The following is a 50,112-nucleotide window of genomic DNA, read 5'->3' as shown; positions in this document are numbered from 1 at the left end:
AGGGCGGCTTCAATCAGGGTGGCCAGGGGGGCTACAACCAGGGCGGCTTCGGCGGCCAGGGACAGCAGCCCCAGCAGGGCGGCGGCTTCGGCGGCCAGCCCGGCTACAGCGCCCCTGCCGGCGGCGCCCCGGACGACCCCTGGGCCACCGGCGGCTCCACCTCCTTCGGGGACGAGCCCCCCTTCTGAGGCGCTGCGGCACCCCGTTCCCCTCATCATCACCGTTATCTCGTAGAGCGCCCTGAGCGCTCAGACCAAGGAGTACCACTATGGCGAAGCCCCAACTTCGCAAGCCGAAGAAGAAGATCGGCCCCGTCAAGGCCATCAAGGTCGGCGTCATCGACTACAAGGACACCGCCACGCTGCGCAAGTTCATCTCCGACCGCGGCAAGATCCGCGCCCGCCGCGTCACCGGTGTCTCCGTCCAGGAGCAGCGCAAGATCGCCAAGGCCGTGAAGAACGCCCGCGAGATGGCGCTGCTGCCCTACTCGAGCTCCGCTCGCTGAACGGAGGCCACCGACATGACCACCAAGCTGATCCTCACGCACGATGTCACCAACCTCGGCTCCGCCGGCGAGGTCGTCGAGGTCAAGGACGGGTACGCCCGCAACTACCTCGTGCCCCGCAAGCTGGCCACGCCGTGGACCAAGGGCGCCCAGCGCCAGCTCGACCAGATGGCCGAGGCGCGTCGTCGCCGCACGATCGAGTCCCTCGAGCAGGCCCAGGCCGCCCGGGCATGGCTGGGCGACAACGTCGTGACGGTCACGGCGACGGCTGGCGCCAACGGCCGCCTCTTCGGTGCCGTGACCACCGCTGACCTGGCCGCCGCGGTCAAGGACGCCGAGGGCCCGGTCATCGACCGCCGCGCGATCGAGGTCGTTCCGCCGATCAAGTCCATTGGGCGTCACAGCGCCTCGGTGCGCCTGCACCCCGACGTCGTGGCGACCATCGAGGTCAACGTCGTCGCCGCCCGCTGACGCGAACCCACCCCCGCACCACCGCGCGGCACACCGCTGCGCGGTGGTGCGTCGCGTTCCCGCGGGGGCCCTGTCTGCTTCGGTGGTGTCACGGGCGCCCTGTGTGCCCCGCCGGACCGGCTCAGGTGGTGGGCGGTACGAAGGCGGCGAGGGACCGGGTGCGCAGCCCGGTGGTCAGGACCCGGGCGCCCATGAAGACCCATCCGAAGGCGACCCACAGCCACACGAGCGACCCCGTGGCGGGCTCGGGCCAGCCGTGGGCAATGAGGACGGTCAGCGGCAGGTAGGGGACCAGGGTGACGATCCCCGCCCAGGCGAGGTAGCGGCCGTCCCCCGCGCCCATGAGCACCCCGTCGAAGAGGAAGACCGCGCCGGCCATGGGCATGGCGGTGCCCGCCACGAGCAGCGCGGGCCAGGCCGCGTCGACCACTGCGGTCTCCGTGCTGAAGAGCCGGGGCAGCCATGGGCTGAGCACGGCCACCGCGGTGCCGAGTACCGCGCCCGCGGCCACGCCCCAGGCCAGGCAGCGTCGCAGGACGGCGCTGACGTCTGTTGTCGCGGCCTCGCCCATGGGGGTGGCGACGGCGGACTCCGGCTCGGAGCCGGAGGCACCGGTGGTCCGGGCCTGGGCGGCACCCAGCGCCCGCCCGACCAGCGCCTGCGCGGCGATCGCCAGGGCGTCCAGGGCGAAGGCCGTCAGACCCCAGACGGCGGCCACCACCTGGTGGGCGGCCAGGGCCGTGGTTCCCAGGGCGGTGGCCGCCCACACGGTGGCCAGGAGCGCCACGCGCAGGGAGATCGTGCGCACGAGCAGGGGCAGGCCCGCGCCCAGGGAGGTCCCGAGGCCGGCGAGTCGCGGTGCCACCGCGACGCCCTCGTGCCGGGCGGCGCGCAGCACGGGTGCGCCCAGGGCCAGCGCCATCGCCGTTTGCGACACGGCGGTTCCCAGGCCCGAGCCGGCCACGCCCATCCCCGCGCCGTACATGAGGACGGCGTTGAGCGCGACGTTGAGGACCGCGCCGGCCGTGGCCACGACGAAGGGGGTGCGTGTATCGAGCAGGCCGCGCAGTGTGCCGGTCGCGGCGAAGACGACGAGCATCCCTGGCAGGCCGCCGGCTGAGGCGCGCAGGTAGGCGACGGCGTTGGAGGCCACCGCGTCCTGGGCGCCCAGCGCGCCGGTCACCCACGGGGCCCCGGCCCCCAGGAGGGCGGCCGCCCCGACGCCCAGCAGGAGGGCCAGCCACAGGCCGTCGACGCCTGCGCGCAGGCCCCCGCGCCGGTCACCGGCCCCGAAGAGCCGAGCGGTCGTGGCGGTCGTCGAGTAGGCCAGGAAGACGAAGAGGCCGACAAGAGTGGTCAGCACTGTCGAGGCCAGTGACAGCCCGGCCAGGCTGGCGGCGCCGAGGTGTCCGACCATGGCCGAGTCGATGAGGACGAAGACCGGCTCGGCGACGAGGGCGCCGAGCGCCGGCAGGGCGAGGGCCAGGATCTGCCTGTCCAGGGCGCCGCCTCGACGGCGCCCGGGGAGCGTCACGGGCACGGCTCCTCCGATCGGTGGCTCGCTGGAATGTCAGGACCTTGGCGGCTCCTATACCACACCGGACTCGGCGAAGGCTCAGCGGTCTCTGCAGGCGGGGCGGGCGGGCGCTGGGCACCCGCGGAGCGTCTCATGTGGATTACAGCGGAGCGTCTCATGTGGATAACAACTGAGCCGAACCTTGAGGTCTTCCACAGAGTTTCCCACTTCTCCACAGATTTGATCGTCCTTCGAGACGCCGGCCCCGAGTGCCCGGGTCACTGGCAGAAAAGCCCGGTATGTCAAGGATTGACAGACCGAGTGACATCGGTCTCGGTTGCGATGTCCACCGCACGACCCACCGAGCACGGTTCCTCGTCCCCAGCGTGTGGCGTCATATCCACAGCCCGCACCGGGTTATCCACACCGGCCGGCGGGGCTCCGTTTGCCTCCGCCGGAGACGGTCGATAGCCTCGCGCGGGCACCGCTGGCAGGCGTGCGTCGGTGCGTCAGGAGGGACCCTTTGACCGACATCGACCACACCGGTGGGCCTGCCGGCCGCAGTGCCGAGCCGGACCGCGTGGCGGCCCGCTTCGACGGCGAGTTCGACCGGGTCCCGCCTCAGGACCTCGATGCCGAGATGGCAACCCTGGGCGGCATGCTGCTGAGCAAGGACGCGATCACCGACGTCATCGAGGTGCTGCGCGGACCGGAGTTCTACAGGCCCGCCCACGAGTCGATCTTCGACGCCATCGTCGAGGTCTACAACCGCACCGAGCCGGCCGACCCGCTCATCGTGGCCGACGAGCTGGCCAAGCGGGGCGAGCTGGAGCGTGTGGGCGGGGCGCCCTACCTGGCCAGCCTCATGGCCACCGTCCCCACGGCCGCCAACGCCGCCTACTACGCGCGCATCGTCAAGGAGAAGTCCCTCATGCGCGGCCTCGTCCAGGCAGGGACCCGCATCACCCAGCTGGGCTACTCCACCGACGCCGGGGACATCGCCGAGCTCGTCACGCTGGCCGAGGCCGAGGTCTACTCGGTGGCCCACCACGAGGGGCAGAAGGAGGACTACGTCAACGTCGGGGCGCTGCTCAACGAGGCCAACCTCGAGATCGAGGCCGGGCAGGCGCGCGACAGCGGGCAGATGACGGGTGTGCCCACGGGCTTCGTCGAGCTCGACGAGCTGACCGGCGGGCTCCACCCCGGGCAGATGATCATCGTTGCGGCCCGCCCGGCCATGGGCAAGTCGACCCTCGCGGTCGACTTCTGCCGCTCGGCCTCGATCCACTCGCGTGGGCCGGATGGCAAACTCATTCCCAGCTGCTACTTCTCTTTGGAGATGGGGCGCATGGAGCTGATGATGCGCATCCTGTCCGCCGAGTCGGGCGTCGACATGACCAAGCTGCGCGGCGGCAAGACGATGAACGAGCGCGACTGGCAGGACGTGGCCCGCGCCTACAACCCCGTGTCCGAGGCGCCCCTGTACATCGACGACTCCCCGAACCTGACGATGCCCGAGATCCGCTCCAAGGCGCTGAGGCTCAAGCAGCAGCACGGCCTGGGCCTCATGGTCATCGACTACCTCCAGCTGATGAGCTCGGGCAAGCGGGTCGAGTCGCGCCAGCAGGAGGTCTCCGAGTTCTCCCGCTCCCTCAAGCTCCTGGCCAAGGAGATCGAGATCCCGGTCGTGGCGGTCGCCCAGCTCAACCGGGGTCCCGAGCAGCGCACGGGCAACAAGCCGCAGATGTCGGACCTGCGTGAGTCCGGCTCGCTGGAGCAGGACGCCGACATCATCATGCTGCTGCACCGGCCGGAGTACTACCAGCCCGAGGAGCGCCCCGGCGAGGCCGACATCATCGTGGCCAAGCACCGCAACGGCCAGACCAAGGTGATCCCCGTGGCCTTCCAGGGCCACCTGTCACGCTTCGCGAACATGGCCCGGGACATGGGCGGCGAGCCCGCCTACGACTGACCCCGCCCTCCGCGAGATCGGGACATATGGCACCTCGAGATCGGGACATATGGCACACCGCTCCCGCGGGGTCCTGGCTACTCGACGTCGTCTGCCGACAGGTCGATCTCGGCCAGCGGAGTCGGACGGGAGCCGCGCACGAGCTTGAATCCCAGCCACAGCGCCACCGCGATGGGCAGCCCGATGTAGGCCACGAGCAGGCCGTACCAGGTGAACCCGGCCAGGGCCAGGTTGACGCCCTGGCCGATGATGACCAGGACGAAGACGATGAGGGAGAACCAGGTGCCCACCGGGAAGAGCTTGGCCCGGTAGGGCAGGTCCTCGACCGTGCGGCCCTGGGCCTTCCAGGCCGCGCGGAAGCGCAGATGGGCCAGGCAGACGCCGACCCAGACGATGAAGCCGGTCAGGCCGGTGGCGTTGTAGAACCAGGTGTAGGCCACCGAATCGCCCACGAGGCTGGACAGGAAGCCGAGCATTGAGATGCCCACGGTCGCCAGCACGCCCCACACCGGCACGCCGCTGCGCGAGACCCGGCCGAAGACCCTTGGTGCCCGACCCGCCCCGGCCATGGAGTACAGGAGGCGCGAGCCGACGTACAGCGTGGAGTTGCCCGCCGAGAGCACCGAGGTGAGCACGACGGCGTTCATGAAGGCCGCGGCGATCGCCAGGCCGGCCCGCTCGAAGACGAGGGTGAAGGGGCTGGCGGCGATGTTCTCCTCGGAGGCCTGGAGCAGGTTGGGGTCGGTGTAGGCCACGAGCGTGGAGACGACGGCGATGGCCCCGACATAGAAGATCATGATCCGCAGGAACACCGAGTTGATGGCCCGCGGCATCGTCGTGCGGGGGTTCTCGGCCTCGCCGGCGGCCACCGCCGCCGACTCCACACCGATGAAGGAGAAGCCGGCGACCATGAGCACCGAGGTCGTCCCCGCCCATCCGCCGACGAAGGGGGCCTCGCCGGTGGTCCAGTTGCTCAGGCCGCCCTCGTGGCCGCCCATGATGCCCACGATCATCGCCAGCCCCAGGATGAGGAAGACGATGATCGTGATGACCTTGATGCCGGCGAACCAGAACTCCGACTCCCCGAATATCCGGGCCGAGAAGAGGTTGAGGCACAGGATGATGCCGAGGAACAGGGCGCTCCACAGCAGGGAGGGGGAGCCGGGGAACCAGTACTTCATGATGATCGAGGAGGCCACCAGCTCGACGGCGATCGTCATCGCGCAGGAGTACCAGTACATCCAGCCCACCGTGAAGCCCAGGGCGGGCTCGACGTACTCCCCGGTGTAGGTCTCGAAGGCTCCGGCCACCGGCCGGTGGGTCACCATCTCGCCCAGCGCCCCCATCATGAAGAAGATCGCCAGGCCGATGACCCCGTAGCTGAGCAGGGCCCCTCCGGGTCCGGCGTCGGAGATCGACACCCCGGTGCCCACGAACAGGCCGGTGCCGATGGCACCGCCGATCGCAATGAGGTTGACGTGGCGCGCGCGGAGCTGACGCTGGAGCGAGCCGGCGGCGGGTGCGGTGTGGGGCTGTCCGCTCATGGGGACCTCCGTCGTTGTGGGGTCGGCAGCCGCATCGTCGCGGCGGCCCGAGATGCGGCAGAAGAGCCGCAGCGGATAGAGTCTTAGCATAACGGCGCGATCACGTCGCGACACGTCCCAGAAACTGGAGCACCCATGGATACCACGGAGACCACGGAGGTCACCAAGGCCCTCGTCCGTCGTCCGAGCCCCCGCCTGGCCGAGGGCCTCGTCACACATATCGAACGCAGCGCGATCGACCTCGAGCTGGCCGAGCGCCAGTGGCAGGGCTACGTCGACGCACTCCACTCCCAGGGCTGGGAGACGATCGAGGTCGAGCCGGCCCCCGACTGCCCCGACTCGGTGTTCGTCGAGGACGCGGTCGTCGTCTACGGCCGCACGGCCGTCATCACCCGCCCCGGTGCCGACGCCCGCAAGCCCGAGACCGAGGGCGCCGAGAAGGCGGTGGCGGCCCTGGGCTACGACATCAAGCGCATCGAGGCCCCCGGCACCCTCGACGGCGGTGACGTCCTCAAGTTCGGGGGCACCGTGTGGGTGGGCCTGGGAGGCCGCACCAACGAGGAGGGTGTGCGCCAGCTGCGCGAGCACCTCGCGGCCGAGGCCGCCGAGACGATCGGGGTGCCCCTGACCAAGGTCCTGCACCTGAAGTCGGCGGTCACCGCGCTGCCCGACGGCACCGTCGTCGGCTATGAGCCGCTTGTCGACGACCCGGGTGTGTGGGACTCCTTCCTGGCCGTGCCCGAGGAGTCGGGGGCGCATGTCGTCCTCCTGGGCGGCAACCGCATTCTCATGGCCGCCGACGCCCCCCGTTCCGCCGAGCTGTTCCGTTCCCGGGGCTACGAGGTGACGACGGTCGACATCTCCGAGTACGAGAAGCTCGAGGGGTGCGTGACCTGCCTCTCGGTCCGCTTGCGCGGCTGCCCCTCCTGACGCGCGGTCCCCGACGACGGCGCCGGCACCCGTGAGGGTGGCCGGCGCCCTCGTCGTTGCCCGCGGGGCGGACCGTGCGGGGCGGACACCGGGAGGCGGGGGGATCCCGGACCGACAGCCGCCGAGCCGCGCCTCAGGGCCGGTAGTGGCCCTGGTAGACGCAGTCGAAGGGAGCGCCGCCGTGCATGCGGTGCTCAATGGAGGACACGACGACGTCCTTGGCAGTGGTCGCGGCGGCCAGGGGGTCGGCGCCCTTGGCCAGCTCGGCGGTCAGCGCGGCGGCCAGGGTGCACCCGGCGCCCGAGACGCGCTCGCGGCCGACGGCCGGAACCTCCAGGACCTGCGCGGCGCCGCCGTCGTCGTAGACGTCCAGGGCCGTGTCGGTGCCCAGGAGCGTGCCGGCCTTGGCCAGCACGATGGGGACCCCCTGGTCGTGGATGGCGCGGGCCGCGGCCTTGAGACCGTCGACGTCCTCGATCGCACCGAGGCCCGACAGGACCTGGCTCTCGAAGAGGTTCGGCGTGGCGACCGTGGCGTGCGGCAGGACGAGCTCGCGCAGTGCGTTGTCGATGTCCAGGGCTGCGCCGGGCTCCTGGCCCTTGCAGATGAGGACGGGGTCGACGACGACCTGTGGGAAGTCGTACTCGGCCAGGGCCGCGGCGACGGTCTCGATGGTGGGAACCGTGCCGAGCATGCCGATCTTGACGGCGTCGATACGGCCGTGCACGGCCACCGCCGCCTCGATCTGGTCGTGGATGACCTGCGGGTCGATCGGCACGAAACGGTGCCCCCAGTCCCGTGCGGGGTCGCAGGAGACGATGCAGGTCAGCGCCGTGCAGCCGAAGACACCGAGCTGGTGGAAGGTCTTGAGGTCCGTCTGGGCGCCGGCGCCGCCGGAGGCCTCGGAGCCGGCGATGGTCAGGACGATCGGAGGGGAGTCGCTCATGGCCCCTAGCCTGCACCAGGCGGACCGGTGGCGCACACGGCGCCGACCGCCCCGGCTGACAGGTGGGCCGGCGGGGCTGACGGCCGGGACCTCCCGGGCCTCCGGTCCGGCCCGCAGGCGCAGGCGTGGCAGATCGGCCTCCCGAAGCGCTGCCAATCGATGGTCTCTTCAGCGACGATAGAACCATGAGCGCCCCCAAGCAGGCCGGAGCCGGCCCCGCACCGTCCACCTCGGCCCCCACCTGGTCCCCCTTCGCCGCCGAGGTGCCGGCCGAGGTCCGTCAGGCCGTCGACGCCGTCCTGGACGCCTCCGGGATCGACGCGGCCACGCGCGAGATCCTCACCGCGCGCATCGAGCGCTGGTACCCCGACCTCATCGACGGGCTGATCATCCTCTACGGGGAGCGGCGCGCCACGGCCACCGCCACCTCCCTGCTCGTCGAGGCGGCCGGGACCTACCTCGAGCGGTGCCCCGAGCTGCGCAGCCTCGACCTGGCCCGCACCCTGGACCCGCAGTGGATCCAGTCCCCGGGCAGGATCGGGTACGCCGGCTACACCGAGCGCTTCGCCGGGGACCTGCGCGGCGTGGAGGAGCGCATCCCCTACCTGCGCGAGCTGGGGGTCACCTACGTCCACCTCATGCCCCTGCTCACCCCGCGGCCCGGCGACTCCGACGGCGGATACGCGGTGGCCGACTACCGCTCGGTGCGTCCGGACCTGGGCGGCATGGAGGACCTGGCCCACCTGACCGGCGAGCTGCGCCGGGAGGGGATGAGCCTCGTGGTCGACCTCGTCCTCAACCACGTCGCCGCCGAGCACGAGTGGGCCCGGCGCGCCCGTGCCGGCGAGCAGCGCTACCGGGACTACTTCTTCATTTTCCCCGACCGCACCGAGCCCGATGAGTACGAGCGGACCCTGCCGGAGATCTTCCCGGACTTCGCCCCGGGTAACTTCACCTGGGACGAGGAGCTCGGCGGCTGGGTGTGGACGACCTTCAACTCCTTCCAGTGGGACGTCAACTGGCGCAATCCGCAGGTGCTTGAGGAGTACGTGTCGATCATCCTCAACCTGGCCAACCAGGGTGTGGAGGTGCTGCGCCTGGACGCCATCGCCTTCACGATCAAGCGCAAGGGCACCGACTGTCAGGGCCAGCCCGAGGTCAACGCCATCACCGAGGTGCTGCGCGCCGTCACGCGCATCGCCTGCCCCGCCGTCATCCTCAAGGCGGAGGCCATCGTGGCCCCCACCGAGCTGCTCCAGTACCTGGGCCAGGGGCGTTACACCGGCAAGGTCTCCGACCTGGCCTACCACAACTCCCTCATGGTCCAGATCTGGTCGATGCTGGCCATGCGCAACGTGACCCTGGCGGCGCACGCCTTGAGCAGTCTGCCGGTCGAGCCCTCCACGGCCACCTGGATCACCTACATCCGCTGCCACGACGACATCGGCTGGGCCATCGACGACGCCGATGCCGACGCGGTGGGTCTCAACGGCTACTGGCACCGTCTGTTCCTGTCGGACTGGTACCGCGGGGTCTACCCGGCATCGGACGCCCGCGGCCTGGTCTTCCAGTACAACCCGGTGACCAACGACCGCCGCATCGCCGGGACCGCCGCCTCCCTCATCGGCATCGAGTCGGCGGCCGAGGCGGTCGAGGGGATCGACGAGCGCACCCCGGCATGGCGCGAGGAGGAGCTGCGCACGTGGCTGGAGGAGCGCTTCAACGCGCTACGGCTGGCCAATGCGATCATCTACGGCTGGGGCGGTGCGCCGGTCATCTGGAGCGGCGACGAGCTGGGACAGTTCAACGACCCGAACTGGGACACCGAGCCCGGCCACGAGGCCGACTCCCGCTGGGCCGGTCGCCCGGTGCTCGATGAGGCGCGGGTGGCCAATCGCCACGACCGCTCGACGGTCGAGGGTAGGGTCTTCACCGACCTGGCACACCTGGGCCGGGTCCGGGCGGGCCTGCCGCAGCTGAGCGCGGAGGTGCGCACCGAGGTCGCTCCGGTCGACGACGACGGCGTGCTCGTCACCTTCCGCGACCACCCGTGCGGCAGCTTCGTCGGGGTGTACAACGTGACCCCCGACTGGCGGTCGGTGCCAGCCTGGCGCCTGGCCGAGTACGGGGTGCTCGGGGCGGTCGATGTCCTGACCGATACGGTCCCGGCGAGCTCGACGACGCTGGAGGGGGCGGGCGACGGGCGCGTTCCCGTGCCCCCCTACGCCGCCTGGTGGCTCGTGCGCGCAACCGACTGAGGTGCCCTCGCCACTCGGCTCCGCGCCCGGGTGGGCGCGCATGCCCGCGCGTGCCGTGCATCATGGGTCCATGACTGTGCACGACCACGCCCGGACGGCGCGGAGGGCGGGGGCCGGACCCCGCCCGGCCGGGGGAGTGCCTCCGGCGCTGCTGCCCGTGCTGCCCGCGCCCGACGCGGTGCCGGCCGTTGAGGACGCCCCCGACACGACCCTTGTGCCCACCGCGTTGGATGCGGCCACGCCGGCGGCGCTCCTGGCCGGGGAGTTCACCGCCGAGCGGGCCTCCCGTCCTCTGAGCGTCTTCGACATCATGCGGGTGGGGATCGGGCCGTCCTCCTCCCACACGGTCGGCCCCATGCGGGCCGGACGCTCCTTCGCCGCCGAGCTCGCCGGGGTACTCGACGCCTCACTGCGCGTGAGATCGGGGGCGCACAACCGGCGGGAGGGCTGCACCGAGCCGGTGGCGAGGCTGACCGTGGAGCTCTTCGGCTCCTTGGGCGCCACCGGCCGTGGCCACGCCACCGACCGGGCCGTCGTCATGGGCCTGGCCGGTTACGAGCCCGAGACGGTGCCCACCGAGGTCTGCCAGGGGCTGGTCGAGCAGGTCACCGCCTCCGGTGTGCTCGTCGTCGACGGCGTGGCTCCGCTGCCCTTCAGCCCGGCGTCGGACATCACCTTCCTGCCCGGGCGGGTCCTGGCCTACCACCCCAACGCCCTGACCATGACGGCCTACTGCGAGGCCGGTGGCGAGGTGCTGCGACGCACCTACTACTCGGTCGGCGGGGGCTTCGTCATGGAGGACGTCGGAGAGCCGGGCGCGCCCTCGATCCAGGCTCTGGCGACGGTGGCCACCGCCGAGCTGCACGCCACCCCCGCCCCCTTCCCCTTCTCCACTGGCGCGGCCCTGCTCGCGGTGTGCGAGCGCGAGGGGCTGCGGGTCTCCGACGTCGTCCTGGCCAATGAGGTCTCCGCCCGGCCCGAGACCGAGGTCCGGGCCTACCTCGACACGCTTCGTGACACAATGTCCGCATGTATTGCGGCGGGCTTGGAGGCCGATGGTGTGCTGCCCGGCGGGCTGGGGGTGCGCCGGCGCGCCAAGGCCCTCCATGAGCGGCTCAAGGCGCAGGGCACCGGGCCGATGCGCGCCTTCGCGATGGCCGACCCCTTGCGCGGAATGGACTGGGTAGACCTCTACGCCCTGGCCGTCAACGAGGAGAACGCGGCCGGCCGCCGGGTCGTCACCGCACCGACCAACGGCGCGGCGGGGATCGTCCCGGCGGTCCTGGCCTACTACGAGCACTTCATCCCGGGGGCCGACGACGACGGCGTCCACCGCTTCCTCCTGGCGGCCACGGCCGTGGGGGCGCTCATCAAGACCAACGCCTCGATCGCCGGCGCGGAGGTGGGCTGCCAGGGCGAGGTCGGCTCGGCCTCGTCGATGGCGGCGGCGGGGCTGGCCGAGGCGCTGGGGGGTACGCCCGCCCAGGTGGAGAACGCCGCGGAGATCGCGATGGAGCACTGCCTGGGGCTGACCTGCGACCCGGTGGGCGGGCTGGTCCAGATCCCGTGCATCGAGCGCAACGCGGTGGCGGCGGTCAAGGCGATCAACGCCGCGCGCATGGCGTTGTGGGGGCAGGGGCGCCACGCGGTCAGCCTCGACACGGTCATCGAGACGATGCGCCAGACCGGCGAGGACATGCTCGCCAAGTACAAGGAGACCTCGCGCGGGGGGCTAGCCGTCAACGTCGTCGAGTGCTGAGGGGCGGCGCGGGTTCGCCTGGACCGTTGGCGGCGTCGGCTCCTCGGAGCGCGTCGCGGGATCCGGGTTCGTGTCGGTGGCGCACGGCATACTGGGGGCATGGATGAGTCCCAGGCTCTGTCGGCATCGCAGGCATACAGCATCGCGTCACTGCGCACGCTTGTGCGTTCCGGGCGCATCCGCATCCCGCAGTTCCAGCGAGCCTTTCGGTGGGAGCGCCGTGACGTCATCAGCCTCGTGGACTCCCTTCTGCGTGGCTTCCCCATCGGGAGCCTGCTGCTGTGGAAGCGTGGGGCGCCGCGCCAACGCCTGACGATTGGGGCGCTCCGGGTCGAGGCTCCCGAGGTCGCCGACGCGCTGTGGGTGGTGGACGGGCAACAGCGGATCACCAGCCTCGTCAACGTCGTCGACCCGGTCTCGGGGGTTGATCCTCGTTTCGCGATCGGGTATTCCCTGAAGGACCGTGAGGTGGTGCCCCTGCGTCCCAACAGCCCGGCCCTGGTCATCCCGCTGCCCGACCTCTTCGACTTCTCCCGGGCCCTGGCCTGGCTCCAGGACAACCCCGACGCCCGGGAGCACAGTGCCCATATCCAGGCGGTCGCCGGCCGGCTCAACACCGCTACTGTTCCCGCCACCGTCATAGAGGATGCCGACGAAAAGATCCTGCGAGAGGTCTTCGACCGGATCAACAACAGGGGCAAGCCGTTGAGCAGCGCGGAGATCTTCGATGCCATCCACGCTCGCCCGGATACCGGGCTGACGACGTCGCTCGTCGCCGCCCACCTCGACGATGCCACGTCGTTCGGAGTCCTGTCGGACAAGATCATCGTGCAGGCGATTCTCGTGCGCCGTCACCCGGACATCTCACGTGAAGCCAAGGAGATTCAGACCGAGTTCAGCCGGTCGTGGCGAATGGTGACCGACTTCCCCGAGGAGAGCCAACAGGAGGCTCTCGAGAGCACCCAGTCCGCTCTCATTGCTGCCGTGCGCTTCCTGCAGGAACGCTGCGGCATCCCGCATATGGTGCTTCTGCCCTTCCGTTTCCAGCTCCTCGTCCTGACGCGGTTCTTCGCACTGTTTCCCGTTGCGAAACCCCGTAATCTCGAGCTGCTCTCCCGCTGGCTGTGGAGGACGAGCGCCGGAGCGGACCGGCTGGGGATCAGCGGTTCGCAGACGGACCTGCGTGCGATGGCGACATGCCTCGTCGCAGGCGAGGAGTCGGCCTCCGTGCAGCGTCTTCTCGCGCGAGCCGAACTGCCCGACGGCGCGCGCATCCCGGACCTGAGCGTCTTTCGCGCCACACGCTCGGACTCCAAGCTCATCCTGGCCGCGCAGTGGAACCGCCAACCCGCGGATGTCCTGACCGGTCGGCCAATCACGGTCGAGCAGCTGCGCGAGCACCTCGACGGCGAGACGACGCCGAGCGCCGTTGTCGCCGACCTCGCCCCGGCCACCGAGATGGAGGACGGCGCCCCTGTCGCCGCGGCCAAGATGCTCGCTCTTGTCGACCAGCGCGAGGTCATGGCGAGATTGCCGGACCTGGACGATGGCACTCTCGGCTCACTGCTCCTGAACCGACAGGTCGTGGCGCTCCTGCAGGCCAACAGGTTCACCGAGGCCGTCGAGACCCGGGCCTGGATGCTGGAGACCCATCTCGAGGACTTTCTGGCCGCCCGTGCCGCCTGGGACCAGGAGGACACCCCGCCGCTGACCGACTACATCGCCGACGACCAGGACGGCGCATGAACGAGGCTGTCTACGCGGTCCTCCTCCATGGCGAGCACGTGGGCTCACTTCAGCGCCGCGAACAGTTCACGAAGTTCGTCTTCGACACCGACTACTGGGACCGCCCCCACCGGATGGTTCTGGGCAGGTGGTTCGAGGACCACCCGCGCGGGCAGCCGCGCGCCACCAACCGGGTGCCGGCCTGGTTTTCCAACCTCCTGCCCGAAGGGAGGCTGCGCGATCTCATCGCTCGTGAGCAGGGTGTGAGCACGTACCGCGAGATGGATCTGCTCGAGCGGATCGGCCGCGACCTGCCGGGAGCGGTCTCCGTCGCGGTGGACCCCGACCAGCGGGTCGACGCCCGGTTCGATGACGCTGTCCCCTCCCTGAGGCGGGAACCAGTGACGGCCGCGGGCCCGCGCCGGGCCTCCCTGGCGGGCATGGCCCTCAAGTTCTCGATGAGCCGTGACGGTGACCGCCTCGTCATCCCGGCTCACGACGAGGACGGGGACTGGATCCTCAAGACACCCGACCAGGCCTACCCAGGTCTGCCCGCCAACGAGCTCGCCGTCATGAACCTGGCCCGCCGGGTCGGGATCGAGGTGCCCGAGGCCCGCCTGTGGGACCGCGACAGCGTCGAGGACCTCGGTCCCGGCTCCTGGCCCTCCGAGGAGGCCACGGCATACGCGGTGCGCCGCTTCGACCGCTCGCCGGCGGGACGCGTCCACATCGAGGACTTTGCGCAAGTCCTCGGACACCACGGGGCGGGGGAAGGCAAGTACGGGTCCAGTGTCGAGACGTTCATCGGCCTGGCCTACCGCGGCCGGGACCACGACTCGCTCCAGGAGGCGGTGCGCAGGACCGTCTTCAACCTGCTCGTCGGAAACGGCGACGCCCACCTGAAGAACTGGTCCCTCATCTATCCCGACGGTCGGCGTGCCCGACTCTCACCGGCCTACGACCTCGTGTGCACCGCCGCCTACCCCAATCACGCCGAGCTCGGCCTGCCGTTCTATGGCTCGAGGCGCCTCGTGGAGGTCGGGCGTGGGCACTTCGAACGGCTCGAGCGTCACCTGGGCCTCGGACACCGCGACGTGCTCAACGTCCTCGATGAGACGGTCGAGAGGTTCCGGAAGGCGTGGAGGGACCACGAGGCCCCCGAAGAGGTCCGCCAGTGGATCAGTGCGCACCTGGAGCCCACGACAGTGCGACTGGCCCGCCCGGGTCTCACCTGAGACGGCGCCGCCCGCTTGAGCCCCGAGTCGCAGTCGGCCCCACTGTAGTTTTGCGCTACACCTCAGGCGTGGCACGATTCTGCCGTGACCGCAACGACGCAGCCCGCCTCGACCAGCGCCCCCGAGGCGCAGCCCCCCGCAGGACCCGCACCCACGGGCCTTCCCGACGCATCCTCCGCAGACGGGCGGACCGGGCCCCGGCCGTGGTGGGCCGACGCCGTCGTCTACCAGATCTACCCCCGCTCCTTCGCCGACGCCGACGGCAACGGCATCGGCGACCTGGCGGGCATCATGAGCCGGGTGCCCTACCTGCGGGCGCTGGGGGTCGACGCCGTGTGGCTCTCGCCCTTCTACCCCTCGGCCCTGGCCGACGGGGGCTACGACGTCGATGACTTCCGCGACGTCGCCCCCGAGATCGGGACGATGGAGGAGTTCGACGAGCTCGTCCGCGCCCTCCACGCCGCCGGCATCCGCGTCATGGTCGACATCGTTCCCAACCACTCCTCCAACCGCCACGCCTGGTTCCGGGCCGCCCTGGCCGGCGGGCCCGAGGCCCCGGAGCGCAGCCTCTACCACGTGCGCCCCGGCGCCGGGGAGCACGGCGAGCTGCCTCCCAACGACTGGCGCTCGATCTTCGGCGGCAGCGCCTGGGAGCGGATCGAGGACCGCGACGCCGACGGCGCCCCCCTGACCGGCCCCGGCACCGGCCGCCCCTACCAGTGGTACCTCCACGTCTTCGCCCCCGAGCAGCCCGACCTCAACTGGGACCACGAGGCTGTGCGCGAGGACCTGCTGACGACGCTGCGCTTCTGGTGCGACCACGGCGTCGACGGCTTCCGCGTCGACGTCGCCCTGGGCATGGCCAAAGACATGTCCGAGCCCTACCGCCCCTTCGCCGAGATCCCCTGGTGGCCGCTGCCCGAGGACGGCTCCCACCCGCTCATGGACCGCGATGAGGTCCATGAGATCTACGCCGCCTGGCGGGAGGTCCTGGACTCCTACGACCCGCCCCGCTTCGCCGTCGCCGAGGCCGGGGTCGCCCCCTCACGCCGCCCCGCCTACGCCGCCAGTGTCGGCCAGGCCTTCAACTTCCAGATGCAGGACGCCGACTTCACCAGCGAGTCCTACCTGTGGGCCATCGAGGCCGGGCTGGCCGACGAGGCCGAGTGCGGATCGACCACTTGGGTGCTGGGCTGCCACGACTCCACCCGTGTGGCCTCGCGCTACGGCTTCGACATCGCCGCACAGCCCTCGGCCCAGGACGGGGCGCCGGGCCAGGACACCGCCTACAACCCCGGCGGCGGGGGCGAACCCGCGGGGATCCAGCTGGGCATGGCCCGCCGCTGGATCCTGGCCGACGGCGTCGAGCCCGCCAACGACGCCGCCCTCGGCGAGCGCCGGGCGCGGGCCGCCGCCCTGGTCGTCATGGCGCTGCCCGGCGGGCTCTACATCTACCAGGGCGACGAGCTGGGCCTGCCCGAGGTCCCCGACATCCCCGAGGAGTGGCTGGCCGACCCCATCGCCCGGCGCAACCGCGGCGTCGAGAAGGGCCGCGACGGCTGCCGGGTCCCCCTGCCCTGGGCGGCGGAGGGCTCGTCCTACGGCTTCGGGCCCGACGGCGCCGCACCGCCTCACCTGCCCCAGCCCGCCGGGTGGGGAGCCCGCAGCGTCGAGACGCAGGAGGACGACCCCGGGTCGACCCTGCGGCTGTATCGCGATGGCCTGCGGCTGCGCCGCGAGCTGTGGGGCCCGGCCAACCGCGAGCCGCTGACCTGGGTGCGGCGGGACGAGGAGGTCCTGGCCTTCGCCCGCGGAGACCTCCAGTGCTGGACCGCCTTCGACGCCGAGGTCGAGCTGCCTGCCGGCGAGGTGCTCCTGGCCAGCGCCGCGCTCCGGACGCGCCAGGACGGCAGCGGCCGGCAGGTCCTCCCCCCGGATGCCACCGTCTGGCTGCGCCCCTGATCCACCCGGCGGCCCGGGGCGCGCTCCCAGGAGTGCGCCCCGGGCCGCCGGGGACTGTGAGGAGGAGGCTCAGCCCTGCGGGGGCTGGCCGCCACCCATGGCGCCGCCCATGCGGCCGGTCGACAGGGCCGAGGCGGTGCCGGTGGCCGACCCCCCGGAGGTCGTCTCCACGGTGTACTCGGTTCCCTCGGTCAGGCCCAGGACGGTCATGTAGTCGGCCGAGATGATGCTGGTCAGCTCCCAGCTGTCGCCGTCCGCGCTGGTGACCGTGATCGTGTCGCCCGCGGAGACTGAGGGGTCGCCGGTCACGCCCACCAGGGTGGTCTCTCCGTTGGCGTCGATGGCGCCGTCCATGGAGCCGGCCGAGCCGCCGACCACCACCTGGCCACCGGTGACGAAGGCCGAGCCGTTGGAGTCGATGCCGTCGGAGGCGGCGTAGTCGACCTGCACGGCACCGCCGGAGATCGTCAGGACCGAGCCGTCGTCGGACTCGGAGTCGGCGTTCTCGTAGCCCTCGATGGTGAAGTCGCCGTTGGAGGCGTTGATGCCGTCGTCGCCCGAGGTCACCGACAGCGCGCCGCCGCCGACATTGACGAAGGGTGCCTGGAGGCCCTCGTCGGCGGTGTCCAGGACCACCGTGCCGGAGTTCTGGGTGTACGACACCCCCGCGTTGATGCCCTTGGGCGAGGCGGTCGTGTCCGAGGTGTCCTCGGTCGTCGACTGCTGGCCGGGGGCGGCCTCCTCGGTGACGACGGCGTTGGCCTGGCCGCCGCCGGCGGTCACCGTCAGCGTCGTGCCGTCCACGGTCACGTCGGTGACCGCGGCCACGCCGTCGTCGCCGGCGGTGATCGTGACGGAGGCCTCGCCCAGGGCGACGAAGCCCTGCGTCTCGTCGGTGTCCTCGCTGGCCTTGAGGCCGTCGCCGCCGGCGGTCACCGTCAGCGTCCCCCCGTCGACCAGGAGGTAGTCCTTGCCGCGGATGCCGTCGTCGACGGCGTTGACCGTGATCGTCGGGTCGCCGACGATGGCCAGCCCGTTCTTCGAGGAGATGGCGTCGTTGGCGCTGCCGGTGACATCGAGTGAGCCGGTGCCCGCGATGGTGAGGGTGTCGGAGGAGAAGAGCGTGGCCGTGGCTGCCTCCTCGCTCGTGTCGGCGTAGGTGGCGCCGTCGGTCAGGGTGTTCGTGCTGCCCTCGGCCAGGACGAACACGGCCGTACCCGCGTCCTGGATGTCGATGGCGGGGCCGTCGGCGTTGGTGATCGAGACGTCGTCGGCCACGAGGCGGACCTCGGCGTCGGGGGCGTTGACGATGATCTGGCCGTCGTCCAGCGTCCCGGTCAGCACGAAGGTTCCCGCCCCGGTGATCGTCACGGTGGTCCCATCGACGCTCACGGCGTCGGCGTAGGCCCCCGAGACCTCGACCGAGCTGCCTGAGGCGGTGATGGTTGTGGCCGAGGAGGCGTCGTAGGTGCCGGCCGTGTCCTCCTCCGTGGCCGCCGAGACAGCCTCGGAGGTGTCGGCATTGGCGGCCAGGATGTCCGCGGTGCTCGCGCCGGTGGAGGCCTCGGCGACCGCCGAGGAGATCGAGGTCCACGCGGTCGCGCTGGCCTCCGTCTCCGAGCTGGACACCTCGGTGCTCGTGCTGTCGGTGCTCGTGCCGGCCGTCGTCGTCGAGCTCGTGCTCGAGCTGGTGGTCGTGGTCGAGCCCGTCGTCGATGTCGTCGCGCTGCTCGAGGGCGACAGGGATGAGCCGCAGGCGGCCACCAGTGCGATCGAGGCGAGCGCGGCCATGGCGCCGGTGGCGCGGCGGGTGGTACGGCCCTTGAGCGGGTTCTTCATGTCTCTGTTCTCCTTGGTTGCCGGGCCTTGGCCCGTCTGCGGTCTGGTGCGCCGTCAGGCGGCGCGGTGGTGCTGGTGGTCGTGGTGGTCTGGACGGTGCGCGCGGGTGGCGGGCGCCAGCTCGTGGGTGAGCACCCGGTGCCACTTGTTGGCGGGAAGCTCGGGGCGCAGGGCGGCCATCCCCGTGGCGTACTTCGACAGCCGGGCGGGACGGTGGCCCTGGGACCACAGGAACCGGTCGGCCGGCCCGGGGGTCGCCGGGCTCTTGGTCTCGACGATGGCCAGCCCTCCGGCGGGCAGGATCGGCCCCCGTTCGACCGTGCCGAACCGGTCCGTGCGCAGCGACGTCCAGGTCAGGCCCGTGTCAATAGTGGTGCGGGCCTCGTCGTCGGGCAGGTGCAGCGTGGTGCGCCAGTAGGTCGTCGCCATGACCGGAACAAGGCGGGTGGCCAGGTCCCCGCCGCACTGGGGCGAGCAGATTCCAGAGGACGCCAGGCAGTCGGCGACGAAGAGAAGGCCCTCGGGAGTGAGCCGGTCGGCGTCCTGGAGCCGGTAGGGCAGGCGCTCCTTGACCGTCGACTCCCGGGCACCGCGCGTCTTGACCTCGAGAAAGCAGATACCCGAGTCCAGGTAGGTGCGGGTGCGGACCTTGAAGCGGCGACGGCGCTTGCGGGCGGCCAGCATGTAGGCGCTCAGCTCCAGGGTGTCGAAGTAGGTCGAGGCGTAGGCGAAGCGGCGACGGTCGTCGATCTGCAGCACCAGTGCCCGGCCGGTCAGGGCGTTGGCGACATCCTGGACGGTTGCCGCCGGCACGAGGTACTTGCGGTCGACACGGGTGAGCAGTCCCGCGGCCTCATTGAGGGCCTCGAGGCTCGTGGGGGCGAGGTGGCCGGTCTCGAGCGGTGGGCGGGTGGTGGTCATGACTGGTCATCTCCTCTGTGGTGTCGGCTCGGGGCCCGGTGGGGCGGGCGGTCTGTCAGCGGGCGACGGCGTGCTGTGGCTGGTAGGAGACGGGCATCTGCGCAGCGCCCTGCGGGCGGTACCACTCGTCCAGCGGGGAGGCCTCGGGCGAGGCGGGCAGGGCTCCTGCGGCCGACTCCGCCCGCCCCGCCGGCTCACCGGCGGGCACCGGGCTGCGGTGGAGGCGGTAGCGCACGTCCACCAGGGTCGTGTCGTTGACGAGGTCGAGGCGCTGGACCTCCAGGCTGCGCACCGTCCCGCCCAGCAGCTTCTCGAGGTGGGCGATCAGGGCCCGCTCGTCGGCGATGGCGCGGTCGAGCATGACCACCTGGTGGCGGTTGCGGCGGACAAGGGCCGGGTGGTCCCCGATCCACAACGAGGCGACTACGAGGCCCATGAGCAGGGAGGTCACCGCGATCGATGCGCCGATGCCTCCCAGGAGGCCCAGGGCGAGGGCTGCGAAGAAGTAGGCGATCTCGTGCTGGGAGATCTCGGTGGAGCGCAGGCGGATGATCGACAGGACGCCGAAGAGTCCCAGACCCAGACCGGCGGAGATCGTTGCGGTGGCCAGCAGGAGCGTGACCGCCAGGACGCCGACGTTGATGCCGATGTAGGCGGCCAGAAGGTCCTTGCGGCCGTGGCGCGGCAGGTAGAGGGCTCCGATGAGCAAGGCCAGGGCGATGAGATCGGTGGCGATGGAGGCAAGGGAGGTGAGGCTCATAAGACGGTTCCTTGATCCTTAGATCCGTGGTGGTGGGTCGACCTGGTGTCGGCCTCGATGACCACGAGTCAACGGCCCGTCTCCATGAGGAGCCTGTGAACTGCTTAGTTCTCAGGCATGGGGTGCGGGTCACAGCGGCTCCACGGGGTGGTGCTGCCGGCAGAGGGAAGTCGTCAGGCGCGTGCGAGGGCCATGTCGCCCGGGCGGATCCAGCCCCGGCGTCGCATGAGCGCACAGATGCCCCAGCTGAGCGCGGCGGGGGCCGCGACGTGGAACAGCGCGATGGTCAGCGCCAGGCGCCCGGCGGGCACCGATGGCGACATGACCTGCCAGGTCATGATCTGCCCGACCAGCCCGGCCGATCCCATGCCCGAGCCCACCGCGTTGGACTCCATACGCAGCACGACGGTGGACACCGGTCCCAGGATCGCCGAGGCCAAGGTGGGCGGAACCCAGATGAGCGGACGGCGCATGATGTTGGGGACCTGGAGCATGGATGTCCCCAGCCCCTGGGCGAGCAGCCCGGACCAGCGGTTGTCCCGGAAGGACGCCACGGCAAAGCCCACCATCTGGGCGGTGCAGCCGATGGTCGCGGCGCCGGCCGCGGTACCGGACAGCCCGAGGATGACGCCCAGAGCTGCTGAGGAGATGGGCAGGGTGAGGACCATGCCCATGATGACCGACACGACGACCCCCATGAGAAGGGGCTGGCGCTCGGTGCCCCAGTTGATGACATGGCCGAGGGCGGTCATTGTCTGGGAGATCGGTGGCCCCACGAGCAGCCCGGTGCTGCCGCCGACGAACACGGTCGCCAGGGGAGTGACCAGGATGTCGACCGGTGTGCGTCCGGCGACCAGCCGGCCGACCTCGAAGGCCGCCCAGGCGGCCAGGAAGGCTCCCAGGGGCTCGCCCGGTCCGCGCAGGAGGAGGGAAGTTCCGGCGCCCTGGGTCACGACGGCCGTGCCGGCCAGGAGTGAGGAGGCGTGTGCCCCGATCGGCCCCGCAGTGCCGGCGCCCACGAGGACGAGGGTGCCGGCGCCCAGGCGATGGGCGGTTCCCAGGCCGATCCCCGCGCCGGTGACCGACGAGGCGACCCGCCCCATGAGGATGACCGCCTCGCCCAGGGCCCCGGGCAGTGCGGCGCCGAGTCGGGCCTCGATCTCGTCGAGGAGCTGCTCGGAGTCGGCCTCAATGGTGTGGGTGTGCCAACCGTTGGTCAGCTCCGCCAGGGTGGAGGACTCGGGCAGTCGGCTGAGGAAGTCGGTGAGGTCCGCGGTGTCGCCGATGAGCAGGTCGACGGTGATCTGTCCGTAGAGCCGGTGCTCGACAGACACGTCCAGCACCGTTCCCCCCGCCTCGACGATCACGGACAGCTCGGTGGGGATCTCGGCTCGCGTGTGCTGGACCGCGATGGAGCGGCGGGGCCTGTCGGTGGGGCGCGCCAGGATGTATCCGCGGTTGGTGGCGCGGATCGCGTGGCCGGCCGCCCGCAGCAGGGCCACGTCGCCGACTATGACCTGACGCGATACCCCGAGCCGCTCCCCTAAGGACCAGGCGGCCACGGGTGCGGCCGCCGCGGACAGGCGGGTCAGGATCGCCTCCCTGCGTTCGGCGGCATCCACATGCTCCTCCTCGGTGTTGCGGTGACGGGTGGTGGGCGGGTGCCGGTCAGGAGGTCAAGGACCCTCTTCGGTGTGCGGCAACGGGTGCTCCGCGTCGCGCGCCCGTGCAACTGCCGCGGGTCCGGCACTGACCGGTGTGCCCCTGACGGCGTCAGTGGACACCGTCCCGACCCATCAAGGCCAGCGCGGGTGCAGGTCGGGTGCAGGTCGGGTGCTCGGCGCGGCGTGGGTGGAGGGCCACAGGATACCGGCACCCGATGGCCGCCCGGGCGGGCGCCGCGCAGCATTGGGGAGCGCGGGGGCCGACCCGGCGACACGCCCGGGGTGCGGTGTGACGAGAAACCATTTTCTGGGACTTTGTCCCCAGGGTGGGGAGCGGTCATCGTCGGGGGAGGCACAGGTCTGTGCACGAAGGGGGCGAGTTCGTGTCACACCCTTGGAGCACCATGGTTCTGCGGATCCGTCGGGGGTGGCGCTCCGGAGCGGCGGCCGCCGACTGGAGGCGGACCCACCGGGCGTCCACACTCCCGCCGGAGCTCTCCACAGGAAGAAGGTGAACTGTGCACAGCGCCACGCCGAACACATCATCTTGGGGTGCTGGCGGGCACCGACCCCTAGGGGTAGTGTCTTGCCCCGCAGGGCCACAGCGCCCTCCCGCGAACTACACATGTGTGGTTACACCGGCGCAAGCCCTTCCTCGTGAGGGCGTCGATGTGACCGCGCCCGGCCCTGATCCACCTCTCGACAGCCAGGAAGTGACCGACATGGCGATCACCGTCTACTCCAAGCCCAACTGTGTCCAGTGCACCGCGACGTACCGCGCCCTGGACAAGGCCGGCCTGCCCTACGCGACGGTGGACATCTCCCTCGACGTCGAGGCGCTGGAGCAGGTCAGGTCCCTGGGCTACGCCCAGGCGCCCGTCGTCGTCGCCGGTGACGAGCACTGGTCGGGCTTCCGCCCCGACAAGATCAAGGCGCTGGCCTCCGCCCGCGAGGCCGTCGCCATCTGAGCGAGGGCCGGGCACCGGTGGGCGCGCGGCCCCTCCTCGTCTACTTCTCCTCGACCTCGGAGAACACGCACCGCTTCGTGGGCAAGCTCGACTTCCCCGCGGTCCGGATCCCGTTGCTGCCCACCGACGGGCTGTTGCGAGTCGATGAGGAGTATGTGCTGGTCGTGCCCACCTACGGAGGAGGGACCGTCAAGGGCGCCGTGCCCAAGCAGGTCATCCGTTTCCTCAACGACCCGCACAACCGCTCTCTGTGCCGGGGGGTCATCTCCTCAGGCAACACCAATTTCGGCGAGGCGTACTGCCTGGCCGGTGACATCATCGCCCGCAAGCTCGATGTGCCGCTGCTCTACCGGTACGAGCTGTTGGGAACCCCCGCTGACGTCGCGCGCGTCACTGAAGGATTGGACACGTTTTGGCAGACACGCTGACGGACACGGGCCTGGAGTCCGCCCCCTCCCCGGACCTGGACTACCACGCGCTCAACGCCACGCTCAACCTGTATGACGCGAATGGGCTCATCCAGTTCGACGCCGACCGGGAGGCCGCCCGCCAGTACTTCCTCCAGCACGTCAACCAGAACACCGTCTTCTTCCACGACCTGGAGGAGAAGCTGGAGTACCTCGTCGAGGAGGGCTACTACGAGAAGCCCGTGCTCGACAAGTACTCCCCGGAGTTCGTCAAGGACGCCTTCAAGGCCGCCTACGCCCACAAGTTCCGCTTCTCGACCTTCCTGGGCGCCTTCAAGTACTACACCTCCTACACCCTCAAGACCTTCGATGGGAAGCGCTACCTGGAGCGCTTCGAGGACCGCGTTACCATGGTGGCCCTCGCCCTGGCCGACGGCGATGAGGCCCTGGCCATGGATCTCATCGAGGAGATGATGACCGGTCGCTTCCAGCCGGCCACGCCCACCTTCCTCAATGAGGGCAAGGCGCAGCGGGGCGAGCCCGTGTCCTGCTTCCTCGTGCGCATCGAGGACAACATGGAGTCGATCGCCCGGGGCATCAACTCCGCCCTCCAGCTGTCCAAGCGCGGTGGCGGCGTTGCGCTCCAGCTGACCAACCTGCGGGAGATGGGTGCACCGATCAAGCGCATCGAGAACCAGTCCAGCGGCGTCATCCCGGTCATGAAGCTGCTCGAGGACTCCTTCTCCTACGCCAACCAGCTCGGTGCCCGCCAGGGCGCCGGTGCCGTGTACCTCCACGCCCACCACCCCGACATCATGCGGTTCCTCGACACCAAGCGCGAGAACGCCGACGAGAAGATCCGCATCAAGACGCTCTCCCTGGGCGTGGTCATCCCCGACATCACCTTCGAGCTGGCCCGCAACAACGAGGACATGTACCTCTTCAGCCCCTACGACGTCGAGCGTGTCTACGGCGTCCCCTTCTCGGAGGTCTCGGTGACCGAGAAGTATCGGGAAATGGTTGACGACGGCCGGATCAAGAAGAAGAAGATCAACGCCCGGCAGTTCTTCCAGACGCTGGCTGAGATCCAGTTCGAGTCGGGTTACCCGTACGTCATGTTCGAGGACACCGTCAACCGGGCGAACCCCATCAAGGGCAAGATCACCATGTCCAACCTGTGCTCCGAGATCCTCCAGGTCTCGGAGGCCAGCGAGCTGGCGGAGGACCTGTCCTACACGCATGTCGGCAAGGACATCTCCTGCAACCTGGGCTCCCTCAACATTGCCAAGACGATGGACTCCCCGGACTTCATGCGCACCGTGGGCACCGCCGTGCGCGGGCTGACCGCCGTGTCCGACCAGACCCACCTGCCGAGCGTGCCGTCGATCGACCGCGGGAACCGCGAGTCCCACGCGATCGGCCTGGGGCAGATGAACCTCCACGGCTTCCTGGCCCGTGAGCGCATCCACTACGGCAGCGAGGAGGGCCTGGACTTCACCAACGTCTACTTCGCCTGCGTCCTGTTCGCCGCGCTGACCGCCTCCCACGACCTCGCCGTCGAGCGGGGCCGGGCCTTTGGGGGCTTCGAGGACTCCAAGTACGCCAGCGGCGAGTTCTTCGAGAAGTACATCAACCAGGACTTCCTGCCGGTGACCGAGCGCGTCAAGGAGGTCTTCGCCGCCAGCTCGGTGCACGTGCCCACCCGTGCCGACTGGGCCGAGCTGGCCGACAAGATCAAGCGGGACGGCATCTACAACCGCAACCTCCAGGCGGTTCCGCCCACCGGGTCGATCTCCTACATCAACCACTCGACCTCCTCGATCCACCCGATCGTCTCCAAGATCGAGATTCGCAAGGAGGGCAAGATCGGGCGCGTCTACTACCCGGCTCCCTACATGTCCAACGACAACCTCGAGTACTACGAGGACGCTTACGAGATCGGTCCTGAGAAGATCATCGACACCTACGCCGCGGCGACCCAGCATGTCGACCAGGGGCTGAGCCTCACTCTCTTCTTCCCCGACACCGCCACGACCCGTGACGTCAACCGGACCCAGATCTACGCCTGGCGCAAGGGGATCAAGACCCTCTACTACATCCGCCTGCGCCAGGCCGCGCTCGAGGGCACAGAGGTCGCCGGCTGCGTGTCCTGCATGCTGTGACGACACCGAGGAAGAAGTCCTCCGGGATACGTGGTTCGGGTGCGCGGAACCTGGAGCGTCCTTACCGGGTGTTTGTGGACGAGTCGGAGGTCAGGGGCTACTCGATAACGGCGGTCTACGTATGGCCCGCCGACATGCATCTCATCAAGAAGACTCTTCGGAAGTATCTGCGACCGGGGCAACGGTCGATCCACTTTACAAAGGAGCGGAACGAAACTCGGCATGCGCTTCTTCGTGAGATTAAAAAGATGCCTGTTAGAATCGAGGTGTATTGGACGTCGGACAAGCCTCGGCGCGGGCGTCGAACGTGCGTGCGTGCGCTCGCTGAGAATCTCGGGACGGTCCGTGCCAGCAGTTGGTCTTCGATCGGAACGACTCCACCGTCCGTTCTGACAGACAGGTTCTCGTTGGAGTGCTGCCCGGTCACTGGGACGGAACCTACGATCATGTCCACGACCATCAGGAGGAGCTCCTGTGGCTCCCCGATGCAATTAGTTGGTGCTGGAACAAGGGCGGACACTGGCGAGCCAGTGTCGAGCAGATGGATCTGACTGTCATTGACCTGGGCCCTTGACGCGCGAAACCCGGCCCGCCCACCGTCCGGAAGGCTGCCGGGTCCACTTCATCCCACTACAGCGACATGCAGCCTCAAACTATCCGGTCGTAGGCTGGTGCCGCAAGGTTTCGCTCACCGGCGGCTCAGGGCCCGTCGGACGGTCGAGCGCAGGTTGACCGCCCCGCGGGCCAGCGCCAGGGCCGCAGGCTCGCCGGGCGGCGTGATCTCGATGAGCTCGACACCGGGCGCACGCAGCCGCTCGGCCCCGTCGCGCAGCACACCGGCCAGGACCATGACCGGCACCCCATGACGCCTCGCGGCCCGCACGACACCGCCGACCGCCTTGCCCTCCAGGCTCTGGGCGTCAACGGCCCCCTCACCGGTCAGGACAAGGTCGGCGTCGGCGATCCGCTCCTCCAACCCGGCGGCGCGCGCCACGATCTCAAAACCGGGAACGATCCGCGCCCCGAGCGCAGCGGCGAGGGCGAAGCCCACACCGCCCGCCGCGCCTGCCCCGGGATCCTCCACCCGGTGCGCCAGCCCCATCAGTCCGGCCAGGCGCCCGATCTCGGCGTCCAAGGCGGCGACCCGCTCGGTGTTGACGCCCTTTTGCGGCCCGAACACCGCCGTCGCACCGCTCGGCCCGAGCAGCGGGTTCGTCACGTCGCAGGCCACCGTCAGATCGACCCCCGCCAGGCGCTCACGTGCGGGGTCGATGTCGATCGTGGCGATCCGGTCGAATGCCGCGGGCACCGGCTCCACGGGGCGGCCGGTGCCATCGAGCACCGCAGCGCCGAGTGCCGCGAGCATTCCCAGTCCCATGTCGTTGGTCGCCGATCCACCGATCCCGACAACGGCATCGCCGGCCCCGCACGCCATGGCGGCCCGCAGCAGCAGCCCCAGGCCTCGCGTCGAGGAGCGCATGACGTCGCGCTCGGCGGGCCGGATCCGCTCCAGCCCGGCTGCCCCGGCCAGGTCGAGCGCCGCGCTGCGCCGCCCCTCGGGCCCGCTCAGGCCCAGGCCCGCGGTCACCGGCCGGCCCAGTGCGTCGACGGTCGGAACCTCGATCCACTCCCCGCTGCGGAGCGCGGTGAGGGTCCGGGCGAAGCCCTCCCCGCCGTCGGAGACGGGAAGGAGCTCGACGGCGGCATCGGGGAGGGCGTCGGCGGCCCCCAGGGCCATGGCGCGGGCCGCGCCCGGCGCGGTCATCGACTCCTTGAAGGAGTCGGGGGCGATGACGATCCGCATGTGCTGATCCTGCCCGCCCATCCGAGTGCACTCCACCCCGCCCTCCACCGCGAGATCGGGACATATGACACCCCGAGATCGGGACATATGACACCCGGGGCTAGGGGGGCGCCTCGTGTCGGGCGGGGGAGTGAGCTGTTGGGCCCGGCCCTGGTAGGTCGGGCGGGGGAGAGGATCCTCAGGCCCAGCCCTGGTAGGTCGGGACGAGGACCATGTCGTGAACGTTGACGTCCTGGGGCGTGTTGAGGCAGTGGTGCACGACGGCGGCCACGTCCTGGGCGGTCAGCGGCGCCAGGGCGATGTGGTCGGTGACCGCGGGGATCGAGCGTCGGGCGGTCAACGGTGTCTCGACGTACCCGGTGGCAATGGTCCGCGCGCGCACCCTGTCCCCGCGCAGCTCGACGCGCAGCTGCTCGCCCAGGGCGTGGCGGGCTGCCGCCGCGGCGCCGTAGACGACGGCCTCCTCGAAGGCGGTGCTCCCAGCGATCGACCCGATGACCACGACGTCGGAGACCCCGTGGGCCTGGGCGCCCTCCTGCAGCGCGGGCAGCAGGTAGCGCACCGCCCGCAGCACGGTGTGGGTGTCGGTGGAGAACTCCTCGACGAGGACCTCGGCGTCCCGCAGCGCGAAGTGGCCGTTCATCGCCCCGCCCGCGCTGACGACGAGCGCGTCGAGCCCGGCCTCGTCCTGGGCGATCCCCTCCAGTGCGGTGCGGGCGGTGCCGACATCGAGCAGGTCGCAGCGCACGAAGCGTGCCCCGAGGGACTCCAGGTCCTCGAGCGGGTCCTGCCGGTCGACGACGATGGTGCGCCAGCCCTCGGCCAGCGCCTGTCGGGCCACGGCCAGGCCGATCCCGGAGGACCCCCCGGCCACGACGATGCTGCGTGCTGTCATGTCTGCTGCCCCTCCCTGAGGCGTCGGCGCCGGCCGCTGCGCTCGGCACTGTCGGACGGGTCGCCGGGGCGCAGCGCCTCGAGGGCGGCGATGAGGTCGGCGGCCTCCACCGGGCCGTCGTAGATGACCTCGCCCACGAAGAAGGTGGGCGCGGTGGTCAGGCACAGGGTGCCCGCGTCGTCGGCGTCGTCGGAGACCCGCACGGCGTGCATGCCCAGGCGCACCGCCTCCTCCAGGCGCGGCAGGTTCGCCCCGACGTCGACGGCGACCCGGCGCAGCATCCGCGCGTCGAGCTCCTCGTCCTGGGTGGCCAGCTCCAGCTCGCGTTTCATCGGGGCGAAGAGCTCATAGCTCTGCGCGGCCACCGCCTCCAGGGCGAGAGCCGCCTGGAGCGCCGCCGGGTCCTCCCCCGGGTTGTGCCGGAAGACGTAGCGCAGCTCGGGCCCGAAGTGGTCGCGCACCTCGCGCAGGACCTCGGCCTTGTCGGCGTCGTCCAGGCCGCCCAGGCGGCCGTACTCCACGAGGGTGAGCGGGGCGTCGACCGGCCCCTCGATGTGGTCGCGCTCGGGGTCGACCGGACGGGTCAGGTGCTTGCGGGCCGGGGCGTGCTGCTCGTCGTAGCGGGCCGTGCTCTCCAGCATGACCATGCCCAGTCCCGCGGCGATGAGCGAGGCGGTCAGCACCCCGATCCTGGCGTCGGACTTCAGCGCCTCATCGGTGATGGCCAGCTCGACGATGAACAAGGAGATGGTGAAGCCGATCCCGGTCAGCATCGACCCGGCGCCGATGTGGCGGAAGCCCAGTCCCGGGGCCAGCGCGCCGATGCGCAGCCGGGTCGCCAGCCAGGTCGCGCCGAGCACGCCCGCGTGCTTGCCCACGACGAGGCCCACGATGATGCCCCAGGTCAACGGGGAGGTGAAGGCGTGGCGCAGGGTCTGTCCGGTGATGACCACCCCCGCGTTGGCCAGGGCGAACATCGGCACGACCAGCAGGTTGACCGTCGGGGCCAGGACGAGCTGGAGACGCTCGTTGATCGACACCGAGCGCAGGATCCCCTCGACCGCGGCGTTGCCGGTGGCGGCCACGGGGGTGCGGCGGAAGACCTGGGTCAGCTCCTCGGCGCGCAGCACCTCGGCACGCTCGGGCGGGAAGACCGGCAGAAGGAGCCCGAGCACGACCCCCGCGATCGTGGCGTGCACCCCGGAGGCCAGGAAGGCCACCCACAGCACCGCCCCGGCCACAATGTAGACCGCCGTGCGGTGCAGCCGGGCCTGCTGGAGCAGGTAGAGCACCAGCGCGGTGACCGCGACGACGACAAGGGGCACGATGCGGATCGACTCGGTGTAGACCACGGCGATGACGAGCAGGGCGCCGACGTCGTCGACAACGGCCAGGGCCACGAGGAAGGCCCGCAGCGGTTGGGGCAGGCGCGCGCCGAAGACCGCCAGGAGGCCCACGACGAAGGCGGTGTCGGTGGAGATGACGACGCCCCAGGCCCCGGCGCCCTCGGCCCCGGCGTTGAGCGCGAGGAACAGCACGGCCGGCAGGGCGAGGCCAGCGACCGCGGCCACCATCGGCACGCTCGCGTGCCGCCAGTCGCTCAGCTCGCCCATGATGAAGTCGTGCTTGACCTCCAGGGAGACCAGGAAGAAGAACATCATCATGAGGCCGTCGTTGATCCAGTGCTGGAGCGACATGGAGATCTCGGCGTCCCCGAGGGTCAGGGCGAGGTCGGTGTGCCAGAAGTCGCTGTAGGACGAGCCGCCCAGGTTGGCCCACAGGATCGCCACGACCGTGGCGGCCAGGAGCAGGAGGGCGCCGGAGGTCTCCGAGGCGCGGAAGGCGGCGAGGCCGGCTTGCAGGCGGGCCACGGCGGCGGCGGTGCGGGCCTGGTTCATCACCGGCTCCCGATCGGGCGGATGGTGGCCCGGGCGAGGTTGACGTGCGGGGGCAGGGAGGCCATGAAGGCGACCTCGGCGGCGACCCGGCCCGTCTCGATGGTCGCCTCGGCGGCGAGCTCGTCGGTGAGCACGTCGTGGTGGTCGCTGGTCGAGCGGTCGGCGCCGAAGTTGGACTCGGCGAAGAAGTTGCCGGCGGTGAACAGGCAGGCCAGGTGGTGGACGCGCACGCCGCGCGGCCCGTACTCGGCGCGCAGGTGCTTGGCGAACTGGCCGATGGAGGTGCCCAGCGAGGAGAAGACGGCGTAGGCCTTCTGGCGCTCGCGGGCCGGGCCCGTTCCCAGGAGGATGATGTCGGCCGGCTCGTCGCGCGCCCCGGCGGCCAGGATGTCGGGGGCGAAGATCTGCACCGCCTGGAGCGTGCCGCGCAGGTTGACCGAGAGCATGGCGTTCCAGTCCGCCGGGATGGCCTCCTCGAAGGGGGCGGCCCGGCGGATGCCGGCGGCGACGACGAGCAGGTCGGGCGGCCCGAGGCGGTCCAGGATCTTGTCTCGCGCCTCGACGATCTCGAAGGCACTGGTGACGTCCGCGGGGCAGCACAGGGTGCGGGCGTCCTCAGGCAGGTGGGCCCGCAGGCGCTCGAGACGACGGCGGTTGCGGGCGATGAGGCCGACCTGGGCTCCCGCCTCGACAAGGGCGTGGACGACCGCCGAGCCGATGGCGCCGGTCGCACCGGTGACGACCGCGGTGCGGTTGCTCAGATCGATGGGTGCCATCGTGTCCCCTCCCTCATCCGGCCTCATCATGGGTCGTGCGGGCGCCTCGTGGCGCGCCGCGCACTGACCCGGGCAATGTACCAGTCGGCGATGACAGGATCGTTCCGCCCTGGGTGCCGGGTCGGGGCGCGGTGCGGTGCCGGCGCGCGAGGCGCTCGATCAGCTCGTCGGTCAGTGCCTGGAGGGGGCCGCTGCGCACCACGGGTTCCATGGCGACAGTGTCCCACCGCCCCGCCCGGGGCTCGGTCGGGATCGCGACCGTTCACCGCGTGGATGAGCGGTCATGGCTGATGTGGAGACCGTGGCGCCGCAAGACATCAGGCGGCGGAGCGGGTTCTGGAAAAACGGCGTGGCGCAGGACATGGTGTGCGTAGCCTTGGGGGCGTGTGGGCTGCGTCTCAACGGCGGCTCACCGTCCCGATCACCTGCGAGACGCTCTCGACTTCAGGACCACATTATGGCTGACAACTCGTCCTCGTCCCCGACCCCCTCGTCATCCGGCGTGAGCCGGCTCAACGCCCGCGTCATCGGCATCTGCGTGGCGGCCGCCCTGGGCGGTTTCCTCTTCGGCTTCGACACCGCGGTCATCAACGGCGCGGTGGACGCCCTGTCCGACCACTACGCCCTCAACGCCTTCCTCAAGGGCTTCGCCGTGTCCTCGGCCCTCATCGGCTGCGCCCTGGGGGCCTGGTTCGCCGGACCGGTGGCCAACCGCATGGGCCGTGTCCCGGTCATGCTCATCGCGGCCGTGCTCTTCGTCGTCTCCGCGCTGGGATCCGGCCTGGCCTTCCACATCGTCGACTTCATCATCTGGCGGGTCGTCGGTGGCCTGGGGGTGGGCGCCGCCTCGGTGATCGCGCCGGCCTACATCGCCGAGGTCTCCCCGGCATCGGTGCGCGGCCGCCTCGGCTCGCTTCAGCAGCTGGCGATCGTCACCGGCATCTTCACGGCGCTGCTCTCGGACTCCTGGTTCGCCGGGATCGCCGGGGGTGCGGCCGAGACGCTGTGGATGGGGCTGGCGGCGTGGCGGTGGATGTTCATGGCTGAGGCCGTGCCCGCGGTCATCTACGGCCTGTTCGCCTTCCGCCTGCCGGAGTCTCCGCGGTTCCTTGTGGCCAGGGGGGACTACGACAAGGCCTCCCAGGTGCTGTACGACTTCACCGGCATCGTCAACGTCAACCTCAAGATCGAGGAGATCCGCGCGACCATCGACTCCGAGAAGCGCGAGTCCTTCAAGGACCTGCTCGGGCCGCGGCTGGGCCTCAAGCCCATCGTGTGGATCGGCATCCTGCTGTCGGTCTTCCAGCAGTTCGTGGGCATCAACGTCATCTTCTACTACTCCACGACCCTGTGGCGCACGATCGGTTTCCAGGAGTCCGACGCCCTCAAGATCACGGTCATCACCTCGGTGACCAACATTGTGGTCACCATCGTGGCGATCCTCCTGGTCGACAGGGTGGGGCGCCGTCCCATGCTGCTCGTGGGGTCGGTGTTCATGACGCTGTCGCTGGGGCTCATGGCCCTGGCCTTCTCCTTCGCCACGGTCCACGGCGATGAGGTCACGCTCGACTCCCCCTGGGCTCCGATCGCCCTGGTGGCCGCCAACCTGTTCGTCGTCGCCTTCGGTGCGACCTGGGGGCCGCTGGTCTGGGTGTTGCTGGGCGAGATGTTCCCCAACCGCATCCGTGCCGGGGCCCTGGCGGTCGCGGCGGCGGCTCAGTGGGTGGCGAACTTCTTCATCTCGACCACCTTCCCGGTCTTCTCCGACATCGGCCTGACCTTCGCCTACGGGTTCTACGCGGTGTGTGCCCTGGCCTCCCTCGTCTTCGTCTTCCTCAAGGTTCCCGAGACCAAGGGCAGGGAGCTCGAGGACATGGAGAACCTCGCTGTCAAGCGGTGAGCAGGTCCGCTGTGCCGCGGGCGAGTCCCTGGCGGGTCGTCACGAGTGGTGCTGACGGCCCGCCATCACGATCGCCCTGGAACAGGGCACCGGTGTCGACAAGATGGCCACGCTCCCGTCCGAGTGGTGAGGCGGTCGGTTCGGGGTATTCTTGTGCCGTGAGCCCTGACAGTGAACGTTCCGCTGAATTCTGATATCCGACGACAGAATATACGATGGGCCCTGATCGCGATCCAGAGGAGATTCGCACGGAGGTCGTGGTAGGACTGTGCTGGAGCGGGAGGGCCAAGACGATCTTCGTCGACGGTAGGGGGGGTGTTCGTTGGGCACGGTGAGGTGACCGCGGTTCCCGCAGCGATCACCGAACTGACCGGGCCGGATACGGCCCAGTTCTTCGGCATGGGTGGATGGCAGGTGCTGAGTCTCGACTCAGACGGAAGGCGCCTTGAGTGGGCGGCTTGTGGAACAGGTGATCGCATCGGCACGCGGGGTTGACGACGACGGGCAGATCGAGATCACCGAGTCACCTGAGGACGGCGGGGTGGTCGTCATGGTCGGTGGCTTGTCTGCCGACCAGCAGACGGAGGTGACTGCGACGAGGGGGTTCCTGTGGTCCGGGCGCTGACCGACTGCGCGTCCTTCGGGGTGTCAACGCTCCTCCTGTCCCATCATGACAGCAAGATCTGGCCCAACGGTGTCTACGAGGCCTTGGCGAGGGAGCCCTCCTTCGCCTGTGTGGACGGGGTTCTGGCTCCGGCGGGGGAGGATGCGGCGGGCCAGGAGCTGGCGGCGGAGATCCTGCGTCAGGCGGGGCGTTGAGGTCCCGGCCCGTCCGGTTGTGGGACACGTGACTGGGTCGTCGCAGCCGGCTGGCGCCGTCGTCGGTAGCATGAGGCGGACACTGACCCCGTACTGGAGGAAGCCATGCACGAGCCGATCAAGCTGGTCGACCGCGTCCAGGCGATCAACTGGAACCGCCTCGTCGACGACAAGGACCTGGAGGTCTGGGACCGTCTGACCGGTAATTTCTGGCTGCCGGAGAAGGTGCCGCTGTCCAATGACGTCCAGTCCTGGTCGACCCTCACCGACGCCGAGAAGAACATGACGACGAGGGTGTTCACGGGGCTGACGCTGCTCGACACGATCCAGGGGACTGTCGGCGCGGTCTCGCTGATCCCCGACGCCCGTACGCCTCACGAGGAGGCGGTGCTCACCAACATCGCGTTCATGGAGTCGGTGCACGCCCGCTCCTACTCCTCGATCTTCTCGACGCTCATCTCGACCGCTGAGATCGATAAGGCCTTCCGCTGGTCGGAGGAGAACGAGCACCTCCAGCGCAAGGCGCGCATCATCCTGGACTACTACCGGGGCGATGACCCCGAGAAGCGCAAGGTCGCCTCGACGATGCTGGAGTCCTTCCTGTTCTACTCGGGTTTCTATGCCCCCATGTACTGGTCGAGCCACGCAAAACTGACCAACACCGCGGACCTCATCCGGCTCATCATCCGTGACGAGGCCGTCCACGGTTACTACATCGGCTATAAGTACCAGTTGGCGGTGCGTGAGTCGAGTCAGCGGCGCCAGGACGAGCTCAAGGACTATACCTTCGAGCTGCTCATGGAGCTGTACGACAACGAGGAGCAGTACACCGAGGACCTCTATGATGAGCTGGGGCTGACCGAGGATGTCAAGAAGTTCCTGCGCTACAACGCGAACAAGGCACTGATGAACCTGGGCTATGAGGCTCTCTTCCCGGCCGACGCCACCGACGTCAACCCGGCGATCCTCGCCTCATTGTCACCCAATGCCGATGAGAATCACGACTTCTTCTCCGGCTCGGGCTCCTCCTACGTGATCGGAACGGCTGAGGCCACACAGGACGAGGACTGGGACTTCTGAGTCCCGGGACGCCCTGTCCCATGCCTCCCGCTCCTGGAGTGGGAGGCATGGGACAGGGCCGGCTGCACGGCTACCTCGATCTGGGATCGTGCAGCCCGCTCGTGCTCCGCTGGTCCGAGGGCGTCCTGGTGGTCCGGGCGGCATACTGGGTATGCGCCGGCGAGGCGCTATCGACGCAGCCTGACGGCGCAGGAACCTGCGAGTGCGACGGCGAGCAGCATGAGGGGCATGCCCGGGCCCGCGGAGCCAGGGCGGAGGTCAGGGTCGTTCTGTCGTGCCGCCGGGCGGCGCTAACGTGGCGTCCATGACCAGGTCTCCCACCCGACCACGCCCGACCGCGCCCCCTGTCTACACGCGAGGCTCTGACAAGGTCGGTGAGGCGGAAGCTCGCACCTGGGGCGTCGACGACGTCGCCGACGCGTTGTTCTTCGCGGTCTCAGCGCTCCTTACCCTCTGGCTCGCCTGGGTCCTGCTCGGCTCGGGATGGCACCTGCAGCCGCGCGCCGTCGTCTTCAGCCTCCTGTTCTGGGCGGTCCTGGCCTACCTCGCGCTGCCTCGCCTCCACCAGGTCCTCACCTGGCTCTACGTTCCGGACTACTTCATCGGGCGTACCCGCACCCCCGACGGACTCCTGGGCGATCCGGTCAACCTCGCAGTGCAGGGGTATGAGGAGGACATCCATGAGGCGATGACGGCGGCCGGATGGGTGCGTGCCGACCCCATCTCCCTGCGCTCATCGTGGGGAATCGTCGTCTCCTCCGTGCTGCGCCGCTCCTACCCCGCCGCCCCGGTCTCCACCCTCCAACTGTTCGGCCGCGGACAGGACTTCGCCTACCAGAAGGAGGTCGCAGGCAACCCCGCGCAGCGACACCACATCCGCTTCTGGCACACGCCCGACGCGTGGGTCCTGCCCGGCGGCCGGCGCGTCGACTGGCTCGCCGCCGCCACCTACGACCGCTCGGTGGGCCTGAGCGCGCTGACCCTCCAGGTGACCCACAAGATCGACGCCGACATCGACGTCGAGCGCAACTACGTCGTCGACGACGTCCTCTGGGCCAACCCTGCCGCCACCCTCGAGATCTGGAACGACTTCTTCACCTCCTACCACGACAAGAACGGTGGAGGGGACCGGGTCGTCACCGACGGCGACCTCTACGTGCTCGACGTCCACGAGGTGGTTCCCGGGCCCCAGGAGGACCTCCTGCGCGCCCGGCGAGCTGACGTCGCCGCAGGGCGGAGGCGGCCGGCCGCGCTCGTCATCTCACTCGTACTCCTCGGCCTGCTCACGGTGGTCAACGCCGTCGAGGCCTTCCGCGGCGACGTCCTGCGCACCATGGCCCTGGACCCCGAGATCGCAGCCGAGCCTTACGGCACGGAGATCCCCTACGGGATCGTGGCCGCGACGACGACGATCGCCGCCCTGGCCATCGCCGGGCTGGGGGTCGCCGTCTGGCACGGTCACCCGCGCAGCCGCATCGTACTCATGGGGGTGCTCACTGTGTCCGTGCTGACCGACATGTCGCAGGTCGCGGCACTGGGGGTGCGGCAGACAACCATCCGCCTCGTCGTCTCATCGGCGCTCGGCGTCCTCGCTCTGCTGGCGATCAGCGCCCGCCCCTGCCACCAGTGGGAACGGGCGCGCAAGGAGGAACGTGCGGCGAGGCGGGCTCAGCCGCACGCTGAGCATGCCGACCGGCCGGCAGCAGAGGACAAGACCGCGACGCGATGCTGACCAGCCCCGTGGTTGTCGTTCCCGCACCGCCGTGGTGAACGATGCCATCGACCCGCGGAAACAGCCACCGGTGGTCGACTTCGCCGATACGGAGGACGTGCTCCGACACTCTGCCCGGAGGTGAATCCGTACGTGCAGGCGTGATGATCCTGATCTGATTTCTCTCGGCAACCTGCATGACGCTGTCGTCCAACCTTCTTGCCAGTTGGTCGCTGGCCCCGGTCACGCTGCCGAAGCCGATATAGACGCACGGCCTCCCCCCGTCGAGCATCGCCATGATCTCTCGATCGTCCGGCACAATGACGGGACCATTGTCTAAAGGATACCCGGTTTGAATGGTGAACGGCGCCCAGTCCGATGCCGGCGGCACCAATGTAGGACTTGCTGCGACGACGATTCTATGCCGCACGGAGGCACCTTTGAGGCCGGATGCTCTCGCACACTGGTGAGTCAGAACTCCAGTGAGCAGCACGTCACTTCCTCGGATGACCTCGATAAGCGTGCGACTCAGGTCGTCGCTGATGCTGTCCATCCAGCGGCTCAGGAGCCTGAGTTGAGCCAACGGGCTGCCGACTACCGCTCGGCCGCGTCGCCCGTGAGTCACCCGTTGAGGGTGGGAGGTGGCTGGCGCAGGCGCACTCGACCCCGAGGACGCGAGGTGCCACGCCGTCGTCAGCGGGGAGCGGTGGCCGCCCGCGCCTCGTAGGCTGGGTGCATGAGTGAGCACACCGGGCGCCATGCGGCCGCGCCGCGCCGCGGGCGCCACGAGGCGGCCTCCGAGCAGGTCCGGTTCGGCGTGCCCTTCAACGGCATCGTCCCCCTGTGGCACGAGGGCACCGAGATCACCTGGCACCGCACCCCCGTGGGCACCGACCTGTCGGAGGTTCTCGGGCTGGGCCTAGTCGAGAGCGAGCCGGGTCCGTCGGCGGCCCCCGAGGGCTGGGGAGAAGTCGTCGAGGTCGGCACCCTCGTCGAGGCGGCCTCTGGGCCCGTCCTGCGTCTGCGCGCCGTCGGCCCTGCGGGCAAACGCGCCATCAACGACCCGGGCGACGGCGTCCCGATCCCACTGTCGGCGCCCCTGAGTGTGGAGGAGGCGATGGCCGGCGAGTTCGACACCACCGGCTTCGCCGTGCACATCGCCCGGCTCATGCTGCGCGCCGCCCGGGACGGGGCGATCCTGCTGTTCACCCTGCGTGCCCCGCGCGACCCCGAGCCCCACCACCTCCTGTCGGTGCCCGCCGAGGCGGACACCGACGGCGTCATGCACTTCCACCTGGGCACCCTGCTCGACATGAGCGCCGCCGGCTCCTGGAGCGGGGCCGTGCGCGCCGACCGGATGACTCTGCTCGACCTCGACGTCCCCTACACGAGCCTGCTCGTGGGCACCCCCGAGAACCAGGAGGGGCTGGACATCGGCAGCCTGGTCGACATGGCCCGGCCGGTGGTCGACTGCATCCTCAAGCCCGGCTTCCCTTTCGCTCTGGGGTGCTCGGCCGTGCTGCCCGAGTCGGCGAGCGCCCGCCGGTGACACTGGCCGCGGCGCGGGCACGCAGCCGGGGCCGGATCGCCGGAAGAGCGCTGCTCCCCCAACCCCTCCCCATGCGGGCATGATGGACCCATGGGAGAGACGCGAGATCTCAGCCGCCCCACCACCCCCAGCCGCGCCGTCCAAGACCGGATGGCCCAAGAAACCGCCGCTCGCGCAGCCACCACCGCGCCCGCCCCCGCCCTGCCCGAGGACGCCGGCGCCCCGGCCGCCCTGCGTGCCCGCCTGTCCGCCGTCGTCTCCGACCTGGCCGATCAGATGATCGCCCTGTCCCAGGACATCCACGCCCGCCCCGAGATCGGCTACGAGGAGCACCACGCCGTGGCCGCCGTCGCCGAGCTGCTGCACGCCCACGGAATCGCCTCCGAGACCGGGGTCTACGGCATGGACACCGCCCTGCGCGCCCAGATCGGCGCATCCGAGGACGACGCCCCCACCATCGCCATCCTCGCCGAGTACGACGCGCTGCCCGGCATCGGCCACGGCTGCGGGCACAACGTCATGTGCGCCAACTCCGTGGGGGCGTTCCTCGCCCTGGCGGCCATGGCCCGCACTGACCCCGCCGCGGTGCCCGGCCGGGTCGTCCTCCAGACCACCCCCGCTGAGGAGAACTCCACCGCCAAAGAGATCCTCTCCGTCCGCGGCATGCTCGACGGCGTCGAAGCGGCCATCCAGACCCACGCCTACGCTCGCGACGTGGCCGACCAGACCTGGCTCGGCGTGCGCCGCCTCACCGTGGTCTACACGGGGGTGCCGGCACACGCCTCCTCCCAGCCCTTCATGGGGCGCAACGCCCTCGATGCCGCCACCCTGGCCCTGACCGGCATCGGGCTGCTCCGCCAGCAGATCCTGCCCATGGACCGCCTTCACGCCGTCGTGCGCGACGGCGGTCGGGTCGCCAACATCATTCCCGAGCGCGCCGAGCTGGGCCTGTTCGCGCGCTCGAAGTACCCCGAGACCCTCAAGGACCTGGTCAGCCGGGTCGAGGACGTCCTGCGCGGTGCCGCCCTCATGACCGGTACCGGCGTGGAGATCCGCACCGACCCTCACACCAACGAGATGCCCGTGCGCTCCAACGGTCCGCTGCTGGCCGCCTGGGTCCGCTCCCAGCGTGAGCGGGGCCGCGAGCCCCTGCCTCTCGGCGTGCTGACCGAGACGATCGCCGCCGGCACTGACTTCGGCAACGTCTCGCAGCGCGTGCCCGGGATCCATCCGCTTATCTGCGTGACCGCCAGTCCCGACGTCGCCCTGCACACGCGTGAGATGGCGGACGCCTCCGCGTCCCCCACGGGGGACGCCGCCGCGGTCGACGGCGCCTACGGGCTGGCCGCAGTCACCCTCGACTGGTTGCACGACCCCGGGCTGCGGCGCGCGGTCCGCCGGGACTTCGAGGCCAGTGGAGGTGTGATCGACGTCGAGGGGCTCTGGCGGGAATGAGTGCCGTGCCGGATGCGGCGACCGCGACGTGTCACACGCCGCAAGCACAGCCTGCCATGTGCCTCAGATCTCGGAAGGAACACGGTCGAATCGAGACGGATTCGTGACCGGAAATGGGGGCCGTAGGCATTGAGGTGCCTCCAGAAACTACTCTAGGCTTCAGAGGATCAGTTCCAACCATATATGTGTGAGTGCGAAAGGTTCGCTGTGACTCTCCTCCCCACTTCCCGCAGTGGTGCCGCCCTTCCTCGCAGAGTAGGCGTCGCCACTGTGCTCGTGGCGCTGCTGGCAGCCCTGCTAACAGCCCTGCCGATCGCGGCCCGCGCCGCGAACAACCCTGGCATCGTTGTTTCCAACCTCTCGCTAGTCGCTTCTGACTCGCATGGCGTCGAGGACCCCACGGATACCAATATCAGGGTCGAAGACATCCTCAAGCTGTCCTTCACCTGGGACGCCAGGAACGCCAATGTCTCCAGCGGGGACTCTTTTCAGATCACCCTGCCGGCCGAGCTGCAGAACCGCGAGTCCATCACCGAGGACATGACGGTGACAAACAATGGTGCCACACACACCATTGGCTCGTGCGTCATGGACGCTGAGACGATCACCTGCACCTTCAACGACGAGCTCGACGCCCTGAAGGCCCAGGGATTCAGCAGCCTGCAGGGCTCCGGCTCCTCCATCCTCAGGGCCGCACAGACCACAGACCAGTCGACGGTGACCATCAACGCCAATGGTCAGGACACACCGGTCGCGATCCCCGGGGGAAAGATCGGCGAGAATATTGGCATGCCCTACTCTGAGCAATGGCTCAGCAAGTGGGCCTACCCGGTGACGAGCACCTCCACAGAAGTCACGTGGGAGGTCACCTTCGGCTCGTCGCAGGTCAAGCAGGCCTTGGAGAACGCGGGCTCCAGCCTCGCCGTTGACGGCACCACTCGTTCGACCATCACCTTCACGGACGAGCTCTCCCCGGGGCAGACGTACTCCACTGACATGTCGAAGTGGCGGCTGGTCATCGGCAACGCGTTGGGTCGGAACTACTACCACGGGCAGGTCACGGACGCCACCGGCGCGGATCAGGACAAGAGCGAGGGAGACTTCGACATCGCTGTCCAGATCAATGGGAACGCCGCGACAGTCACGGTCACCGGCCCCTTCGCTCCTGACACGAACTACCACATCTACTACAGCACCAATCCCACCAGCGACAACGGCACCGTCCAGCCAGGCGTGGAGTACACCAACAAGGTCGCAGTGTCCGGAACCAGCCTGGAGGACTCATACTCCGCGTACTATACGCGCTCCTTCGCCATCACTGTCGAGATGGCTCCCGGGTTTGGAGGAATGGGAGTCACCAAGCTCCTCACGGGCGATCAGGCCACGCAGGTCCCAGCCGGAACCACCTTCGAGGTGACGGTGGACTACGTGCTGCCCAGCGGCGCCACGGTGGACACCTATGCCGGCTGGACCCCGCCAGGCACAGTCAACGCTGACCGCAAGAGCGGCTCGACGACGATGACGGTGACCTCCGGGGAGATGACGCCCTACACGGGAACCTTCCCCACCGGTACCGTCCTCACTCTCCGTGAGGACACCGCGACAGCGTCGACCACACCCGACGGCGTGGTCTGGGGGACACCCGTCTTCACGGTGGGCAGTGAGACCACCAACACGCTGACGGTGAAGGAGCAGACCTCCACAGCCGTGATCCTGCGCAACTCTGCTGACACGGCTCCTGTTGAGGAAGGCGACTTCACCATCACCAAGGAGCTGGCCGGCGATGGAGACTTCACTGGAACGGTCTACACCTTCTCCTACTCCTGCAGCGACTCCACGAGCGGCACGCTGACTGTGGAGGGCGGGCAGACCTCAGCGCCGTCCCAGAAGATCACGGCGGGCTCCTTCTGCACGATCATTGAGGACGAGGCCTCGGCGGCCCGTGACGGCTACTCGGTCGTCGTCCACCCGGAGATGACCGTGCAGGTCGTCGCGAACCAGACCACTGCGCTGACGGCGACCAACACCTACACCCGGGACTCTGGCACCTTCAGTGTGGCCAAGGTGATCGATGGTGACTTCACTGGGACAGACCCGGGAACCGTGACGGTCAACTATCAGTGCGACGACCCCACGTCCACGAGCGGATCCCTGGTCCTCACCATGGGCGGGAGCGCCGTCTCCGGGCCGACCCTCCCCGCGGGGACCACCTGCGTGCTTAGCGAGGACGCAGCCACCGCCGAGCGCGATGGCTACACGGTGACGACGAGCTGGTCCCAGGAGTCTGTCACCATCGTCAAGGACTCCACCCCCGCGGTGACGGTGACCAACACCTACACGCCCATTCCCACGCCCTCGGCGAGCCCGTCGGAGGAGCCGTCGGTGGAGCCGTCTGAGTCTCCCTCGGAGGAGCCCTCGGCCAGTGAGTCGGCAAGCCCGTCTGCTTCGGCGGATCCCTCGGAGAGCGGGACGCCTGCTCCGGTGGCGTCGGCGAGCAGTCCGTCGAACGGAACGCCTCCGAGGACGTCCTCCCGGACGACCTCCTCGCTGGCTCGCACGGGCGCATTCGTGGTCGCCCCGCTGGTCGCCGCCGCGGCCGCACTGGCCGGTGGCGTGATGCTCCTGCGCCGCCGCCGGGGCTGATCACCCGAGCGACGCCACCGGGCGGACCATGTGACCGGGCGGCCGAGAATCCTCGGCCGCCCGGTCACCGCGTTGTCCGCAGCGTGCTCCACCACTGCGCACAACGGCATGAGCGGCAGCAGAATCATGGTCGAGCCGTGGGACGCCTTGAAGGGAAGGCACAGGTGGGGGAGCCTGGTGCCGTGAGTACCGCAGCCGTGATCCCCTCCCTCCCGCCGCCTCAGGACGCCTGCGCCCCCTACACGGTGGTCATGGTGTGCACCGGCAACATCTGCCGGTCAGCCATGGCACAGATCGTCCTCATCGATCGCTTGGCCGGGTCGGGTGCCGGGACCGCAGTGCGCGTGACCTCGGCGGGCGTCTCGGCGGAGGAGCACGGCCACCCCATTGACCCCCGAGCCCGGCAGGTGCTGCATGCGCACGGCTACGGCGAGGGCGCCGACGAGGCGAGCCGTTCCGTAGCCGCCTCGATCCGCGGGCACCGCGCATCCCGTATCACAGACTCCGAGCTCAAGGAGGCCGACCTCCTCCTGGCGATGACCAGGGCGCATGAGGTCGAGCTGTGCCGTCGCCTCCGCGCGCTGGGCAGTGATGAGACACGCGTACGCATGTTTCGGGAGCTCGACCCGCAAGCCCCGGCGCAGGTGGGCGAAGGGGCCCTCGATGTGCAGGACCCCTGGTACGGAACGATGAGCGACTTCGAGGACACGCTCGAGGTTGTCGAACGGGTCTGCGACGCCCTGGCTCCGGCGCTCGCGGAAGTGGGAGGCATGACGCCCGCGACCGGCGAGGGCTGAGGCTCTGCCAGGACGGTCGCGGGCCGCACGGGGGCGGCGCCTCAACCCAGGCGCGCATCGAGCCAGCCAGTGAGCACCGCGAGGTACTCCTGGCAGGCGGGCGGCAGCGACAGGGCCAGGTCATGCACGCCGTCGGGGATCTGGACCACCGTGACGTCAGTGCCCAGGTGCGCCGAGCGACTCACGATCTGACGGACCGACAGCACCACGTCGGCATGCCGTGCCTCCTCAGCCGTGGCCGCGTGGGAGCACGAGCGCGTCGAGCAGCACACGAGGACCGGAACCTCCAGGCCCAAGCCGTGGTGGACCTCCCGCTGCAGACGACGGATCCCGGCCAGGAAGGCTGCGCATACGGGGAAGGCGGGAGAGGGCTTGAGCGCGAGGTCCCAGCTCCAAGGACCACCCCACCGCTCATGGAGCGAACGGGCGTAGAGGTCCAGCCCCACCGGGCCGGGGTCGGTGCCCGCCGGCGATGACGCCACCAGCCCGCCGCCATGGGCATGGCCTCGGACACCGACCTGTTGCGCTGCCACAGCAGCCCTCATGGCCTTGGCCTCCTCCGGGTCCTCGATGACCCGGTCGGGGGCGATCCGGGAGACGAGGTCGACATAGGCCGATCCGTAGGAGCGCATCAACGCCGAGGAGTTGAGGTCGAGCCAGGGCGAGTTGAGGGTGATGGCGTCGACCGTTCCCGGGTGGTCTTTCGCCCAGATGAGAGCGGACAGGCCGCCGGTCGAGTGCGCGTTGAGGACGACCTGCTCGTGACCGTGCTCGAGACGGATGATGTCGAGGCAGGCGGCGATCTCCTCATGGTGGACGCGCAGGTCCCGCACGTCGTGGGGTGAGGGGTGCCCAGCACCGGCGCGTCCGCATGCCCGCAACTCCATGGCGTAGAACTCGTATCCCGCGTCCAGGAAGGCCTCTGCCAGCCAGGTCTGGAAGAAGTAGTCGTTGCGTCCGTGCAGGTAGAGCACGGCCCGACGATGCCGGGGGCCGTGGCCTGCGGGCACTGCGCCGCGCTGGTGGACGAGCACGGCGTGGTCGGCTCCCGGCGCCGCAGGCGACTCCGTGACCTCCAGGCGACGGGCCACCCACGGCTCACCGAGAAGATCGGTTGTCAGCCGGGGCTCTGGGGAGGGCGTGTCGTTCACCGGCGCATTGTGGCACGACGCCGGGCATCCGAGCCGGTTAGGCATCGCATCCCCTTCGGCCCCACGCGGCCCCGACGACCATCGTGACCTTCATCCCAGCGCGCCACTCCCATGTTGCCGGACGGGCGCGCCGGACCGTACGGTGTGCCTGACCATCCAGAGCAACTGAGAGACCTGGCTCATCGACGTTGCAGCAACCCCCGATCGCGGTGAGGGTGCTTCCGCCAGGACCGATGGAGGGACGAGTGAGCGCACTGCCAGCACCCGCCGGGGCGGGCACCCCCGCCGAGGGCCCCGACGCCCCCGAGGCGACGGGCCCGATGATCTCCCTGCACGACGTCCACAAGGTCTACGAGCTGCGCAACGGCACGACGGTGCGCGCCCTGGACGGCCTCACCCTCGACGTGCCCGCGGGCGCGATCCACGGCGTCGTCGGCACCTCCGGTGCGGGCAAGTCGACCCTCGTGCGCTGCCTGACCGCCCTCGAGCAACCGACCAGTGGCACGGTCAAGGTGGCCGGCCAGGACATGACCTCCCTGCGCCCCGGGGAGCTGCGCGAGGCCCGCCGCGCCATCGGCATGGTGTTCCAGCACGCCAACCTCCTCGACTCCCGCACAACGGCCCAGAACGTCGCCTACCCGCTCGCCCTGGCCGGGGTACCTCGCGGTTCGAGGCACGAGACGGTTGCGCGCATGCTCGAGCTCGTCGGCCTGGGCGACCGCGGCGACTCCTACCCCGCCCAGCTCTCCGGCGGACAGAAGCAGCGCGTCGGCATCGCCCGTGCCCTGGCCGACCAGCCCGCGGTCCTGCTGTGCGATGAGCCGACCAGCGCCCTGGACCCCGACACCACCCGCTCGATCCTCGAGCTCATCCGCGATGTGCGCGACCGGCTCGGCGTCACCGTCGTCATCATCACCCACGAGATGAGCGTCGTGCGCCAGATCTGCGACTCCGTCAGCCTCCTGGACTCCGGCCGCGTCGTCGAGTCCGGCCCGATCGAGCAGGTCGTCTCCGACGTCGGCTCGCGCCTGTCCCACGAGCTCGTGCCCCTCCCCGACGTCCCGCCGGGCTCGCTGGCCCCCGGGCACGTCGTCCTCGACGTGGCGCTGACCGCCCACCCCGGGCAGCCCGCCGCGGCCCGCGTCATGGCACTGGCGGCCGAGCAGGGCGCCGACGTCGCAGGCGGCGTCTTCGAGACCCTCGGCACGGCCCAGGTCGGCCGGCTGGCCCTGTCCATCCCCTACTCGCGCGCCGGCGACGCCGTCGCCGTCCTGCGCGAGGCGGGCGTGACCGTGGAGGAGCGCGCATGAACGCCCTGACATCCCTGGCCACATCCGCCCTGCCCGTCATCGCGGGCGCCGACAAGGAGCGGTGGCTCGACAACAAGTACCTGACCGACAACGTCGGGCCCGCCATCGTCGAGACCCTCCTCATGCTGCTCGTCTCGGGCAGCCTCACCATCGTCCTCGGGCTCCTGCTCGGCCTGGCCCTGGTCACCACCGGCAAGCGGGGCGCCCACCGCAACTGGGCGGTCTACGGCGTCCTGTCCCAGGTCGTCAACCTGGGCCGCTCCATGCCCTTCATTGTCCTCATGGTTGCGATCATGTCGCTGACCCGCCTCCTCGTGGGAACCTCCCTGGGCTGGCAGGCGGCCTGCGTCCCCCTGACCATCGGTGCCATCCCCTTCTACGCCCGGCTGGTCGAGACCGCCGTCAACGACGTCGACCGGGGCAAGATCGAGGCCGCCCTCATGATGGGCGCCTCGACCTCCCAGATCACCTGGGGGGTGCTTGTGCGAGAGGCTCTGCCCGTCCTCATCCAGTCGGCCACCGTCACCCTCATCGCCCTCCTGGGATACTCCGCCATGGCGGGCACCGTTGGCGGTGGAGGCCTGGGCAACCTCGCCGTCCAGTACGGCTACGAGCGCAACATGGGTGACGTCATGGTGGTCTCCGTCATCCTCATCGTCCTGCTCGTCGGTGTCATCCAGGTCCTCGGAGACCTGCTCAGCCGGCTGGTCGACCACCGCTGAGCCACCGCCGACGCGCCCCCCCCCGCAGCCCCGCCGCCCGGCCCGCCGGGCACCACTGAAAGGAAACACCAATGTCCCAGAGCCTGTCCCTCCGCTTGTCCCGTCGCACCGCGCTCGCCGGTGGCCTGGGCTCGGCCATCGCGATGACCCTGGCGGCCTGCGGCTCGTCCTCCGACGGTGGAGTCGACGGCCTGACCGTCGACGGCGAGGTCGCCACCATCTCCATCGGTGCCAGCCCGGTCCCCCACGTCACCATCCTCAACTGGGTCCAGGAGAACCTCGCCGCCGACGCCGGGATCAGCCTCGACATCGTCGAGCTCAACGACTACCGGACGCCCAACATCGGCCTCGACGACGGCTCCCTGGCCGCCAACTTCTTCCAGACCCCCAACTACCTCGCCCAGCAGATCGACGAGCTGGGCTACGACTTCACCGCCATTGCCGACGTCCACATCGAGCCCATGGGCGTGTACACCGACAAGGGCTACACCTCCATCGACGAGATCGCCGACGGCGGCAAGGTCATCCTCAACGACGACCCGGCCAACACCGCCCGGGGCCTGAGGCTCCTCGCCTCCGGCGGACTCATCGAGCTCGATGAGTCCGTTGAGATGCCCACCACCGACGACATCACCTCTAACCCGAAGAACCTCGACTTCCCCACCGTGGATGGCGCCCAGGTCTACAGCTCGATGGCCGACGCGGAGGCCGCCGTCATCAACGGCAACTACGCCCTCGACAACGGCCTCAACCCCAACGAGGACGCCCTGCTGCTCGAGGAGGCCGGCGAGTCGCCCTACGCCAACCAGCTCGTCGTGCGCACCGCGGACAAGGACAACAAGCACCTCGTCGCCCTGGCCGGCCTGCTCAACTCCGAGGAGCTGCGCACCTTCATCGAGCAGGAGTGGACCAACGGGGCGGTCCTGCCCGCCTTCTGACCGTCGGCTCTCCGACCGCCACACCTGACCCTGCCGGTGCGGCGCCGAGCGCCCCTCGCGCCCGGCGGCGCACCGGCAGTCCCGCATACCGCCGTCGCACCGGAGCGGTGCTCCGGCACCGGCGGGTCGTCCTCAGGCGGGCCGGTAGCCGATGAGGCGGCCGGTGGTCGGGTCGTAACCCACGGCAGAGGTGGTGCCGACCAGGAGGAACACTGCCCCGGCGGCGGGGTCCAGGCCCTCGAAGGTGATCTGCTCCCCGCTGGTCGTGTCATACATGAGGTTGAAGGAGCGCAGGGTCGTCGGATCCGAGGTGCCGACGGTCATCACCTTCGGGTCGGTGCTGAAATCCGTGGTCTGGAGGCACGAGCCGTTGGCCGTGTTCAGCTGGGGCATCTCGATCGTGCTGGCGCCCAGGACCTCGATCGACTGATAGCAGCCCTCGGAGTCGGTCGTCCCGAGGGCCAGGATCGTCGAGGTGTCCGAATCGACCCACAGTGCCTTGAATTCCGCCAAGGTCCGCGGCCTGGGCGTGTAGGCGACGGACTGGTTCTCCGAGAAGGACCAGTTCGGGGCGTAGTCATCGATCGGCTCGCCGCCTGCGGGCTCGTAGGCGTAGAGGTGCTCGTTGCCCGAGTCGTCGCGAGCGAGCACCGCCCAGCCGTCGGTCGCCGCGGCCACGACGTAGAAGGCGAGATCGTCCATGGGCACGGTCAGGGGGACGGGCTCGCCGCTGTCGATGTTGATGGCCCCCTCGCCTCCGACGATGGTGTAGTGCTGTGACTCGCGCTCCAGGACGAGGATGTTGAGCGGCGACCTCGGCGCCCGCCAACCCTCGGTGATGTCCGTGAAGGAGCTCGGCAGGCGCGTTGTCCACAGCTCGGAGTCCGACCCCGGCTTGTACCCGGAGCGCAGGTCCTCACGATCCAGGCGATTGGTAGGCGCTCAGCGTGGAGGCGGCCCCGGAACCGGTCAGGCTGAACACGTAGCCATCGGTCGCCAGCATCTGGGCGTTCGCCTCGATCGTCGCGGCCCGCGCGGCGCAGCGGCCCGCGCGCCGGACGATCAGTCGACGATGCCGTAGAGCCGGTCCCCTGCGTCGCCCAGGCCCGGGACGATATAGGCGTGCTCGTTGAGCCGCAGGTCCTGCGCGGCGGTGACCACGGTGACGTTGGCCCGCTCGCCGACCGCGGCCTCAAGGGTCGCGATGCCCTCGGGGGCGGCGATGAGACAGATGGCGGTCACGTCCCGGGCGCCGCGCTCCAACAGGTAGTTGATCGCGGCCACGAGGGTGTGCCCCGTGGCGAGCATCGGGTCGACGACGAAGCACTGGCGCCCGGAGAGGTCGTCGGGCAGACGGTTGGCGTAGGTCTCGACCTCGAGGGTGTCCTCGTCGCGCTTCATCCCCAGGAAGCCCACCTCGGCGGTGGGCAGCAGCCGGGTCATGCCCTCAAGCATCCCCAGACCGGCGCGCAGGATCGGCACGACGATCGGTCGGGGCTCGGCGAGCCGACGGCTCTGGGCCACCGCGACGGGGGTGGTGATCTCGACGGCCTCGGTGCGCACCTCCCGCGTGGCCTCGTAGGCCAGGAGGGTGACGAGCTCGTCGACGAGCTGGCGGAAAACGGCCGAGGGCGTCCTCTCGTCGCGCAGGACGGAGAGCTTGTGGTCGATCAGAGGGTGGTCGGCAACGTGCAGGCGCATGCGCACAGGGTAGAGCAGAGCCCGCCCCGGTGGCCGGTACCCGTGCGGTGTGCCCGGGAACCGGCCCCGGCCAGGCTCGCCGCCCCGCGTGAGGATGCACCCGGCAGTCGGCGCGCCGGGCGCGGCGTCGGTCATTGGGTGGCGACAAGAACACCTGTGCAATACCTGTGTAGAATCGTCCGCAATGTTCTGCCGTCGCGTCCTCTGAGTGCCGCCACCGCATCCGACGCGCGCGATGAGTTGATGCGTTGCTGACCGGAGGTCGTGTGACAATCCGGTATAGCGGAACCCCGCGGGACTACTGAAGGAGCGCGATGAGCGACGAGGTGCAGGCCCCCAAACCGAAGAAGAAGCGGAATGTCAAGAAGATCGTCGCCTGGGGTTGCCGGGGTGCTGAGCGTGGCGCTGGTCGGTGCGGGTTCTACACCGGCTACTGGCAGCTCATGTTCAAGCCATCTGAACTGACCAGCATCATCAACGCAACAAGGGCAAATTCGACACATTGACATTTGAGTCCGATGGGCAGTCCTCAACGTACAACTTGTACGTCCCGGAGGACTTTGATCCCTCCAAGAGCGACCCGCTGGTGCTGTTCATGCACGACTCCGCATCGGTCTCCGACGACTCGACCTACACGCTCGAGCAGGGCATCGGTGCCGATGTGTGGGCCTCCGAGGAGGTTCAGTCCTTCGAGCAGGCCTTCGTGCTGGCGCCCCAGTTCAGCGAGGTCATTGCCAATGACGACTTCGAGCTGACCGGCCAGGGCGAGCTGGTGATCCCCCTCATCGACTCCCTCAAGCAGGAGTACAGCCTGGACGACAACCGGATCTACACCACGGGGCAGTCGATGGGGTCGATGGCCTCCATGGCGCTCAACATCGCCCACCCGGACTACTTCGCGGCGTCGTACTACGTGACCGGCCAGTGGGACCCGACGGCCATGCAGAAGCCGGCCGGCACCAAGATGACCTGGATCGCGAGCCTCGGCGATGAGAAGGCCGGGCCGGCCATGGACACGTTCAAGGAGTACCTGGATGGGGTGGGCGTCGACTACGCCACCGACATCTGGGACGGCCGTTGGAGCAGCGTCGAGTACGACCAGGCCACGAGCGAGCTATACGCCCAGGGCAAGGACATCAACCTGGTCAGCTACGCCGAGGGCAGTGTCACCCCGCCGCTGTCGGTGCCGTCGGCCTCGACCGAACACATTTTCACCTGGTACCGCGCCTACCTGGCCGGTGGCGTGCACGAGTGGCTGCTGTCCCAGAGCCGCTAGGACCCCGCTCGATGATTGATTCCGGGGCTCGGTGGGTGAGTCCGGGGCCCGGTAGTTGATACCGGGGCCTTGCGGTGATTCCGGGGGCGTCGGCCCCGGAATCACCGCAGATCCCCGCTTTGACCGACGCAGCCCCGGACTCA

General features: G+C 69.8%; 40 protein-coding genes, 1 pseudogene and 1 riboswitch. Of the genes and pseudogenes, 27 read left to right on the top strand and 14 right to left on the bottom strand.

Going from position 1 to position 50,112, the window contains the following annotated elements; all coding sequences use genetic code 11:
* The 3 genes and pseudogenes from Q4C85_RS07795 to rplI all read left to right on the top strand — a co-directional run.
* Positions 1-188, top strand: a pseudogene (locus tag Q4C85_RS07795) (single-stranded DNA-binding protein); the annotation flags it as partial.
* An 80-nt stretch (positions 189-268) separates the two neighbouring features.
* Positions 269-505 (top strand): 30S ribosomal protein S18, encoded by a 237-nt coding sequence (gene rpsR, locus Q4C85_RS07790; protein WP_026426343.1) that lies wholly within the window; start codon positions 269-271, stop codon positions 503-505.
* Positions 506-520: 15 nt separating this feature from the next.
* Positions 521-976, top strand: coding sequence for a 50S ribosomal protein L9 (gene rplI, locus Q4C85_RS07785; protein WP_303141087.1), 456 nt, complete (start codon positions 521-523; stop codon positions 974-976).
* A gap of 121 nt (positions 977-1,097) precedes the next feature.
* Here rplI and Q4C85_RS07780 read toward each other — a convergent pair whose 3' ends face one another.
* Positions 1,098-2,510, bottom strand: a complete 1,413-nt coding sequence (locus tag Q4C85_RS07780; protein WP_303141086.1) for an MATE family efflux transporter — start codon at positions 2,508-2,510, stop codon at positions 1,098-1,100.
* A 562-nt stretch (positions 2,511-3,072) separates the two neighbouring features.
* Here Q4C85_RS07780 and dnaB point away from each other — a divergent pair.
* On the top strand, positions 3,073-4,464 hold the full coding sequence (gene dnaB / locus Q4C85_RS07775; protein ID WP_303141093.1) for a replicative DNA helicase: 1,392 nt from the start codon (positions 3,073-3,075) through the stop codon (positions 4,462-4,464).
* A 77-nt stretch (positions 4,465-4,541) separates the two neighbouring features.
* On the opposite strand, the gene Q4C85_RS07770 is transcribed toward dnaB, so the two are convergent.
* Positions 4,542-6,008, bottom strand: a complete 1,467-nt coding sequence (locus Q4C85_RS07770) for an amino acid permease (protein WP_303141085.1) — start codon at positions 6,006-6,008, stop codon at positions 4,542-4,544.
* 135 nt (positions 6,009-6,143) lie between these two features.
* On the opposite strand from Q4C85_RS07770, the gene ddaH reads away from it, so the two are divergent.
* Entirely contained in the window at positions 6,144-6,938 is a 795-nt protein-coding gene (ddaH, locus tag Q4C85_RS07765) for a dimethylargininase (RefSeq protein ID WP_303141083.1), read from the top strand.
* Between the two features lie 133 nt (positions 6,939-7,071).
* On the opposite strand, the gene Q4C85_RS07760 is transcribed toward ddaH, so the two are convergent.
* Positions 7,072-7,884 carry a bifunctional hydroxymethylpyrimidine kinase/phosphomethylpyrimidine kinase gene (locus Q4C85_RS07760; RefSeq protein ID WP_303141082.1) on the bottom strand — a complete coding sequence of 271 codons (813 nt, stop codon included), beginning with the start codon at positions 7,882-7,884 and terminating at the stop codon, positions 7,072-7,074.
* Positions 7,885-8,069: 185 nt separating this feature from the next.
* Between Q4C85_RS07760 and Q4C85_RS07755 the strand changes: the two genes are divergently transcribed.
* From Q4C85_RS07755 to Q4C85_RS07735, 5 genes are all read left to right on the top strand, one after another.
* Positions 8,070-10,142: an alpha-amylase family protein gene (locus Q4C85_RS07755; RefSeq protein WP_303141080.1), complete on the top strand. Its 2,073-nt coding sequence runs from the start codon at positions 8,070-8,072 to the stop codon at positions 10,140-10,142.
* Positions 10,143-10,212: 70 nt separating this feature from the next.
* Positions 10,213-11,901, top strand: a complete 1,689-nt coding sequence (locus Q4C85_RS07750; protein WP_303141078.1) for an L-serine ammonia-lyase — start codon at positions 10,213-10,215, stop codon at positions 11,899-11,901.
* A gap of 99 nt (positions 11,902-12,000) precedes the next feature.
* A complete protein-coding gene (locus tag Q4C85_RS07745; protein WP_303141077.1) occupies positions 12,001-13,647 on the top strand; it encodes a DUF262 domain-containing protein in 1,647 nt (548 codons plus the stop codon).
* Complete coding sequence (locus tag Q4C85_RS07740; RefSeq protein ID WP_303141075.1) at positions 13,644-14,861, top strand: type II toxin-antitoxin system HipA family toxin; 1,218 nt, start codon at positions 13,644-13,646, stop codon at positions 14,859-14,861. The genes Q4C85_RS07745 and Q4C85_RS07740 overlap by 4 nt, the downstream gene beginning before the upstream one ends.
* A gap of 84 nt (positions 14,862-14,945) precedes the next feature.
* On the top strand, positions 14,946-16,823 hold the full coding sequence (locus Q4C85_RS07735) for a glycoside hydrolase family 13 protein (RefSeq protein WP_303141074.1): 1,878 nt from the start codon (positions 14,946-14,948) through the stop codon (positions 16,821-16,823).
* A gap of 69 nt (positions 16,824-16,892) precedes the next feature.
* On the opposite strand, the gene Q4C85_RS07730 is transcribed toward Q4C85_RS07735, so the two are convergent.
* The 4 genes from Q4C85_RS07730 to Q4C85_RS07715 all read right to left on the bottom strand — a co-directional run bounded on the left by Q4C85_RS07730 (position 16,893) and on the right by Q4C85_RS07715 (position 21,965).
* Positions 16,893-18,662, bottom strand: coding sequence for a carbohydrate-binding domain-containing protein (locus tag Q4C85_RS07730; RefSeq protein ID WP_303141072.1), 1,770 nt, complete (start codon positions 18,660-18,662; stop codon positions 16,893-16,895).
* A 54-nt stretch (positions 18,663-18,716) separates the two neighbouring features.
* Entirely contained in the window at positions 18,717-19,583 is an 867-nt protein-coding gene (locus Q4C85_RS07725; protein WP_303141071.1) for a polyphosphate polymerase domain-containing protein, read from the bottom strand.
* Between the two features lie 55 nt (positions 19,584-19,638).
* Positions 19,639-20,343: a DUF4956 domain-containing protein gene (locus tag Q4C85_RS07720; protein WP_303141070.1), complete on the bottom strand. Its 705-nt coding sequence runs from the start codon at positions 20,341-20,343 to the stop codon at positions 19,639-19,641.
* A gap of 173 nt (positions 20,344-20,516) precedes the next feature.
* Complete coding sequence (locus tag Q4C85_RS07715; protein WP_303141068.1) at positions 20,517-21,965, bottom strand: PTS sugar transporter subunit IIC; 1,449 nt, start codon at positions 21,963-21,965, stop codon at positions 20,517-20,519.
* 764 nt (positions 21,966-22,729) lie between these two features.
* Here Q4C85_RS07715 and nrdH point away from each other — a divergent pair.
* Genes nrdH through nrdE form a run of 3 tightly spaced genes read left to right on the top strand, consistent with a single transcriptional unit; the run spans position 22,730 to position 25,544 of the window.
* Positions 22,730-22,975, top strand: coding sequence for a glutaredoxin-like protein NrdH (nrdH, locus tag Q4C85_RS07710; protein ID WP_303141066.1), 246 nt, complete (start codon positions 22,730-22,732; stop codon positions 22,973-22,975).
* Positions 22,976-22,992: 17 nt separating this feature from the next.
* Positions 22,993-23,403: a class Ib ribonucleoside-diphosphate reductase assembly flavoprotein NrdI gene (gene nrdI, locus Q4C85_RS07705; RefSeq protein ID WP_303141065.1), complete on the top strand. Its 411-nt coding sequence runs from the start codon at positions 22,993-22,995 to the stop codon at positions 23,401-23,403.
* The gene (gene nrdE / locus Q4C85_RS07700) at positions 23,388-25,544 is read left to right on the top strand and encodes a class 1b ribonucleoside-diphosphate reductase subunit alpha (protein WP_303141063.1); all 2,157 of its coding nucleotides are present in this window, start codon (positions 23,388-23,390) and stop codon (positions 25,542-25,544) included. Before nrdI ends, nrdE begins: the two co-directional genes overlap by 16 nt.
* Positions 25,545-26,232: 688 nt before the next feature.
* Here nrdE and Q4C85_RS07695 read toward each other — a convergent pair.
* The 4 genes from Q4C85_RS07695 to Q4C85_RS07680 form a co-directional block, all read right to left on the bottom strand.
* Positions 26,233-27,348: a glycerate kinase gene (locus Q4C85_RS07695; RefSeq protein WP_303141061.1), complete on the bottom strand. Its 1,116-nt coding sequence runs from the start codon at positions 27,346-27,348 to the stop codon at positions 26,233-26,235.
* A 178-nt stretch (positions 27,349-27,526) separates the two neighbouring features.
* Positions 27,527-28,243, bottom strand: a complete 717-nt coding sequence (locus Q4C85_RS07690) for an SDR family oxidoreductase (protein ID WP_303141059.1) — start codon at positions 28,241-28,243, stop codon at positions 27,527-27,529.
* Complete coding sequence (gene nhaA, locus Q4C85_RS07685) at positions 28,240-30,141, bottom strand: Na+/H+ antiporter NhaA (RefSeq protein WP_303141057.1); 1,902 nt, start codon at positions 30,139-30,141, stop codon at positions 28,240-28,242. Before nhaA ends, Q4C85_RS07690 begins: the two co-directional genes overlap by 4 nt.
* Positions 30,141-30,917, bottom strand: a complete 777-nt coding sequence (locus Q4C85_RS07680) for an SDR family oxidoreductase (RefSeq protein ID WP_303141055.1) — start codon at positions 30,915-30,917, stop codon at positions 30,141-30,143. The genes nhaA and Q4C85_RS07680 overlap by 1 nt, the downstream gene beginning before the upstream one ends.
* Before the next feature lie 457 nt (positions 30,918-31,374).
* Between Q4C85_RS07680 and Q4C85_RS07675 the strand changes: the two genes are divergently transcribed.
* The 9 genes from Q4C85_RS07675 (at position 31,375) to Q4C85_RS07635 (ending at position 42,871) form a co-directional block, all read left to right on the top strand.
* Positions 31,375-32,817 carry a sugar porter family MFS transporter gene (locus Q4C85_RS07675; protein ID WP_303141054.1) on the top strand — a complete coding sequence of 481 codons (1,443 nt, stop codon included), beginning with the start codon at positions 31,375-31,377 and terminating at the stop codon, positions 32,815-32,817.
* A gap of 469 nt (positions 32,818-33,286) precedes the next feature.
* Entirely contained in the window at positions 33,287-33,442 is a 156-nt protein-coding gene (locus tag Q4C85_RS07670; protein WP_303141053.1) for a hypothetical protein, read from the top strand.
* Positions 33,427-33,636 carry a hypothetical protein gene (locus tag Q4C85_RS07665; RefSeq protein WP_303141051.1) on the top strand — a complete coding sequence of 70 codons (210 nt, stop codon included), beginning with the start codon at positions 33,427-33,429 and terminating at the stop codon, positions 33,634-33,636. The genes Q4C85_RS07670 and Q4C85_RS07665 overlap by 16 nt, the downstream gene beginning before the upstream one ends.
* A gap of 105 nt (positions 33,637-33,741) precedes the next feature.
* Positions 33,742-34,716, top strand: coding sequence for a class 1b ribonucleoside-diphosphate reductase subunit beta (gene nrdF / locus Q4C85_RS07660; RefSeq protein ID WP_303141049.1), 975 nt, complete (start codon positions 33,742-33,744; stop codon positions 34,714-34,716).
* A gap of 304 nt (positions 34,717-35,020) precedes the next feature.
* Positions 35,021-36,448 (top strand): LssY C-terminal domain-containing protein, encoded by a 1,428-nt coding sequence (locus tag Q4C85_RS07655; RefSeq protein ID WP_303141048.1) that lies wholly within the window; start codon positions 35,021-35,023, stop codon positions 36,446-36,448.
* A 715-nt stretch (positions 36,449-37,163) separates the two neighbouring features.
* Entirely contained in the window at positions 37,164-37,976 is an 813-nt protein-coding gene (locus tag Q4C85_RS07650; protein ID WP_303141046.1) for a hypothetical protein, read from the top strand.
* A gap of 90 nt (positions 37,977-38,066) precedes the next feature.
* Complete coding sequence (locus Q4C85_RS07645) at positions 38,067-39,431, top strand: amidohydrolase (RefSeq protein WP_303141044.1); 1,365 nt, start codon at positions 38,067-38,069, stop codon at positions 39,429-39,431.
* A gap of 270 nt (positions 39,432-39,701) precedes the next feature.
* Entirely contained in the window at positions 39,702-42,074 is a 2,373-nt protein-coding gene (locus Q4C85_RS07640) for a DUF5979 domain-containing protein (RefSeq protein WP_303141042.1), read from the top strand.
* Positions 42,075-42,256: 182 nt separating this feature from the next.
* Positions 42,257-42,871, top strand: a complete 615-nt coding sequence (locus tag Q4C85_RS07635) for a low molecular weight protein-tyrosine-phosphatase (RefSeq protein WP_368501430.1) — start codon at positions 42,257-42,259, stop codon at positions 42,869-42,871.
* A gap of 41 nt (positions 42,872-42,912) precedes the next feature.
* Here the strand turns inward: Q4C85_RS07635 and Q4C85_RS07630 are convergent, their stop codons facing one another.
* Positions 42,913-44,022 (bottom strand): alpha/beta hydrolase, encoded by a 1,110-nt coding sequence (locus tag Q4C85_RS07630; protein WP_303141041.1) that lies wholly within the window; start codon positions 44,020-44,022, stop codon positions 42,913-42,915.
* A gap of 149 nt (positions 44,023-44,171) precedes the next feature.
* A riboswitch (SAM riboswitch) is annotated at positions 44,172-44,262 on the top strand.
* 14 nt (positions 44,263-44,276) lie between these two features.
* Between Q4C85_RS07630 and Q4C85_RS07625 the strand changes: the two genes are divergently transcribed.
* The 3 genes from Q4C85_RS07625 to Q4C85_RS07615 all read left to right on the top strand — a co-directional run bounded on the left by Q4C85_RS07625 (position 44,277) and on the right by Q4C85_RS07615 (position 46,992).
* The gene (locus Q4C85_RS07625) at positions 44,277-45,332 is read left to right on the top strand and encodes a methionine ABC transporter ATP-binding protein (protein WP_303141091.1); all 1,056 of its coding nucleotides are present in this window, start codon (positions 44,277-44,279) and stop codon (positions 45,330-45,332) included.
* On the top strand, positions 45,329-46,054 hold the full coding sequence (locus Q4C85_RS07620; RefSeq protein WP_303141040.1) for a methionine ABC transporter permease: 726 nt from the start codon (positions 45,329-45,331) through the stop codon (positions 46,052-46,054). Before Q4C85_RS07625 ends, Q4C85_RS07620 begins: the two co-directional genes overlap by 4 nt.
* Before the next feature lie 83 nt (positions 46,055-46,137).
* On the top strand, positions 46,138-46,992 hold the full coding sequence (locus Q4C85_RS07615; RefSeq protein ID WP_303141090.1) for a MetQ/NlpA family ABC transporter substrate-binding protein: 855 nt from the start codon (positions 46,138-46,140) through the stop codon (positions 46,990-46,992).
* A 132-nt stretch (positions 46,993-47,124) separates the two neighbouring features.
* Here Q4C85_RS07615 and Q4C85_RS07610 read toward each other — a convergent pair whose 3' ends face one another.
* Both Q4C85_RS07610 and upp read right to left on the bottom strand, forming a co-directional pair.
* A complete protein-coding gene (locus Q4C85_RS07610; protein WP_303141039.1) occupies positions 47,125-47,694 on the bottom strand; it encodes a hypothetical protein in 570 nt (189 codons plus the stop codon).
* 360 nt (positions 47,695-48,054) lie between these two features.
* Positions 48,055-48,693 carry a uracil phosphoribosyltransferase gene (upp, locus tag Q4C85_RS07605; RefSeq protein WP_303141038.1) on the bottom strand — a complete coding sequence of 213 codons (639 nt, stop codon included), beginning with the start codon at positions 48,691-48,693 and terminating at the stop codon, positions 48,055-48,057.
* A gap of 314 nt (positions 48,694-49,007) precedes the next feature.
* Here upp and Q4C85_RS07600 point away from each other — a divergent pair, with 314 nt between their 5' ends.
* A complete protein-coding gene (locus tag Q4C85_RS07600; RefSeq protein ID WP_303141037.1) occupies positions 49,008-49,199 on the top strand; it encodes a hypothetical protein in 192 nt (63 codons plus the stop codon).
* Positions 49,196-49,969: a hypothetical protein gene (locus Q4C85_RS07595; RefSeq protein WP_303141036.1), complete on the top strand. Its 774-nt coding sequence runs from the start codon at positions 49,196-49,198 to the stop codon at positions 49,967-49,969. The genes Q4C85_RS07600 and Q4C85_RS07595 overlap by 4 nt, the downstream gene beginning before the upstream one ends.
* Positions 49,970-50,112 lie beyond the last annotated feature (143 nt).

Source organism: Actinomyces sp., assembly GCF_030524025.1.
GTDB lineage: Bacteria > Actinomycetota > Actinomycetes > Actinomycetales > Actinomycetaceae > Actinomyces.
Note: the sequence above shows the minus strand (reverse complement) of the source record. Positions and strands in the feature narration are given on the sequence as shown.

Excerpts from the sequence above, each read along its gene's own strand:
- rpsR (WP_026426343.1), top strand. The coding sequence starts at position 269 with ATGGCGAAGCCCCAACTTCGCAAGCCGAAGAAGAAGATCGGCCCCGTC.
- rplI (WP_303141087.1), top strand. The coding sequence starts at position 521 with ATGACCACCAAGCTGATCCTCACGCACGATGTCACCAACCTCGGCTCC.
- Q4C85_RS07770 (WP_303141085.1), bottom strand. The coding sequence starts at position 6,008 with ATGAGCGGACAGCCCCACACCGCACCCGCCGCCGGCTCGCTCCAGCGT.
- ddaH (WP_303141083.1), top strand. The coding sequence starts at position 6,144 with ATGGATACCACGGAGACCACGGAGGTCACCAAGGCCCTCGTCCGTCGT.
- Q4C85_RS07760 (WP_303141082.1), bottom strand. The coding sequence starts at position 7,884 with ATGAGCGACTCCCCTCCGATCGTCCTGACCATCGCCGGCTCCGAGGCC.
- Q4C85_RS07755 (WP_303141080.1), top strand. The coding sequence starts at position 8,070 with ATGAGCGCCCCCAAGCAGGCCGGAGCCGGCCCCGCACCGTCCACCTCG.
- Q4C85_RS07750 (WP_303141078.1), top strand. The coding sequence starts at position 10,213 with ATGACTGTGCACGACCACGCCCGGACGGCGCGGAGGGCGGGGGCCGGA.
- Q4C85_RS07745 (WP_303141077.1), top strand. The coding sequence starts at position 12,001 with ATGGATGAGTCCCAGGCTCTGTCGGCATCGCAGGCATACAGCATCGCG.
- Q4C85_RS07740 (WP_303141075.1), top strand. The coding sequence starts at position 13,644 with ATGAACGAGGCTGTCTACGCGGTCCTCCTCCATGGCGAGCACGTGGGC.
- Q4C85_RS07730 (WP_303141072.1), bottom strand. The coding sequence starts at position 18,662 with ATGAAGAACCCGCTCAAGGGCCGTACCACCCGCCGCGCCACCGGCGCC.
- Q4C85_RS07725 (WP_303141071.1), bottom strand. The coding sequence starts at position 19,583 with ATGACCACCACCCGCCCACCGCTCGAGACCGGCCACCTCGCCCCCACG.
- Q4C85_RS07720 (WP_303141070.1), bottom strand. The coding sequence starts at position 20,343 with ATGAGCCTCACCTCCCTTGCCTCCATCGCCACCGATCTCATCGCCCTG.
- nrdH (WP_303141066.1), top strand. The coding sequence starts at position 22,730 with ATGGCGATCACCGTCTACTCCAAGCCCAACTGTGTCCAGTGCACCGCG.
- Q4C85_RS07695 (WP_303141061.1), bottom strand. The coding sequence starts at position 27,348 with ATGCGGATCGTCATCGCCCCCGACTCCTTCAAGGAGTCGATGACCGCG.
- Q4C85_RS07690 (WP_303141059.1), bottom strand. The coding sequence starts at position 28,243 with ATGACAGCACGCAGCATCGTCGTGGCCGGGGGGTCCTCCGGGATCGGC.
- nhaA (WP_303141057.1), bottom strand. The coding sequence starts at position 30,141 with ATGAACCAGGCCCGCACCGCCGCCGCCGTGGCCCGCCTGCAAGCCGGC.
- Q4C85_RS07680 (WP_303141055.1), bottom strand. The coding sequence starts at position 30,917 with ATGGCACCCATCGATCTGAGCAACCGCACCGCGGTCGTCACCGGTGCG.
- Q4C85_RS07675 (WP_303141054.1), top strand. The coding sequence starts at position 31,375 with ATGGCTGACAACTCGTCCTCGTCCCCGACCCCCTCGTCATCCGGCGTG.
- nrdF (WP_303141049.1), top strand. The coding sequence starts at position 33,742 with ATGCACGAGCCGATCAAGCTGGTCGACCGCGTCCAGGCGATCAACTGG.
- Q4C85_RS07655 (WP_303141048.1), top strand. The coding sequence starts at position 35,021 with ATGACCAGGTCTCCCACCCGACCACGCCCGACCGCGCCCCCTGTCTAC.
- Q4C85_RS07650 (WP_303141046.1), top strand. The coding sequence starts at position 37,164 with ATGAGTGAGCACACCGGGCGCCATGCGGCCGCGCCGCGCCGCGGGCGC.
- Q4C85_RS07645 (WP_303141044.1), top strand. The coding sequence starts at position 38,067 with ATGGGAGAGACGCGAGATCTCAGCCGCCCCACCACCCCCAGCCGCGCC.
- Q4C85_RS07620 (WP_303141040.1), top strand. The coding sequence starts at position 45,329 with ATGAACGCCCTGACATCCCTGGCCACATCCGCCCTGCCCGTCATCGCG.
- Q4C85_RS07610 (WP_303141039.1), bottom strand. The coding sequence starts at position 47,694 with ATGGACGATCTCGCCTTCTACGTCGTGGCCGCGGCGACCGACGGCTGG.
- upp (WP_303141038.1), bottom strand. The coding sequence starts at position 48,693 with ATGCGCCTGCACGTTGCCGACCACCCTCTGATCGACCACAAGCTCTCC.
- Q4C85_RS07600 (WP_303141037.1), top strand. The coding sequence starts at position 49,008 with ATGAGCGACGAGGTGCAGGCCCCCAAACCGAAGAAGAAGCGGAATGTC.